The organism is Streptomyces sp. NPDC006923, from assembly GCF_040635655.1.
Classification (GTDB): Bacteria; Actinomycetota; Actinomycetes; order Streptomycetales; family Streptomycetaceae; genus Streptomyces.
This window is the reverse complement of the sequence record NZ_JBEYIF010000005.1, coordinates 1-57,671: the sequence shown is the minus strand read 5'-3', so window position 1 is coordinate 57,671 and position 57,671 is coordinate 1. Positions and strand designations below refer to the sequence as shown.

The following is a 57,671-nucleotide window of genomic DNA, read 5'->3' as shown; positions in this document are numbered from 1 at the left end:
GTAGCCCTTCAGCAGCGGACCCACCGGGGCCAGCCGCTCCCTCGGCAGCCACCGGGGCCCGAGCCGCGCGTCGCCTTCGAACTCCCCGGTGCAGGGCGCGTTCCTGGCCGCCCCCGGGAGCCGCTGCTCCTGCTGCGCGGCGGCGTTCGCGGCGGGGGCCGTCGCCAGCCCCACGGCGAGACCGAGCGCGGCGACGATGATGCGAATTCGCTTCACTGAGCCGTCCCTTCACGTGCTGATGATCCATCAGGATATCTGACGCAGGGTAGTTACTCGGTGACGTGATGTATTGATCGGTGTGGCGGTGCCGCCGGCCGTCCGTCCAGGGCCTCTCGTCGGCCGGCGACATGTCCCGCGAGCCGGGCTCAGCGCGCCGAGGACCGTCCCGGCCGTCGCTGCGAAACGAGGAGGAACCCGCCGGCCACCAGGAGGCCCGCGGCGGCCGTTCCGCCGATGAGCAGGGCGCTGTCGCTCCCCGTGTCGGCCAGTGCGTCGTCCTGAGTGCCGGGGTGCCCGGTGCCGGGGCTCTGTGTGCTGCCGCCCTGTGTGCCGCTGCCCTGTGTGCCGCCACCTTGTGTGCCGCCGCCGGGGGACTCCGTACCACCGCCCGTGCCGGGCCCTTCGCCGGACGCGTTGACGACGACGGCCGCCGTGTTGTTCGCCGGGTTCGTGTCGAAGGGCAGCGTTCCCCAACGGTGCTCGCCCTTGACGAACGCCACCTTGCCGGTGGCGTTCGCGACGACCTTGTCGATCCGCAGCCGGAAGGGATACGAGCGCCGGCTGTCCTCGTCGGCGTAGTTGTACGGCGTTGTGCAGCGATAGACGGAAGCGTCGGCCGCCTTCTTGGGGGCCCCGCCGCCGGGGCCGGCCGGAGAACAGAATTCCGGAGCTGTGGTGACCGTGGTACCGGCCGGGATCCCGACGTCGAAGACACCGATGGGCGAGCCGACATCGTTGGCCACCCAGGCCGGTCCCTTGTTGGCGAAGGCGACCTCCGCGCTGACGGTGTCGCCGGCCTTGCCCGTGACGTTCGCTCCGGAGAGCGCGAAGTCCGCGGTGTTCCGCGCGGTGATGCCGACATCGAGCCGCTCATAGCCGTAGGTGGCGCCGGGGTCGGCCGGCGGCTCCTGCGGGACGAGTCGCAGCACCGGATCGGCTCCGCCGCCGTGCTGGGTGCCGTCGGGGAAGGTCGCCGCGTCCGGCTGGATGGTCAGGCTGAGGCGTTCGTACAGCGCGCGGTCCAGGAGGGTGACACCCAGCGGCTTCTCCGGCACATAGACGACGCCGGGCTCCAGGGTCTGCTCGATGTCACAGACGGCGTTGACCTGCGCCGGTCCTTCGTCCTGGGCGGGGGTCTCCTCGTACACGCAGTTCGAGTACTTCTGGGAGAAGGACAGCCCCTGCGAACCGTCGAGGAACAGCGCCACCCGGGAGGCGGGCCCGGCACCCTTGTTCTTGACAGAGAACGACACCGTGGCCGTGTCTCCGGGCCGCACACCACCGATCGGGGCGGACTGTCCGAACACCAGCTCGGCACCCGGCTCCGCCTGGCCCGTGACGGCGACGGCTGGAGCCGCCGCCGTCACGCAGACCAGCCCGGCGACGGTGGCCGCGCCGGCCGCGAGCCGTAGCGAGCGGGCCGTTGATGCAGATCTCATGGTGCCCCTCCAGGACGCGCGCGTATACGGACCGGCTCGGCTGAAACCGAGCGGTCGCGTGGGAGAAGACCTGCACGGGCGCTGAACGGTTGTACGGGAATTCACCCGGAGGACGCTTTGCCTCCACTTGGTACCGGCCGGGGGTGGGCGGTGCTGGGGTGGCCTGGCCTGGTCTGTGCGGCTGCGACCGGGCATGACGTGCGTTGTATGCCGCAGTCGGCTTCCGACAGCCGGAGCAGAATTCTGCCTTGGCACCCTCGTGCCCAGCAGTTCGGGCTATTGAATCGAGGTCGGCTCCGTGCCAAGGCGGGGGCAATCCGTCAAGGATTTCTGGGACGGCACGAAGTCTCCGTACGTGTACGGAACATGCCACAGTCGAGGGCTCGCAGGCATACCATCTTATGGCGAAGTCTTGATCACGAACTGGGGACACAGAGAACGTGCGCCCCACGCCGAGAGCAGCGGGGGACGAGCAATGAAGTTCGACGAGCAGTGGGTTGAGGCACGGGCCGTGGCGGCCGAGCGGCAAAATGTGGTGCGGCTCAACAGCGTCGACAGTGGGGTGGCGCCGGGAGCGGGTGCCCCGGATATTGCGTCCACGCCGGCCAAGAAGCGATCAGCCGCGAACGCCATCGAGATCGAAGTCGAGCCCAACACCAAGAAGGCCGGGCGCTGGGCCGACGCGGCGACTGGCGAGGCCGTCGCAGGCTTCGCCGGATGGGCTACGGCTGATGGTCTCAAGACGGTGCGGACCACGTGGGAGGGCCAAGTCAAGACACTCGTGGAACGACTCGTCGGAGAGACGATTGCTCTGAGGGACACCGCCAGGACGACTACCGAGTACGAACTCGACCTGCGTCAGCGCATCGGGACGGTCAGAACATCGGGCATCGAAGCACTCTGAGCCGCCGCCGATCGAGACGGTTCGCAGGCACCGGCACCGGCCACCGCGCGACGTCCCGACGCATTCCGAGGAACCAGCCATGCTCACGTACTACGAAGTCATGACGACCGATTTCGAGCCTCTCTCCGCCGCTGCCGACAAGTGGCAGGAAATGGCGGATGAGTTCCAAAAGGTCGAGAAACGGTACGGCGAAAGCGTCCAGAAGATCACGACGGATCACAGCTGGCTCGGTGAAAGCGCGAGTGCGGCCTACACGAAATTCGTCGCGACCCGTTACGAGTACCAGGCCGCACAAATCCAGGCCAAGGCGACTGCCACCTTGTTACGCAACGCCCACCAGCAGTTCGGCGACCTCAGGAAGCAGCTTGAAAGCGCCCGCGCCGACGCTGTGAAGGCCGGGATGAGCGTCTCCGAGCAGGGGAACGTGTCCTTCGACTGGGACCGGCTCACCGAGACCGAACGCAGCGCGGCCCGGCACGACCCCGACTACACCATGAGCGTCAGGAACTCCGAAGAGTCCTGGGCCGAGTTCATTAAGACGTGTGTGAAGGCCGTAGACGATGCTGACCAGGACCTCAAGCGGGACCTGGAGGCCGTCGTCAAGGACTCCGCCGGAGACAAGAACGACGCTACCTCCGGCACGGGATTCAACGGCGCTGCCGACAAAGTCGCAAGGGTGGACGACGCCGAGAAGCAGGCGCGGCTGGACCTTGCCTGGGCGAGGATGCGGGACGGCGAGACCCTGGATGACTATCTGCAGCGCCTGCAGAGGGAGGGCATGACACGCCTCACAGGCAACCCGAAGCTCTCCGAGTTGATATCCAACATCAGTAAGGGCACGGTCACGGCCGGTGCGCTCGCGACTGCCCTCACCGCCGTCGGACTGTACTCCTTCAAGCTGCACAAGGCGCTAGGAGGGCAAGCCCCCAACGCTCCCGGCACCTGGGCATCGCGTGTTATCAACGCCCGCCTGGCGTCGGCCGCGCCAGGGAGCCTACTGAGCAAGGTGCCTCCGGGCCTCGTTGGCGCGTTGACCGGATCTGACGAGGCCGCCATATGGGGCGCGCACATGAAGGACGGACGGTTCTTCATCCCCACGGCCTCGGAGGCCAACCTTGCCAGGGTCGCCCAGCAGGGTGGCCTGGCGAACGCCGCGAAGGCGGCTGGATGGATCCGTGGTGCGGGTGTGGTGGGCGGTGTCGCAGCGACCGCCTACGGCGTGGCCAACCTGGCCACATACGACGCAGACATGATCAAGAAGGACCCCGCGAAGTTCGCCTCCGACCTCAGCGGGACCGCATTCAGTGCCTCCATGACCGCACTGACAGTGGCACCCAATCCGGTCACCCTCGGACTGGCTGTGGGAACAGGGGCGGTGTACGCCGGTTGTCTGGTCGTGGACAACTGGGACTCCATCAGCAAGGGAGCGGAGGAAACAGCGGACTGGGTAGGTGACAAGGCTTCGGACATCGGATCCGGTATTGCCGGAGGAGCCAAGAAGCTCGGCAGCGCCCTCAACCCGTTCGATTAGCGAGGAAAAAAGACATGCACACCACAGTCGTCTCCTTCACCCTGCATAGGGGAAAGGAGCGTCCGAAGGGCGAGCCCGAGTACCACGTCTGGCAGGGCACATCGCAGGAGTTCGGCGAGATCCGAGTGCGCTATCCGGTGCCCCCGCACATGCCCCAGGCGCGCATGGCCGACGTACGCGGTGGCTTCCTCCCTACAGCGACGTTCGAGTCGCGAGGGGTACACATGGACGAGCTCACCAAACCGACCCTGAACGGAGCGACACTCCGAGTCGGGGACGCTGTCGTCTACATGAAGCGAAACCGTTGGGCGGTGACCAACCGTGGGCGGGCGCTCCACTTGAAGTATCTCGGGGACCGCTATCGGCTCAGGGCCATCAACCGCAAGGACTACACCCTCACCCGAGAGCCGGACGCCCAGGACCCGGGGGTTGTGGTCATCGTGAAGCAGTCGGGCATCGGAAGGCGGCGGCAGCTCTCCGTGAGCGTCCAGGGGCGGGCACTGCCGGCGGACATCGCGCTCGCGACCCTCTTCGCCGGTGTCGACCGGTCCGTTCTTACCCGTCGAGGTGCCGTGCGCGCGGGCTTGGCGAGGGTGTTTCACGTGGCGGCCGAATCCGCCGCGACCTGACCCGTCGACCACGACTACCAACTGAGCGAGCTTCTTCATGCCTTCTTACGACGTCTCCAGGTCCCGCTTTCGGCTGAGTGACGAGCATGTCCACGTTCTTGTCCGGCTGGCGACCGGAGAGCCGCTGCCCGAAGAGTTTTTCGCGCCACGGGACGAACTCCGAGCGTGTGGACTCATCAACCAAACGGGACAACTGGTCAGTGCCCTTGTGCCACTCATCGACACACTGCTCGCTCCTGTCGTGGTCATTTCCCTGGAAACCGCGAGCCGACAGGGCGAACTGCACCACGGGGTACTCATCGGGGAGAACGATGTGATCTCCCATCAAGCCTGGCCCGGCACGTCCGAGGCGGAGTACGCGCGCGTCGCGCCGAAAATGTTGGTCTGGGCTCTCGCGGACATGGTCAACCTCCAGCAACCCATTGATGTCGACGGCAAAGGCGTATCGCTGTTGGAAACCACCATGGGAACTGTCGAGTCGGGCCTGGCGGCCTTGGAGGCGGCCCCATTCACCGAGTCTGACGGCGAAGACCGCCACCACATACGCAAAGCCCTGGCCGCCGTCGGCACCCTTGACGAACCCGCTTTGTCGCTCCTCACGAACATGCTCGCGGAGCTGAGGTCGAGCTGGCGCATGACCGCGGCCTGGCAGGGCCACAAGGAGCATCAGGAAGGCGTGGAGGCGCGTGGATTCGCTGTCTGGGACTGCGGCCCGTTGGGCTATTGGCATCGGGAACGGCCTGCCGAGCCCGTATCGGCGGGTCGGATCGGACCGGAGAGCCCCCTGCGGTTCGTGCGGGCGGATGCGAAGAAGATCTGGGAACTGATCACCGGCCTTCTGCCCGCGGACGACGAGATTGGGCATCCTGGCTGATGGCCGTCGCCCCTTGTCGGTCAACGAGCGAAGGCGCAGCGACGGTAGAGCCGCTCGCAGCCTGATCCCGAGCCAGGCCCTGCCGAAGGAAACAAGCCGCAGCGGAGTGCTGAGGCATTCTTCGACGTGCCCTCCCCGGCCGGGACCGCTCTGACAAGGGTCGCCGAGGTGTGTCGTCGCGACGCCACCTCGACCCGGCTCATGAGTTCCGGGCCCGTCAGGACTCAGGCGTGCACGTGGCGAGGTCCGCCCACCTTCCGCGACGCCGCGTGGTGCGCGGGGCGGCTCGACGTCGTGGCTTCGAGATGCCGCAAGGACACGAAAGCGGTGAGGAGCAGGGTCGCGAAGACGCCGAGAAGAATGACGGAGACCCACATTTGCCGGCTTCCGGGTGACTGCCAGCCCGTCCAGGCAGTGGAGGCCGTCCACAGGAGGACGCCCATCACATAGAAGGAGCGGACCCGGTGCAGTTGCCGGATGGCCCGCAGGAACATGACGTACTCGCTCTTCGATGCCATACCGGCCCGCGTACCCCGTGCGCCGGGACTCACCGATCCGGGAAGGATCAATCCCGTCCGAGGATCAGGACGGACGCGTTCACCGGTTTCAGCCGGAGATGTCGCCTTGATCCGTTCGACGCGGCCATGCCAGGCTCTCCACTACGAGCACGCTATGAACGCGCTTGCGCGTACGGGGGGTTGGGACATGGCTGTCACGGTGCCGGAGTGGGCCGACATTCTGCTGGATCTGATCGGGGTGTCCTGGCCGAATGTCGACGAGGACGCGTATCGCGAGATGGCGGACGCCCTGCGGGAGTTCGCGGAGGATCTGGAGGACGACGGGCAGCTCGCCAACAACCATGTGCAGCGGCTCATTTCGTCCGGGCACGGTGAGGCCCTCGACGCGCTGAACGGGCATTGGGGGAAGGTCAAGGACAAGCACATCAAGGACATCGCCTCGGCGGCGCGGACCATCGCGGGTGCGCTGGACGCGGCGGCCACGGCGATCGAGGTGATGAAGGGCGCCGCGATCGTCCAGCTCGGCTATCTGGCGGGTGAGGCGGGTATCGCGCTGTCGCTGATCCCGGTGACCGGCGGTCTGTCGGCGCTCTTCGGCGCCGCCGCGATCCGGGCGACTCAGGAGGTCGTGCGGCGCCTGATCAAGGAGGCGGCGGACGAGGCGATCGGCTACATCGTCTCGGCCATGACCGAACCGGCCGTCGCCGCGCTCGAAAACCTCGCCGCCGACCTGGTCGTCCAACTCGGCGCCACCGCCATGGGGTTGCAGAACGGCGTCGACCTCAACCAGGCCAAGCAGGCCGGCACGGACGGCTTCAAGGAGGGCGTGCAGGGTTCCAAGGACGCCATGCACCTGGCGTCGGCGGGCAGCGGTCGCGGCGCGGGCGGTCCCGGCTTCCATATCGAGCACTCCGAGCACGACTTCGCCTCCACCCAGCTCAACGGCGTCAGCGTCAGCATCCAGGGCAGGACCGCCGGCAAACTCGGCAAGGCCAGGACCGCCCATGGCCGCACCCGGGGCCGGGACTCCATCGCCGAGGTCATCGACCCGCTCGCGGACAAGGCCATGGACGCGCTGGACAAGGCCGTCAAGACGATGGGCGACCATGTCGGGCAGACCCTCCCCCAGGCCGTCCGCCAGATATCCAAGGACCACAAGAACAACGACGACGACATCCGCGCCCGCCTCGCCAACGAACGCAAGAACGATGCCGGTGACGGCGGCGGGCCCGGCGGTTCCGCGCCCGGCAGGAGCCGCCCCTCCGGCCACGAGAAGCCGGAGTCCCTGCGGGGCGCGAAGGACGACCCCCGCCGCAATGGCATCCCGCTGAACGGCAAGACCTGCAAGAACGACCCGATCGACGTGGCCACCGGCGAGATGACCCTGCCGCAGACCGATCTCGCGCTGCCCGGCACCCTGCCCCTCGTCCTCAGCCGCACCCATCTGTCCGAGTACCGCTACGGCCAGTGGTTCGGGGCGAGTTGGGCCTCCACGCTCGACGAGCGCATCGAACCCGACCCGATCGGTACGGGCGGCATCTGGGCCCGCCAGGACGGTTCGCTCCTGGTTTACCCGGGGCTCCCGCTGCCCGGACGTGACCCTGTCCTGCCCATGGAGGGGCCCCGGCTGCCCCTCGTCCACGACAGCCAGGACGACGACGTGACGACGTACACGGTCACGGACTCGCACACCGGGCTGACGCGGTACTTCAGCGGCAGCCCGTACCGCGCCTCCACCGCGTACTGGCTCACCGCCATCGAGGACCGTAACGGGAACCGCGTTTCCTTCGCCCGCCGCTCCGACGGCTCACCCACCACCGTCAGCCACGACGGCGGCTACACCGTCCAGGTCACCACGGACGCGGAGCGCGTGCGCGCGCTCAGCCTGCGCACTCCGGACGGGCCCGTCGAGGTGATGTCGTACCGCTACGACACCCGGGGCCGGCTGTCGGGCGTCGTCAACTCCTCAGGACTGCCGCTGCGTTTCACCTACGACGAGCAGGGCCGGGTCACGTCCTGGACCGACCGCAACGACTACACCTTCAGCTATGTCTACGACAGCGCGGGCCGGGTCGTCCGCACGGTGGGACCGGACGGCTGCCTCTCCTCGTCCTTCGCCTACGACACGGAGAACCGGATCACCCGCTACACCGACTCCACCGGCGCCACCACCACACTCCACCTGAACGAACTCCTCCAGGTGGTCTGCGAGACCGATCCGCTCGGCCACAGCACCCTGCGTACCTGGGACCGCCACGACCACATGCTGTCGCACACCGACGCACGGGGACAGCGGACGCTGTACTCCTGGGACGACGACGGCAATCTGGCCGGGGTCGAGCTGCCGGACGGTTCGACGGTCACCATCCGCCACAACGGACTGCACCTGCCCACGGACATCACGGGGCCGGACGGCTCCGTCTGGCGGCACCGGTACGACGACCGCGGCAATCTGACGGAGATCCACGCCCCGGACGGCGCCGTGACCCGGGCGGCCTACGACGCGTCGGGCGCACGCCGGACGACCACCGACACCGCCGGAGCCGTCCACCGGGTCACCAGCAGTCCCGTGGGCCTGCCCGTCGCCGTGACGGATCCGCTGGGCAACACCACCGAGGTGGCACGCGATCCCTTCGGCCGCCCGTCGGCCCTCACCGATGCCACCGGGGCCGTGTGCCGGCTGACCTGGACGGTGGAGGGCACCCTGGCGCGCAGGGTGGACCCCGACGGGTCCACCCAGGTCTGGGAGTACGACGGCGAGGGCAACTGCCTGCGCCACACGCACGCCACGGGCGGCGCGACCACATACGCGTACGGGCCGTTCGGCCAGTTGGTCACCCGCACGACCCCCGACGGCGTACAGCACGCGTTCGCGTACGACACGGAGCTGCGGCGCACCCGGGTCACCGACGGGCGGGGGCTGAGCTGGACCTACGCCTACGACCCGGCGGGCCGGCTGCTCTCCGAGTCGGACTTCGACGGCCGCACGCTCGCCTACGGGCACGATCCGCTCGGGCAGGTGGTCTCCCGTACGAACGCGCTCGGCCAGACATTGACGGTGGAGCGCGACGCGCTGGGCAGGATCGTGGCCAAGTCGACGCCCGAGGGCACCACCCGCTTCGGCTACAACGCGATGGGACGGCTCGTCCGGATCGCCTCGCCCACGTCCGAGCTGACCGTCGAGCACGATGTGCTGGGCCGGGTCGTCGAGGAGGTGACCGACGGGCGTGCCGTCCGTTTCTCCTACGACGAGGCCGGGCGGCGGGCCGGCCGGACCACCCCGAGCGGCGCGTTCACACGCGGTACGTACGACACGGCGGGGAACCGGACCGCGCTCGACATCGCGGGACACACCATCGCGTTCACGCACGACCGGCTCGGCCGCGAACAAACCCGGGTCTTCGGCGGGGCCGCCGCGACGCCGGTGTCCATCAGCAGCGCCTGGGACTCCGCCGGCCGCCTCACCGAGCAGACCGTCGCCGCGCCGGACGGGACGCTGAGCGCGCGTGCCTACCGTTACCGTGCCGACCACCACCTCACCCGGATCGAGGACCGGCTCTCGGGCGCGGTGACCACCTTCGACCTGGACGCCGTCGGCCGGCCGCTGGCGGTGACGGCCGACGACTGGCGCGAGGAGTACGCGTACGACGCCGCCGGGGCTCAGACGGCCGGCTCCTGGCCCGACAGGGCTCCGCACCCCGAGACCCGCGGCGGGCGCGTGTACGACGGGACCCTGCTCCGTACGGCCGGCGCCGTGAGCTACACGTACGACGCGGCGGGCCGGGTCACGGAGCGCCGTAAGAAGCGCCTGTCACGCAAGCCCGACATCTGGCGCTACACCTGGGACTCCGAGGACCGGCTGATCGCGTGCACCACGCCCGACGGGACGCTGTGGACCTACGCCTACGACCCGCTGGGCCGCCGTACGGCCAAGGAACGCAGGACCCCGGACGGCGGGATCGCCGAACGGACCGTGTTCGCCTGGGACGGCTCCCGCCTCGCCGAGCAGACGGACAGCGCCGGCGGGGTCAGCCTGACCTGGGAGTACGACGGTCACCGCCCGATCGCCCAGTACGAGCGCAAGACACTCTCGCAGGACGAGTTCGACTCCCGCTTCTTCGCCGTCGTCTCGGACCTCGTGGGCACTCCCACCGAACTCGTGGACGAGACGGGGAAGGTGGCCTGGAGCGCGCGGTCCACCAGTTGGGGCATCACCGCGTGGAAACCGGGTGGCTCCGCCTATACGCCGCTCCGTTTCCCGGGGCAGTACGAGGATCCGGAAACGGGGCTGCGGGACAACTTCTTCCGGCATTACGACCCGGATACCGGGCGCTATCTCACGCCGGACCCCCTCGGGATCGCGCCCGCGCCGAATCCCCTCACGTATGTGCACAATCCGTATACGTTCTGCGATCCGTTGGGGCTGACGCCCTGTCCGCAGTTCAAGGGACTCGGCTGGCTGACGGAGAAGCAGCTCGGCCGTCCGTCCTTCCGCTACCAGCGGACCGTCACGCATCAGGACTACGAACAGCAGTGGATCCTGCCGGACGGCCGGGAGGTGCACGCGGACGGCGGCCCGGCGAACGGCTGGATCACCGAGGCCAAGTGGACGGGAGGGGACAACGAGAGCGAATGGGAGAAGTCCCCCTACAATCCCGAGCACAAGTTCTACCGGGAATCGAAGATCACGGACCAGGCGGAGAAGCTGCTCGCGCTCGACGAGGGGCTGGGCGGCAAGGGAGTGCGTTACATGGTGTCCAACGAGTGGGGCGCCGCGCATGTGAACGAGGTCCTGGCCAGAGTGTTCCCCGAGGCGGTCGCCAGTGGAAAACTCAAGGCTTATCACGTACCGGGAAATGGCATGAGTGGAATGAGCGCATGGCTGTAGTGGTCGATTTGCTGGAAGGCGTCCGGAATCGTGTTCCGCTGACCGGCGAGGGTGTGGCGGCGGAGTTCGCGGCCCAGGGCTGGGAGCCCGGCGGACGGCCGAAGAACGGCTTCGAGACGTCGTGGGACAAGGACGGCGTCGGGGGCTGGGTCCACCCGTACAACGGCGGTGTCCGCGTCGAGTTGACCGTATGGATGCGGGACGCGGACGAGGACACCGGCTACTTCGAGGACCTGGACGCGGTCTACGAGGAGGGCGAGCGGGCGCTGGCCGCCTTTCTGCCCGAGATCGAGTCCTCCGCACTGGCCGCCCACCTCACCGAGGCCGGGGGCACGGAGGACGACGCGGACGAGTTCATCGCGTTCAGGAAGTGGACCCTGGACGGCCGGAAGCTGGTCGCGGGCGTGATCCAGGAGGACACCGACCTCCCGGTCCGCGTCATCGTGGCGCTGGAGTAGGCACCGGCCGGGTGCGCGCCCACCGCGACCGGTGGAGGCGCGACCCACGCCGCAGCGGTGTGCCGGTCGGGGTCCGTCCGGCACACCGCGCGGGGCCACACTCCGTGGCGGCGGAGCCGGCCGAGCGCCCGCTGGCCACCCGTCGGCCGCCGCGACGGGCTGTAGTCGTCGCGGTAGTCGGCATGCCGCGTGTGCCGCCGATGCCCGGTGCGTACGCCGCCCGGGTCCGGCACGACGCGACGACGCCGTATGACCGGGGACGGGCGGCACCGCCGGGACCCACCGCTCTTCCCGGAAGACCACCCTCGAAGCCCCTGCGTAGGGGCCCGTGGACCGGACAAGGGGCCCGTGGAGCCGACACCGGGAGACGGCTCGCTCCGGCTCAGCCACAAAAGTCCAAAAAAATCTGACAGCGATGTCGAGAACCCGTGACTGGCTCCGTCCCCGAGGTGAACGCGACCACAATGGGTCGCATCAGCACCGAGGAGAACACGATGGCCAAGTATCTGCTGCTCAAGCACTACCGCGGCGCTCCGGCGGCGGTCAATGACGTGCCGATGGCCCAGTGGGCGCCGGAGGAGATCACGGCACATGTGCAGTACATGAATGACTTCGCGGCCCGGCTGGAGAAGACCGGCGAGTACGTCGACAGCCAGGCGCTCGCCCCCGAGGGGATGTGGATCCGCTACGACGGTGAGGGGCGGCCTCCGGTCACCGACGGTCCGTTCGCCGAGACGAAGGACCTCATCGCCGGCTGGATGGTGATCGACGTCGACAGCCACGAGCGCGCCGTCGAGCTGGCCGGGGAGTTGTCGGCCGCTCCCGGGGCGGGCGGGAAGCCCATCCACGAGTGGCTGGAGGTGCGCCCGTTCCTGGGCGCCACCCACCATCACGGAGTGACCGGGGAGTGACCTCGTCGATGGACGAGGCCCTGCTGCGGAGCCTCACGCCGAGTGTGCTCACCGTCCTCGTCCGCCGCGGAGCCGACTTCGCGGCGGCCGAGGACGCCGTGCAGGACGCCCTGGTCGAGGCGGCCCGGGTGTGGCCCGCCGACCCGCCGCGGGACCCGAAGGGCTGGCTGGTCACCGTCGCCTGGCGCAAGTTCCTCGACCAGGCCCGGGCGGACACCGCCCGCCGCCGGCGTGAGGACCTTGTCGACGAGGAGCCGGCGCCCGGACCCGCGCCCGCGGTGGACGACACGCTCCAGCTCTATGTCCTGTGCGCCCACCCGTCGCTGACACCGTCCTCCGCGGTCGCGCTCACGCTGCGCGCGGTCGGCGGGCTGACCACCCGCCAGATCGCCCGGGCCTACCTGGTGCCCGAGGCGACCATGGCGCAGCGCATCAGCCGGGCCAAGCGCACGGTCTCCGGCGTGCGGTTCGACCGGCCCGGCGATGTCGCCACCGTGCTGCGCGTCCTCTACCTGGTCTTCAACGAGGGCTACTCCGGCGACGTCGACCTCGCCGCCGAGGCCGTCCGGCTCACCCGGCAGCTCGCGGCCGTCATCGACCACCCCGAGGTGGCGGGGCTGCTCGCCCTCATGCTGCTCCACCACGCCCGGCGCGCCGCCCGGACCGCGCCTGACGGCAGTCTGGTGCCGCTCGCCGAGCAGGACCGCGGCCGGTGGGACACCCGGTCGATCGCCGAGGGGGTCGCGATCCTCCAGGCGGCCCTCGCCCGCGACCGGCTGGGCGAGTTCCAGGCGCAGGCCGCCATCGCGGCCCTCCACGCCGACGCGCCCACCGCCGGGGAGACCGACTGGGTGCAGATCGTCGAGTGGTACGACGAGCTCGCGCGCCTGACCGACAGCCCCGTCGTCCGGCTCAACCGCGCGGTGGCCGTCGGCGAGGCCGACGGACCGCGCGCCGGCCTGGCGGCACTCGCGGAACTGGACACCTCACTGCCCCGCCACGCCGCCGTCGCGGCGTACCTCCACGAGCACGACGGCGACCTGGCGACGGCGGCACGGCTGTACGCCGAGGCGGCCCACAAGGCACCCAACCTCGCCGAACGCGACCACCTGACACGCCAGGCCGCCCGGCTCAACGCCCGCCGACGCCGCTGACCGGGTCGCGCTGGAGGTGTGGTGACTCAATGGTGTCGCCCGGTCGGTGGCCCGAAACACAGGCGAGTGGTCACCGGGGATCCTCGTACGGTCCGTTCCAGTCCCCGGCCCCGTCGGCGTGGCTGATCCGGCGCAGAATCTCGTCCCCCTGCGGGACACCGATGTCGCTGAGGACACGTGCCAGGTTGACTCCGACGAAGCCCCGGTCTTCCGGTGTCAGGGACTGAAGCGTCGCTGCGAGAGTTTGTTCCCAACTTTCGCTGTCAGAAAGGACATCGCGGTGGGTCACCGTCCAGTCGAGGACGTCCTTCGCCTGTTCCGGCTGGTGCAGGAGCCAGAGGGCGGCCAGGCCGACGGGGCCGCCCGCGACCACCTCCCGGTAGAAGCGGTACGCCTCACGGTGGGCTTCGCCGAAGCCTGACGGGAGGGCGGGCTCCGCCCCGGTGCCGGGGACGGGCAGGAGCGCGGCCGGTGGGTCCAGGAACCAGTACGTGAGGCCGAAGCCGTCGATCACCCTTGGCTGGCCGGGCGGTTCGACCTCGGTCGTACCGAAGTGGGGTGGCGGCATCCGCAGCGGGTCGGCGGCGCCCGGCAGGGTGGCGTTCTGGTTGATGTGGCCGACCACCAGGTGCCGGGCCCGTTCCTCGGTGATCTGGTTTCTCGCCGCGACGACCGGGTTGCTGATTCTCCAGGCGACTCCGTACCGGGCAGGGGGCTTCGGCGGCCGGCGCGGGATGTCGACCGAGATCCGATGCTCCGCCAGCGAGACCCACACGATGTCGAAGAAGTCCCCCTGACGCACCGCACGCCCTGTCGGCCGGGGATAGCCCCAGTAGTCGCCGCCGCGGGGCGGCACCATTCCGTCGGCCCCGTTGTCCGCGAGAAACACCAGGGCCCGGTCCTCCGGGGCACCGAAACGGAGGCGGAGTAGCTGCCAGGCCGGCGAGGAGTTCAGAGGCGTGATGAGCGGACTGGTCATGAGGCAAACCCTTCTGCTGAGGAGGCCGCACGTACGCGATGGCGGCGCAGGACAAATCGCAGGACGCCGCGGTTGTTCCGGGCCGTGCCGGAGAGCGAGGCGAGGAAGCGCGGGAACGCGGTCCGGTCTCGTAGGGCCGGGTCACTCTCGATGAGGGACAGTCCCGTCGCCGTCGCTTCGTGGGTGGCGGGGTCGTCCAGGGCTGCGACTACGAGATCGAGGGCCCGCTGGGGGTGGTCCGCGAGCAGGTCGGCGAGACGCACGCGCCGTGCGCCGGGCGCGCCGGGCGGCGGGAAGGAAGTCAGGCTCATCGATTCGATGAAGTGAACCGCCAGGGCGTGACGCTGGGTGCCCGGATTGGCCCCCTGCCATTCGCGCAGGCGGTCAAGGACGAGGGTGTGGTTGGTGTCCTCGGCGAGAAGGGTGCTGAGAGCGAAGGACACCGCGGTGCGCAATCTGCCGTCCAGCCCCTTGTCCGGTTCGTCAAGCGCAGCGTCCAGGAGCTTCAGGGCGACGACGGGCCGGGCCAGGCCGTAGCTGCCCGCACAGGTCTCCGCCACGGTGCAGCGGAGGGGGATACTGGCGGCCCGGCTCCATTGCCGTAACTGTTCCCGTACCGCGCCGGTGAGGGCGGGGTACTGGACCATTTCTCCGAGCGCGTAGGCCACCAGACGGCGACGCCAGCGGGTGTCCGAGGCGGCGAAGAGGTGCAACTGGCGCAGAGTGTCCGGGCCGGTCGCGTGGGCCAGTACCTTCCCGATCGCCTGGCCCGCCGCCAGTTCGACGCCTGGATGGTGGGGGGCCTCGTCCAAGGTCTTCCACAGCAGGCTCGCCATGCCCTCGTAGTCGAGCCACAGGCACCGGAGCAGGGCATCCGAGCGGTGTCGCCCGGAGAAGACGACCGGCTGAACCGGATAGCGCTGTGCCGCCCCGAAACGAATCGGCAGCTGGTGTGCGCCGACAGCGTCCAGTCGCTCCTGAAAGGACGGTCCGAGAAGGTCGCCCCGTGCCTGGGGCCCCTCCACTGCCGGTCCGTGCGTATCGATGCGCTCAGGCGGCCCGGTTGTGACCAGTACCGGTCCACCGCGTTCCTCGATGCGGGGGCGCAGAATCGCGCTGAATTCCTCAAGGACCGTGCGGTCCTGTTCGGAGAGCAGCGAGATCGCCGCCATCAGGGAGAGGCTGTCGGCTCGGCGGCTCGATTCCTTCAGTACTTCGCGAGCCGCCGTGAGGCTGCCGGTCTGTAGACCGTCGAGTACGGATGCCGCGGACTTACCCGATAGGACGAGATCACACAGTCCCTTCGCCACCTCCACACCGTCCCCTGGCAGCGGGTGGGCGTGCAGATGGCCGGCGAAGTCCGCGGAGGCGAGGTGTCCCAGCGCGCCCGCGCCTTGCTCGGGAGTGAGTTCGCCCGCTTCGACCAGGGTGTTCAGACGCTTCGTGGCCACCTCGGCCGACGACGGCGGGCGGTGTACGACCTGCCAGGGCACTGTGTCGCCGGGAAGCGCTGTTTCCGCCCGCACCGTGACGATCAGATGGGCGCCCGCTCGACGCAGCAGTGCGGCGAGCCCGGTGAGGACGACTTCGCCGAGCGAGGCGGCGGCCACTGGGGACAAACCCTGGAGGAGATAGCCGCGTGCCTCTGTCGGCCGCCAGCGCGAGAGGTCGGAGTCCAGGCCAGTGATGCCATCGGCTCCGTACCGTTCTGCCAGCAGTGCGAACGCTGCGGTGCTCGCACCTGCGCCGCTGGTGGCCCTCAACACCAGGATGTGGCTGTCCAGCACCTTTCGGCACTGTGCGTGGGTGCGTGGTTCGACGAATCCGCGCAAGCGTCCGCGGACATCGTTTGCGGGGTAGGGACCTTCCCGCAGTCGTGGCGGGATGATGAGGTTCGCGACGGTCTCATCGAGCGCGGCGCTGTTGATCACGGTGAGATTGCCGCCGACATCGCCCATGACTTGTGCGCCTTGGCCCAGTCGCTGTTGGTTGTCCCGGTAGGAGTCACCTGCCCCTGTTCGACCGTCGGACTCCGAACCGTCCGAGCCCGCGCCCGCTCCGGCGTTCATCGGTGGTCTCCGGCTCCGCCGACCTGCTTGTCGCCCGCCACGTTGTCGCCGCTGCCCCAGTGCTGGTTGGTACCGCGGTACGAGGTGGAACCGCCGGTGTACGCGACGTCCCGCCCGACGTTCCCCATCACGGCGGCGCCCTCGCCCACATGCTGGGTGTTGCCGCTGTAGTGCGTGCCGGGCCGCGTCACCGGGTCCTGTTCCTGATCGGCGGACGCGCCGGCCCGCGCCGCGGATTCCTCGCGCGGTCGGACACCGGCCTGGAGGAGGTTTCCGGACGGCGACGGGACGTACAGCCATGCCCGCTGCGAGAAGTTCTTCCCCTCCACGGTGGCCGGGACCTCTACGCAGCGGTCGGGGTGCAGTCCGGTGTACGCGCCAAGCACGACGTCCTCGTAGACGCGCTGGGAGATGACCGCCGCCAGGTGGGTGATCTGCTCACTCGCCGCCGCCAGGATGGCTTTGACCGGACGGGAGTCCAGGAGCCGGTGGGTGTCGTTGCGGGCGGTGCCGTTGCCGTCGCCTGGACCGTCCGCGTCCGGCAGCGGTCCGACGTGGACGCTGGCCCGGAGCCGGATGCGGGGGCCTGCGTACTGCTTGTTGTACGCGCCGAGGGTGTCGTCCAGCACGCCCAAAAACGGCCAGAGGACATAGGGCAGCAAGGCCGGGTCGAAGCCGAACAGCACGCCGTCCCCGGTGTTGGCCGGAAACCGCTTGGAGTCGCGCAACTCGTGAAGGCCGGCTCGCTCCAGGGCCTGGTCGACGATTTCGGGGATCAACTGGCTCACCGGACCGTGCTGCACGGCGGGAAGGCCCGTGAAGTCCTTTGCGTCGACGGCGAACAGGGCACGGTAGGGAGGCAGAGGTCGACTCTCGGAGTACGGGGCGGGAACGGGCGTGGACATGTGTGATCTCCTCGCGGACGGTGGGAGGGTGACGAAGCCGGTGGCTGGCTGATTCGAGGTTCCGTCGGTTTCGTCCGCCCGACTGCACAGCGGAGGGCACTTCGCGGGTGTCCCACGTCACAGCGTGGGCACGCTCAGGCGAAGCTGCCTGCCCTTCGGGCGAGCCGCGCTCATTCAGTCAGGACGGAGAGCAGGCCGTCGCCGGCGTGGTCTACGGGGCGGTCGTCGCCCAGTCGCGCAGTACCTTCATGTCCTTTATGACGATCGTTCTGCGGGCCGTCTCCACCGCGCCGGACTCTCGAAGCCGTTGCAGTCCTGTGATGGCCGCGTTGCGGGTCACACCGATCGCCTGGGCGATCTCCTCCTGGCTCAGGCCGGTCAGTCGTATGGCGTCCGAGTCGGCACCAGGCGAGGTGAGTTCGGCCAGTCGTAGCAGCGCTCGCGCCAATCGGACGACCAACGGCAGGGTCAGCAGCTCGGTGCGGTGTGCGTCGGACTCCCGCAGTCGGGAGAGTGCCTGGCGCATCAAGTCCATGACGAGCCCGCGCTGTTCGACGAATCGGCGGAACCGTTCCGCCTCCAGCACGACAGCCGTGCAGGGCGTGAGGGAGACCACTTCCGCCGTACGGGGGGTGTCGTTGAAGACGGACACCTCACCCAACAGGTCGCCCGGCCCCCGGAAGGCCAGCCAGGTCACGACTCCGCCCGATTCCCGGCACACGACCTTGGCGAGGCCGTCGGTGAGAGCGAGCAGGTGCGTTCCCGCAGAGCCCTGTCTCAGCATCACCGTACGTTCGCGAAAAGTGCGGACGGCTCCCTGCCCCAGTAGTTCGCGCCATGCGTCGTCCGACAGCACTCGTCGCCTTCCCCGTCCACCCTGCACGCGGCCTCGCGCCCTGGCTCGTCCGCGACTTCGTTGCCTCCCCGCCCCAGGAGTTCTACGCCTGCACGACCGCTTCCACTGGCAGTCGGGCGACCTTGTCCGAGAACGGCTGCCGCCCTTACGCCGGGCTGGTGCCGGATGGAGACGGCTGTGTGCCGGGGCGGATGACGGCGGTGGATCAGGATCAACACCCTGCTGCTCCGCGACCCTCGGACGACAGTTGCAGGTAACGGCCTCGGCTGGCTTCCAACGCCTGGCTGTAGCGCAGGCTGCCCCAGTGCTCGGCGAGTCCTCGCGGACCTGAACGTGGGAGGTTGTGCTCAGCGCTTGGAGGATTTCGGCGATGGCTTTGGATTCGTCCTCTTTCATCAGCAGCCCTTCCGTCGATGTCGTGTGGCGTGAGCCGGAGGACGGCAGGACAGGGCGGGGGAGCGCAAACAAGTACGCACGAGAGGGCGCAGGCCGGGATTCGGCCAGTCCGACGGCCCTGTCGGCGACGATTGGGGAGGACCGCTACCCGCCGCGCAACCACGTCTCAAGAGCGCCGAAGTCCGCGACGGTGAGGCCGTGACGGTGGTCAATGCGGTGCAGGAAGGTTCGGGCGGGATAGTGAACCTCGGCCCAGGCGCGGTCGGCGTTGGTGATCTCGTCGTCGAGCCAGGCGAAGGGGCGCCCGGCAGCCCAGCCGAGAAGGGTGCGAGTCTTCCAGTGCAGGCCGGACGGGTCAGGCTCCCCAGAGGGCTCCGGCCATGTGACCACGGGGAGCTGCGGCAGACCCAGGAGCGGCGCGAGGCACTCGTTGGCCTCGGACTCCCACGTGGTGGCCCACACCAGATCGCACGGAAGAGCCAGCAGCTCGGACCCGAGGGCGGGATCAACCCTGGCCAGCAGCGGATTAGCGCCGGCTTTCTGTGGCACGTACATCGGATAACCGTCCGGGTACTGCTCTTGTGTCGCTCCGAAGGGGATGAGCGGTCCGTCCACGTCAAGGAAGAGGATGGGCCGCAGCGGGGAAACGATCACATCTGCACCGTACGGGCAGAAAGGCTGCCCCGGAAGCGGACCGACGGCCGCCCGCCCAGACATGGCCGCGCCGCTGGTGCAACCCCGAACGTCGATGGGCCCCGCAGCAAGCTGCGGGGCCCATCGACGTATTGCCCGGTGAGAGCAATGGCGGAGGATACGAGATTCGAACTCGTGAGGGGTTGCCCCCAACACGCTTTCCAAGCGTGCGCCCTAGGCCTCTAGGCGAATCCTCCGCGGCAAACAATACAAGACGCTGAGGAGTGCTCGCGAACTCGTTCCCCGCCCCCCGCATCGGGTACTGTGTGCGGAGCCCCTCACGTGGCGCTATCTGACTGAACTCCCCCAGGGCCGGAAGGCAGCAAGGGTAGGTCGGCTCTGGCGGGTGCGTGAGGGGCGCTTGCGTGGGGCGGTGGGTCGGGACCGTTGTCGGAGGGGCCCGATATCGTCGTAGGTGTGTCGTCCCTTGCGCTGTACCGCCGATATCGCCCCGAGTCATTCGCCGAGGTCATCGGGCAGGAGCATGTCACTGATCCACTGCAGCAGGCGCTGCGGAACAACCGGGTCAACCATGCGTACCTGTTCAGTGGCCCGCGTGGCTGCGGGAAGACGACGAGTGCGCGCATCCTCGCCCGCTGTCTGAACTGTGAGCAGGGGCCCACGCCGACGCCCTGCGGGGAGTGCCAGTCCTGCCAGGACCTGGCGAGGAACGGGCCGGGGTCGATCGATGTCATCGAGATCGACGCCGCGTCGCACGGGGGTGTGGACGACGCCCGTGACCTGCGGGAGAAGGCGTTCTTCGGTCCGGCGAGCAGCCGGTACAAGATCTACATCATCGACGAGGCGCACATGGTCACCTCGGCGGGCTTCAACGCCCTGCTGAAGGTGGTCGAGGAGCCGCCGGAGCATCTCAAGTTCATCTTCGCGACCACCGAGCCGGAGAAGGTCATCGGCACGATCCGGTCGCGTACGCACCACTATCCGTTCCGTCTGGTGCCGCCGGGCACGCTGCGCGACTACCTCGGCGAGGTGTGCGGGAAGGAGCAGATCCCGGTCGCGGACGGGGTGCTGCCGCTGGTCGTACGGGCCGGTGGCGGGTCCGTGCGTGACTCGATGTCCGTCATGGACCAGCTTCTCGCCGGCGCGGCCGAGGACGGCGTGACATATGCGATGGCCACGTCCCTGCTCGGGTACACGGACGGGTCGCTGCTGGACTCCGTCGTTGACGCCTTCGCGGCGGGTGACGGAGCGGCGGCGTTCGAGGTCGTGGATCAGGTCATCGAGGGCGGCAACGACCCGAGGCGCTTTGTCGCCGACCTGCTGGAGCGGCTGCGTGACCTCGTCATCCTGGCCGCCGTGCCGGATGCCGGGCAGAAGGGGCTGATCGACGCCCCCGCCGATGTCGTCGAGCGGATGCAGGCCCAGGCTTCGGTCTTCGGCGCGGCCGAGCTGAGCCGGGCGGCCGATCTCGTCAACACCGGGCTGACCGAGATGCGCGGGGCCACGTCGCCCCGGCTGCAGCTGGAGCTGATCTGCGCGCGGGTGCTGCTGCCGGCGGCCTTCGACGACGAGCGTTCGGTGCAGGCGCGGCTCGACCGGCTGGAACGCGGGGCCGCGGCCGCCGCCTCCACCGGTGCGGCCGCCTTCTCGGCCGGGGGTCCGGGCCCCGCGATGGGATATGTGCCGCAGCCGGGGCCGCACACTCCCGCACCACCGGCGATGCCCGGCGGGCCGGGCCCGGCGCTGCCGCAGGGCCCCGCGCCCGCCATGCCCCCACCGGCCGCCCAGCCCGCTGCCCCGCCCGTGTCCCCGCCCGCCGCGGAGCCGGCGCGGCCCGGTGCCTGGCCGGGTGCCGCAGCGCCGGGTGCCGCAGCGCCGGAGGCCGGCCGCCGTCCCGGTGGCTGGCCCACCGCTTCCACCCCCGGCCAGGGCCAGAGCCAGAGCCAGGGCCCCGGACGGCCCGCACCCGCCGCCGCGCCGGAGCCCGCCGCTCCCGCGCCCGCCGCCGTCGCGGGCGCCGGTGCCGCGCAGGGCGCCGGTGCCGCGCAGGGCGCCGGCCAGGTGCGCAACATGTGGCCGGACATCCTGGAGGCCGTGAAGAACCGCCGCCGGTTCACCTGGATCCTGCTCAGCCAGAACGCGCAGGTCGCGGGCTTCGACGGGACGACGCTCCAGATCGGCTTCATCAACGCGGGAGCCCGCGACAACTTCACCAGCAGCGGCAGCGAGGACGTCCTCAAGCAGGCGCTCGCCGAGCAGTTCAACGTGCGGTGGAAGATCGAAGCGATCGTCGACCCGTCGGGCGGCACCCCGCCTCCGGCGACGGCCGGGGGTGGCGGCGGGGCCGGTGGCGGATTCACCGGTGGCGGCGGTGGGGCCGGTGGCGGCGGGTACGGCGCTGGCGGCGCCGGAAGCGGCGGTGGTGGATACGCCGGGGGAGCGGGCAACGGCGGTGGATACGGCGCCGCATCCGGCAATGGCGGTGGGCCGGCCGGCCCCGGCCAGGCCCCGCCCTCGGCGCAGCGTTCCGCTCCTCCTGCCGCACCGGCACAGTCGCCCGCGGCCCAGGCGCCCACCGGACCCGGCCCCGCATCGGCGCGTCCCGAGCCGCCACGGCCGCCGGACGGCAGATCCGGTTCGCCCGCCGCGCCGCCCCCGGTGGCCCCGGAGGACGACACTCCGGAGGAGGACGATCCGGATCTCGTCGACTCCGCCCTCTCCGGCCATGACCTGATCGTGCGCGAGCTGGGCGCGACGGTTGTGGAGGAATACACCAACGATTAGCGGGCCCTCTCTCGGCGGCCCCTCCAAGCCCGCAGGCGAAGACAAGCTCCGTCCCGGCTAGGCTGCCCCACGTGAAGGTCCTTGTCATCGGCGGCGGCGCCCGCGAACACGCCCTGTGCCGCTCTCTCTCCCTCGACCCCGACGTCACCGCTCTCCACTGCGCGCCCGGCAACGCCGGGATCGCCGACGTCGCCGAGCTCCACCCGGTGGACGCGATGGACGGGGCGGCCGTGGCCCGGCTCGCCACCGAGCTGGAGGCCGGGCTCGTTGTCGTCGGTCCCGAGGCGCCGCTCGTGGCCGGGGTCGCCGACGCCGTACGGAACGCGGGCATCCCGTGCTTCGGCCCGACGCGGGAGGCGGCCGAACTGGAGGGCTCCAAGGCGTTCGCCAAGGACGTGATGGCCGCGGCCAATGTGCCGACGGCCCGTAGCTATGTCTGCACCACGCCGCAGCAGATCGACGACGCGCTCGACGCCTTCGGCCCGCCCTTCGTCGTCAAGGACGACGGGCTCGCCGCCGGCAAGGGCGTCGTCGTGACCGAGGACCTCGCCGTGGCCCGTGAGCACGCGCTGGCCTGCGGGCGGGTGGTCATCGAGGAGTTCCTCGACGGCCCCGAGGTGTCGCTGTTCGCCATCACCGACGGCGTGACCGTCCTTCCCCTCCAGCCCGCGCAGGACTTCAAGCGCGCGCTCGACAACGGCGAGGGGCCCAACACCGGCGGCATGGGCGCGTACTCCCCGCTTCCCTGGGCCGATCCCAAGCTGGTGGACGAGGTCCTGGAGACCGTCCTCCAGCCCACCGTCGACGAACTGCGCCGTCGCGGTACGCCTTTCTCGGGCCTGCTGTACGCGGGGCTCGCGATCACGGGCCGCGGGGTACGGGTCATCGAGTTCAACGCGCGGTTCGGCGACCCGGAGACCCAGGTGGTCCTGGCCCGGCTCAAGACCCCGCTGGCGGGTGTCCTGCTGGGCGCGGCCGAGGGGACGCTCGCGGACCTGCCCCCGCTGGCCTGGCGTGACGACGCCGCGGTCACCGTGGTTGTCGCCTCGCACAACTACCCGGACACTCCGCGCACCGGCGACCCGATCGAGGGCCTGGACGAGATCGTCACGCGGGACGCGCCCGACGCGTATGTCCTGCACGCCGGGACCAGGCGGGACGGCGACACGGTCGTGAGCGCCGGTGGCCGGGTGCTCTCGGTCACGGCGACGGGCAAGGACCTGACGCAGGCCCGCGAGCGGGCGTACACGGCGCTCGGCCGGATCCGGCTGGAAGGCTCCCAGCACCGTACGGACATCGCCCGCGAGGCAGCGGGCGCCTGACCCAGCCGTCAGGCACAAGGCGGCGCGCGCCCCGGACTCACCGCGCCGGGCGCGCAGCCTTCCCTTTAGCACCCGGCGCGCGCCCCAGCCGTACAGCGGGTACAGCGGGCGCGCAGTGGGACACCGTCGTACGTTCGTACGTCGGCCCCCGCCCGGCCGTCGGCTCCTCGTCCAGCGGCCCTGTCCCGCGATCTCCGGTGCCCCGGTCCCGCGGGCCCGGGATTCCCACTCTCGCGCACCCCACCCGATGACGCGCCCGGGAGGTCGGTCCCGTACGCCCCCGGGCCCGCCCATCCCCGCAGGTCACCACCGATCCCGCCGCGCACCCTGCCGTCCACCCCGGCTCACGCGCCCGCGCATTCCGGGCGCGTGAGCCGGGGTGGGCCGGGGCCGGAAGCCCCTCAGCACGGGCCCGTAACCCCGTCGCGTCAGCAGCTTTGACCAGAGCCATTCCATCGGGTGACGCATGGGCCATCCGGATGACGGGTCTCCGGAGCCCAACTAGGGTGCGGCGCAAGCGCTCCGGCACTTGGCTCACCCGGCATTGCGATGTCGGTGGCTGGTGCCACAGTGGGGGAGTGAGCTACACCGCCGCAGGGCAGAGGGGGTGAGGTCCGACGATGTCCGGTTCCGGTTCACGTATCGGTGAGGAAATGGGTGCGCTGGCCGCCCGCGCCCGGGCTCTCGCCGTGCTGCGCGTCCGCAGCAGGGCGGTCGCCGTCGCCCTGCTGCCCACGGCCGTCGCCGTCGTGCTGTTCGCCGGCGAGGCCACGGGCCGTATGCGGGGCGGGGGTTGGGACGCGGCCCGCTGGGTCGTGACGGCCCTCGCGCTGGTCGTGCTGGTCCTCGCGGGCGCCGTCGCGGCCGTTGTCGCCCGCGCCCGGCCCGCCCTCAGCCCCACCGTGGCGCTCACGGAGAAGGCCGCGCCCGATCTCTACCGGCTGGTCCGCGACCTCGCGGAGCGGCTGGACGTCCCGGCGCCCTCCGCCATAGCGCTCACCCCCGACTGCGACAGCTGGCTGGAGGACCGTACGCATCCGGCGCACGCCCGTGCGCGCCCGCGCCCCCTCCCGGGCGCCGGGCGGCGAAGAGGCCGCGCGCGCAGCGCCGCCACACCCGTCCTGGTGATCGGCTCGCCCTTCCTCTGGTGGATGCGGGTCGCCGAGCTGCGCGCGGTGCTCGCCCCGGTCGTCGCCGGCACGGGGCCCTCGGCGCATCCGGACATAGCGGCGGCCCGCCGTTTTGTCCGGGGCCTGGACGCCGCCGTCGCCGTGGCGTCCAGACCGGGCCGCTGGACCGTGCCCGGAGTGGTGCTCGGGATCGTCGGCCGGGTCGCGCGGCTGCTGCTGCGCGGCTGTGGCGAGCACGCCGCCCAGATGGAGCGGGGCGTGGCAGCGGCGGCGTCCGAGCGCGCGCAGGCGGTGGACTACGGCGTGCGGATCGTCGCCCAGGAGCAGGTCGGCCTCGCCTACGCGGGCTGGGACCGGCTGCTGACCAGGGTCGCCCTGCCTGCCTGGCGCATGGGCCGCTGGCCCTCCCGGCTGGACGCGGGCGTGGTGTCGGCCCTCACCGAGCTCGCGCGCCGCGACCGCCTCGCCGAGGGCTTCGCGTCCCGGCTCGGTGAGCGGCCCGCCTGCGATCTCCTCGAAGAGCCCGGCGCCATCGACGAGGCCGCTTCCCTGCTGGCCGCGCGCCTCTTCCACGGCGGCCCGGCCGGGTCCGGATCCGACTGGTCCCCGGTGGACTGGCAGCAGTATCCGGAGGAGGTCGTCGACCGCAAGTGGCGTACGGAGGCGGCCAGGCTGCACCGCGTCCTGGACGCCATGGGGATACGGCGCTCGGTAGACCCCTCGGGTGCCGTCCTGGCGCCCGGCCCCACCCTGGAGCGCGTCCTGGACCACCTCTCGGGGTACGAGCGGACGTCCGCCGGAGACCGCCCGGCCGGCGCCGCCCTGGCCGCCGGGATCAGCGCGGAGCTGGCCCGTGAGGAGGCGGCGGGCCCCTCGGCCCAGGCCGAGGGCGGCGGCGACGCACTGGCGCTCTGGGGCGCCGAGCCGCTGCCGCTCTTCCCGCTTCAGCCGCCCCGCACCGAACGCGAGCTGCTCGCCGACCATGTCACGGCGATGGTCTGCTGCTCCGCCGTGGACACGGCGGGCGCCGCTCCCGGCCTGGACTGGCTCGACGGCCCGGCTCTGCTGGTCGACGGGCGGCGCCGGACGGACCTGGGCGGACGCGTCCTCAGTCTGGTGGAGGACGGCGACGCCGAGCCGTTGCGCTCCTGGCTGGCCGCGCTGGGAGTGCGCGCCGAGAAACCGGTACGGCTCGTGTGAGCCCCCGCGCCGCCCTCGCGCCCCCGCGCCACCTCCCCACGCCCCTACGCAATACCTACGCTCCCCGTCCGCTCCCCGCGCCACAACTGGCCCTCCCCGCACCACGACACGCATGCCCTACCACACTCCGCACGCGAACCAACACGGTCCGTTAACGTCTTTTCGCGACGAACGGTGACGAGCCGCGTGCGTTATGTGATGTGCTGGGGGTCGGGGCTCACAGCCGACCGTGTCATCGGCCGGACAAACGGTCGTATCACCGGCTTGTCGACGCTCACATCAACGCTCGTATCAGCGGCCCGTGCCACGTGTTGTCGTCAACCGTTGGCACGGGGGGCTCGGAGGAGGGGAGCACATGGGGGCGGACCACATCAGGCGATGGGAATCGGGCGCGCTCGCCCATGCGGTCAGCGATCCCTTCGGCCAGGGCCCACTGCCCTGGCTGCGCGGCAGCGAGAACTACTTCGACGACACGGGCCAGGTCGTGCCCTGGTACGCCGACCCGAGCCTGGGCCGCAGCGGCGGCGGCCCGCGTACCGCCGACGACGTACGCCGTCAGATCAAGGGCTTCGCTTCCAACGGCGCCGTCGCTCCCGGCGAGGCGATCGACTTCCATGTCACCGTCGACCCGCCCCAGCAGTTCTCCGTCGACGTCTACCGGATCGGGCACTACGGCGGCGACGGCGCCTTCAAGATAACCACCAGCCCCCGGCTCTCCGGGATCGTCCAGCCGCCCCCGCTCGCCGCTGACCGCACGCTCTCCTGCCACCACTGGTGGCTGTCGTGGCGGCTCCAGATCCCCACCCACTGGTCGCTCGGCGCCTATGTCGCGGTGCTCACCACGCTCGACGGCCACCGCTCCCACATCCCCTTCACCGTCCGCGACAACCGGCCCGCCGATCTGCTGCTCCTGCTGCCCGACATCACCTGGCAGGCGTACAACCTCTATCCGGAGGACGGTCACACGGGCGCCAGCCTCTATCACGCCTGGGACGGGCAGGGGCGGCTGCTCGGCGAGGAGGAGGCGGCGACGACGGTCTCGTTCGACCGCCCCTACGCGGGCGCGGGCCTGCCGATGCATGTCGGTCACGCGTACGACTTCATTCGCTGGGCCGAACGTTACGGCTACGACCTCGCCTACGCGGACACCCGCGACCTGCACGCCGGCCGTATCGACCCGACCCGCTACCGCGGCCTGGTCTTCCCGGGCCACGACGAGTACTGGTCGGTCCCGATGCGGCGCACGGTCGAGCTGGCGCGCGAGCAGGGCACGTCCCTGGTCTTCCTCTCCGCGAACACCATGTACTGGCAGGTGGAGTTGGGGCCCTCGGCCTCCGGCGTCCCCGACCGGCTGCTCACCTGTCTCAAGCGCCGTGGGCCCGGGCGCCCCGCGCTCTGGCGTGAGATGGACAAGCCGGAGCAGCAACTGCTGGGCATCCAGTACGCGGGCCGGGTCCCCGAGCCGCATCCCCTGGTCGTACGGAACGCCGATCACTGGCTCTGGGAGTCCACCGGCGCCGGCGAGGGCGACGAGATCGAAGGACTGGTCGCGGGCGAGGCCGACCGCTACTTCCCGCGCACCGCCCTGCCCGACCACCAGGACCGGATCCTGCTCGCGCACTCCCCGTACCGCGACAGCGAGAATGCGCGGCGCCACCAGGAGACCTCGCTCTACCGCGCGCCGTCAGGGGCGCTGGTCTTCGCCTCCGGGACCTTCGCCTGGTCCCCGAAGCTGGACCGCCCCGGCCATGTCGACTCCCGGGTCCAGCGCGCGACCGCCAACCTCCTGGACCGGATCTGCAAACGGGACTGACGAGGCCCGGCCGCGCGGCGCGGAGCTCCGACGCCACCCCTGCGGGCCCCGACTTCCGGCATACGGGAGAATCGAGACGATCTCCAGGAACGACAGAACCACCGGGAGGAACCGTGTCCGGATTCGTAGAAAAGCCCGAGCCCCTTCACGTGCCGGGTCTGGTGCACCTCCACACCGGCAAGGTGCGTGATCTGTACCAGAACGAGGCGGGCGACCTCGTGATGGTCGCCAGCGACCGCATCTCGGCATACGACTGGGTGCTGCCCACCGAAATCCCCGACAAGGGCCGGGTCCTCACCCAGCTCTCGCTCTGGTGGTTCGACCTGCTCCAGGACCTCGTACCGAATCATGTGATCTCGACCGATCTCCCCGACGGTGCTCCCGCCGACTGGGCCGGCCGCACGCTTGTCTGTAAATCGCTCCGGATGGTCCCGGTGGAGTGCGTCGCCCGCGGCTATCTCGCCGGCTCGGGCCTCGTCGAGTACGAGGAGTCCCGTACGGTCTGCGGACTCGCCCTGCCCGAGGGCCTGGTGGACGGCTCCGAACTGCCCGCGCCGATCTTCACGCCCGCCACCAAGGCCGCCGTCGGCGACCACGACGAGAATGTGCCGTACGAGGAAGTGGCCCGCCAGGTGGGCGCCGAGACCGCCGCACTGCTGCGCCGGACCACCCTCGATGTCTATGGCCGGGCCCGCGATGTCGCCCGCGGCCGCGGCATCATCCTCGCCGACACCAAGTTCGAATTCGGCTTCGACGGCGAGCGGCTGGTGATCGCGGACGAGGTGCTGACCCCGGACTCCTCACGCTTCTGGCCCGCCGAGACCTGGGAGCCGGGGCACGCCCAGCCGTCGTACGACAAACAGTACGTACGCGACTGGCTGACCTCGCCGGCCTCCGGCTGGGACCGCAGGAGCGAGCAGCCGCCGCCCGCGCTGCCGCAGCAGGTCGTCGACGCCACCCGGGCCAAGTATCTGGAGGCGTACGAACGCCTCACGGGCACAAGCTGGCAGTAGAGCGCCGGACCCGCCGAACCGGCGGACCCGGAACACACGAAGAAACCCCCGGCCGAATGGGCCGGGGGTTCCTTTTCGCTGAGCGGACGACCAGGTTCGAACTGGCGACCTCAACCTTGGCAAGGTTGCGCTCTACCAACTGAGCTACGTCCGCATGCGCCGTGGCGCGAGCACCACTATACCCAACCGCGCTCGCGGGCGAGACGCACTGCCGAATGACGGTTCTCCGCTCCCAGTTTGGAGGCGGCCGAGGACAGATAGTTGCGCACGGTCCCCTGCGAGAGCGAGGCGCGCTCCGCGATGTCCGCGATCGGTGCGCCGTCCGAGGCGAGCTCCAGCACCTCGGCCTCCCGCGCCGTCAGCGGCGAGTCACCGGCGGAGATCGCGTCGGCCGCCAATTCCGGGTCGACAAAGCGGTTTCCGGCGTGCACGGTACGGATGATCTCGGCGAGCTGCCGGGCGCTGACCGTCTTGGGCACAAAGCCCCGTACGCCCGCGGCCAGCGCCCGTTTCAGATGGCCGGGCCGGCCGTGGCTGGTCACGATCATCGTGCGGCAGCCGGGCAGTTCGGTACGGAGCGATGTGGCGACTCTCACACCGTCGGCGCCGGGCATCTGGAGATCCAGTACGGCCACATCGGGCCGGTGCGCGCGGGCCATCGCCAGCGCCTCGGGTCCGGAGGCCGCCTCGGCGACCACCACCAGATCGTCTTCGAGCGCGAGCAGCGCGGCCAGCGCGCCGCGGATCAGATGCTCGTCGTCGGCGAGCAGGACGCGAACGGGCGCGGGACCGGAGGGGACGGGCACGGAGGTCACGCGGCCACCTCGTCACCGGACAACGAGCCGTCACCGGACACGGAGCCCCCGCCGGACGGGGAGCCCGCCCCCGGCGCGGGCAGCGGCACCCGGGCCGTCAGCCGGTAGCAGCCGTCGTCCGTCCGGCCCGCCTCCAGGGTGCCGTCCAGCGCGGCCAGCCGCTCCCGCAGTCCGGCAAGCCCGGAGCCCGTACGCGTGGCGGCCGGGGTGCCGGCGTCCGCGGCCGGATCCGGTGCGCCGTCGTTCTCGACGACCAGCACGGCCGCTCGCTCGTCCCGCCCCTGCTGCCCCGCCGACTCCGTCAGCCGCACCGTGCAGCGCCGCGCGTCACCGTGCCGCAGGACGTTTGTCGTCGCCTCGCGGACCACCCAGCCCAGGGCCGACTGGACCCCGGCCGACAGCGCCCCGCCGTCGTCTCCCTCGATCCGGCAGTCGATGCCCGCCGCCTTCAGCACCCCGCGTGCCCCTTCGAGTTCATTGCGCAGATCCGCCTCCCGGTAGCCGCGTACGACGTCCCGGACCTCCCGCTGCGACTCCCGGGCGATCCGCTGTACCTCGGTCATCTGGGCCACGGCCTCCGGCCGGCCGCGCTCGGCGAGCTGGACCGCCAGCTCGCTCTTCAGCGCGATCACCGCGAGATTGCGGCCCATGACGTCGTGCAGATCGCGTCCGAAGCGAAGCCGCTCCTCCGCGACCGCGAGCCGGGTCGCCAGCTCACGGGCCGTGTCGAGTTCCCAGACGGCGTGGACCAGCCAGGCCGAGAAGACATAGGTGAAGACAAGGCCGGTGCCCGAGGCGGTGACCCCGATCACACTGGGCAGCACGCTGCGTGCCCCCAGCCCGAGCAGCAGGCCGGCGAGCGCCGTGCCGGCCGCCGCACCGAGCACCGCGTACGCCATGTGCGCGGTCGTCCGCAGGCCCAGCGCGGCCGACGCCAGACCGAAGCTGGAGAAACCGACCAGCAGATACGCGTAATCCTGGTTCAGCGGAATGGCTCCCGCGCTCAGCAGGGCCATGACGGTGAGGACGGCCGCCGCCGACAGCGCGGCCGTGCCCAGGAGCAGCCGTACGGGCCGCTCGCGCCGGCCGAGCCGCCAGTCCAGGGCCCGGGACTGGAGGGCGGTGCACAGCCCGGCGTGCGCGCAGACCAGCAGGAACAGCCAGCCGCCCAGCCCCCGCCCCGCACCGGCGCCGAGTGCCAGGATGCCGAGACCGCCGGTCTCGAAGCCGCCGAAGCAGTAGAACGACCAGCGGGTGTAGAGCTCGACCTTGAACGTATTGCTCCTGGTCCTGTTCCTCTTCCATCTGCTTCGCCAGCGCCAGAAGTCCGTCAGCCGGGACATCGAATCCTCTCTCCCGAGCGCACGGCGCCTCAGCGCCGTGGCTCCCAGCGGAACCACCGCCCCACAGCAAACACCGCGAGCACGGTCCAGACCAGTGTGTTCAACCCCGCACCGAGCAGGTCGTACGCGTCGACACCGCCCAGCCAGCCCGCCCGGATCAGGGTCATGGCGCCGGTCGCCGGCAGCAGCTCGCAGAGGGACGCGATCCGCTCGGGCAGCGCCTCCAGCGGCACGAACAGGCCCGATCCGGCCACCGAGAGAAGGAACAGCGGCATGGTGGTGAGCTGGGCGCTCTCCACGGTACGGGTGAACGCCGAGGTCGCGGCGGCCAGCGCGGTGAGCAGCACCACACCGGCCAGCAGCCCGCCGACCAGCAGCACGGGCCACCGCGGCGCGCTCAGCCCGAGGAACGCGGTCCCGGCCGCGACCAGCACGGCACACTGGGCGAGCGCCAGCGCCGCCGCGGGCAGCGCGGTGCCGGCGAGGATCTCCCGGTCGGACGCCTCGACCGTACGGAGCCGCTTGAGCACCAGCTCCTCGCGCCGGGCCGTGTAGGCGGCGGAGAGGTTGGCGTACACGGCCATGATCAGCACAATGCCGATCCCGCCGGTCATCGATGCCTCGGCGACACTGATCCCGGTCCCGCGCAGGTCGATCCCGCCGAGCGTCGCCCTGATCGCCCCGATCATGCCCACCGGCACGAACAACGCGGCGAAGAGCGCCACCCTGTTCCGCACGAGGAGCGTCAACTCGGCCCGTCCCAGCGCTTTGAGACGCCCCGTCACCGTCGTACCGTCCGAGACCGCCACCATGCTCATCGTGCCTCCTCCGTTTCGGCGTCCCGCGCCGCGATGTCGAGAAACGCCTCTTCGAGGGAGGCGGTCCGCGCGTCCAGTCCGGCGAGCGGTACGTCCGACTCCTCGGCCCACCGCAGGAGTTCGCCCAGATCCCGCTGGAGGCGCCGGGTACGGATCTCGATCCGGGGCCCGTCCGCCGCCGCCCTCAGCGTCAGCGGCAGTCGGGCCGCAGCGACACCGTCGGGCAGGACGAAGGAGATCCGGGCCGGCCGGGCCGCGGTCACCTCGGCCGGGGTCCCGGAGACCACGATCCGGCCGTCCCGCATGATCGCCAGCCGGTCCGCGAGGCTCTCGGCCTCGTCCAGGTAGTGCGTGGTCAGCAGGACCGTCGTACCGCTGTCGCGCAGCGTCCGCACCAACTCCCAGGTGTCCCGCCGCCCTTCGGCGTCCAGCCCGGTCGTCGGCTCGTCGAGGAAGAGCACCTCGGGCCGGCCGAGCAGTGCGAGCGCCAGATCCAGCCGCCGCCGCTCACCGCCGGACAACTGCTTGACGCGGACCCCGGACCGTTTGCCGAGCCCCACCAGATCCAGCGCCTCGGCGGCCGGCCGCGCACCACTGGTGCACCCCGCGCACATGCGTACGGTCTCGGTGACCGTCAGATCGGAGGGAAAGCCGCCCTCCTGGAGCATCACACCGACCCGGGGCCGGACCACCGCCCGCTCGGTGTACGGGTCGTGTCCCAGCACCCGAACCGAACCGCCGCTGGGCCGGGCGAGACCTTCCAGCAACTCGACGGTGGAGGTTTTGCCCGCGCCGTTCGTGCCCAGCAGCGCGAACAGTTCGCCCCGGGCCACGGAGAAGGAGATACCGCGCACGGCCTCGTAGCCACCGGTGTAGCCGCGCCGCAGCTCGTCCACCTCGATCACCGGCTCGGTCAGCGGATCGGTCACGGGCCGGTCCGTGCGGACGTCGTGTCCGCCGGCCCCAGAAGACTCAGTCATGTCGTCCAGATTTCCGCCGGACCGGGCCACCGGGCAGTGCGTGCTGTCATCACCGCGCATGACATTTGTCATCGGCGCCGGCACAGGACACCAATCACGAGGAACGGCGGTCACGAGGAACGCCGGCAGCGCCAACTCGGCGGAGCACACACGAAGAAGCCCCCGGCCGAATCGACCAGGGGCTTCTTTTCGCTGAGCGGACGACCAGGTTCGAACTGGCGACCTCAACCTTGGCAAGGTTGCGCTCTACCAACTGAGCTACGTCCGCAGAGCACCGGACCTCCGGTGCGGCCATCACTCTACCGGATCCACCGGAGTGGTCGGAGAGCGATGCGGAGCGGGTGACAGGAATTGCACACTGCGCCTCCCCCTTGGAAAGGGGGCGTTCTACTACTGAACTACACCCGCACGCTCCGTGAGGTTCGGGCCTTTCGGCCTTGCCCCTCGGCGTGCTCCAGACTCTAGCCGATCAACGGGGGTGGTTCGCAACTCGGTGCGGATCCGCGTCCCTCAACTGGCGTCATGGAACGCCTCGTAGACCCGCTTGGGGATACGGCCGCGGGTCGGCACCTCCATCTTGTGCGAGAGCGCCCAGGCGCGGACGGCCGCCGGGTCGGGCGCGAGGGAGGTGTGCCGGTATGTGATGCGAGACTTGCCGTACTTGCTGGCGTTTGTCTGCTTTCGGCCCGCCGCCATGAACGGGGCCAGGGCCTTGCGCAGTTTCTTTGCATTGGTGGGATTGAGGTCGATCTCGTACGACTTCCCGTCCAGGCCGAACGTGACCGTTTCCGCCGCCGCTCCCCCGTCCATGTCGTCGGAGAGTGAGACCACCACGCGCTGCGCCACGGATATTGGTCCTTTCTTGCGGCACCGCCCTGCCCGTCAGGTGTGGGAAACACGGCTGACGTGCGGCGATACCGGCCTTCCGGCTGTTAAGGGGCAATGCTGCTTTCCTCTGTATTCCTTTGTACAGCGGCAGGCATCGCATTGTGAAGCCCAGCCAATTACATCAGCGTGTCCCCAGGCAATGGGGAGTCCGGTTTTTTCCCTGGATTTTTCCCGCGGTTGTCCGCCGGCCGAAATCGCGGCGTGATGTGCGGGCCGCCATATCTACCCGCGTAGATTCTCCGGGCGGGTACGCTGAGGGAAGCTCGGGGGGCCGGGGGATTCCCCCGGAGAACACAGCAGCAGAACCAGCCGCACCACACCACCGGGAGTGCCAGTGGCACGCGTCGTAGTCGACGTCATGCTCAAGCCGGAGATTCTCGACCCGCAGGGACAGGCGGTGCAGCGCGCACTGCCCCGTCTGGGTTTCGAGGGGATCGCCGACGTCCGCCAGGGAAAGCGCTTCGAGCTCGAAGTGGCGGGGCCGGTCGACGACGCCGCCCTCGCCCGCATCCATGAGATGGCCGAGACCTTCCTCGCCAACACCGTCATCGAGGACTTCGTCGTGAAGGTGGAGTCGTGACCGCTCGTATCGGAGTCGTCACCTTCCCCGGCACGCTCGACGACCGGGACGGCCTGCGGGCCGCTCGCATCGCCGGGGCCGAGCCCGTCCAGCTCTGGCACCGCGACAAGGACCTCAAGCAGGTCGACGCGGTGGTCCTGGCCGGTGGCTTCAGCTACGGCGACTATCTGCGCGCCGGAGCCATCTCCCGCTTCTCGCCGGTGATGGAGACGGTCATCGAGCAGGCGAAGGCCGGTATGCCGGTACTCGGCATCTGCAACGGCTTCCAGATCCTCACCGAGAGCCATCTGCTCCCGGGCGCGATGCTGCGCAACGATCATCTGCACTTCGTCTGCCGCGACCAGAAACTCCGGGTCGAAAACGCCGGCACCGCCTGGACCGCGGATTACTCCGCCGGCCAGGAGATCTCGGTCCCGCTCAAGAACATCGACGGCCGGTACGTCGCCGACGAGCACGTCCTCGACGAGCTGGAGGCGGAGGGCCGGGTCGCCTTCCGCTACCTCGACGGCAACCCCAACGGGTCGCTGCGCGACATCGCCGGCATCACCAACGCGGCCGGCAACATCGTCGGCCTGATGCCCCACCCCGAACACGCCGTGGAGCCGCTGATCGGTACGGGCCGTACCGACGGCCTCGGATTCTTCACCTCGATCCTGAAGAAGCTGGTAAGCGCCTCATGACCCTGGACACCGTCAAGCACGCGAGCGAGACGCCCGACGTCGAGCAGCCCTGGAAGGAGCTCGGCCTCAAGGAGGACGAGTACGTCCGGGTCCGCGAGATCCTCGGCCGCCGCCCGACCGGTGCCGAGCTGGCCATGTACTCCGTCATGTGGTCCGAGCACTGCTCGTACAAGAGCAGCAAGGTGCACCTCAGGCAGTTCGGCGAGAAGGTCCCCGCCAACGAGGCCATGCTGGTCGGCATCGGCGAGAACGCGGGCGTCGTGGACGTCGGCCAGGGATACGCCGTCACCTTCAAGGTCGAGTCGCACAACCACCCGTCGTACGTCGAGCCCTACCAGGGGGCCGCGACCGGCGTCGGCGGCATCGTCCGCGACATCATCGCGATGGGCGCCCGGCCGGTCGCGGTCGTCGACCCGCTGCGGATGGGCGCCGCCGACCACCCCGACACCAAGCGGGTGCTGCCAGGCGTGGTCGCCGGCATCGGCGGCTACGGCAACAGCCTGGGCCTGCCGAACATCGGCGGCGAGCTGGTCTTCGACGCCTGCTACCAGGGGAACCCGCTGGTCAACGCGGGTGCCATCGGTGTGATGCGGCACGAGGACATTCATCTCGCCAAGGCCTCGGGCCCCGGCAACAAGGTGATCCTGTACGGCGCCCGCACCGGCGGCGACGGCATCGGCGGCGCCTCCATCCTGGCCTCCGAGACCTTCGACGCCACCAAGCCGTCGAAGCGCCCGGCCGTCCAGGTCGGTGACCCCTTCCAGGAGAAGCTCCTCATCGAGTGCACCCTGGAGGCCTTCGCGGAGAAGCTGGTCGTCGGTATCCAGGACCTCGGCGCGGCCGGTCTGTCCTGCGCGACGAGCGAGCTCGCGTCCAACGGCTCCGGCGGTATGCGGGTCGAGCTGGACGACGTACCGCTGCGCGACTCCACGCTCTCGCCCGAGGAGATCCTCATGAGCGAGTCGCAGGAGCGCATGTGCGCGGTCGTCGAGCCGGAGAAGGTCGGCCGCTTCCTGGAGATCTGCGAGAAGTGGGACGTCATCGCCACCGTCGTCGGTGAGGTGACGGAGGGCGACCGGCTGGAGATCTTCTGGCACGGCGAGAAGATCGTCGACGTCGACCCGCGCACGGTGGCCCACGACGGCCCGGTCTACGACCGCCCGTACGCCCGTCCGGACTGGCAGGACGCCCTCCAGGCCGACGACGCGAACAAGCTGGCGCGGCCGGAGACCTCCGAGGAGCTGCGCGCGCAGGTCCTCAGGCTGGTCGGCTCGCCGAACCAGGCCTCGAAGTCCTGGGTCACGGACCAGTACGACCGGTTCGTCCAGGGCAACACCGTTCTCGCGCAGCCGGAGGACTCCGGCATGATCCGCGTCAACGAGGAGACCGGCCTCGGCGTCGCCATCGCCACGGACGGAAACGGCCGCTACACCAAGCTGGACCCGTACACGGGCGCGCAGCTCGCGCTGGCCGAGTCGTACCGCAATGTCGCCGCCTCCGGCGCCCGGCCGCTCGCCATCTCGGACTGTCTGAACTTCGGCTCGCCGGAGGACCCGGACGTCATGTGGCAGTTCGCCGAGGCCATCCGTGGTCTGGCGGACGGCTGCCTCCAGCTCGGCACCCCGGTGACCGGCGGAAATGTCTCGCTCTACAACCAGACGGGCGAGGCGGCGATCCATCCCACGCCCGTGGTCGCCGTCCTCGGTGTGATCGACGACGTCTCCCGGCGGACCCCGATCGCCTTCAGGGAGACGGGCCAGCTTCTCTACCTCCTCGGTGACACCCGCGAGGAGTTCGGCGGCTCGGCCTGGTCGCAGGTCGTCCACGACCACCTCGGCGGGCTGCCGCCGGCCGTGGACCTGGACCGGGAGAAGCTGCTCGGCGAGATCCTGATCTCGGCGTCCCGCGACGGAATGATCGACGCGGCGCACGATCTGAGCGACGGCGGTCTGATCCAGGCGATCACCGAGTCCTGCCTGCGCGGCGGGAACGGCGCGCGTCTGGTGGTGCCGGACGGGCTCGACGCCTTCACGTTCCTGTTCAGCGAGTCGGCGGGCCGCGCGGTCGTCTCCGTACCGCGCAGCGAGGAGCTCCGCTTCACCGACATGTGCGGCGCGCGCGGACTGCCCGTGACCCGGATCGGCGTCGTGGACGGCGACGACGTCGAGGTCCAGGGTGAGTTCAGCCTCGCGCTGAGCGAGCTGAAGGACGTGCACGAGGCGGCCATCCCGGCGCTGCTCGCCTGACCTCGTGGTGATCACCCGCACGTGATTGGCTGGTGCCGCACGCGTTATGCCGTGCGGCACCAGCCACCGCGAAGGGGAGGACCCATGTCCGGGTCGTACGAATACAAGGTCGTCACATTCCGGGAGTCGCTCATCGGCGACGCCCTGGACAGCGACAAGCTGGAGAAGACGCTCAACAAGCACGCGGAGGACGGCTGGGCCCTCAAGGCCATCACGGCCGCAGACGTCAAGGGCCGTATCGGTCCCGGCGCGGTGGAGGGTCTCCTCCTCACCCTGGAGCGTCCCCGCCAGGCGTGATCCCCCGGGAAGCCGCCCGCCGTCCGCGCGCCCGCGGCGGCGGGCGGCCCGGCTCACCGGGGTCGGTAGCCTCACCGCTATGCCACCGGCCAAGAAGCGCACCCGCAGCTACGACCCCGCCAAGACCCGTACCGCCGTGCTGGCCCAGTTCGGGAACGTACGCGAAGCGGTCGGCGCGCTCACGCCCGACCAGCTCTCGCTGCCCACCGCACTCGGCGACTGGACCGTACGCGAGCTGGTGGCGCATCTGGCCATGGCGGTCGAGGCCGTGAACCGCGGACTGGAACAGCCCCCGCCGGCCGGGCCCCTGATCACCCCGCTGGAGTGGCCGTTCGCGACGGCGTCCCGCGCCCCGGCGATCGCCGAGGACATCCGGGCGCTCTCGGCGTCGTCCGCACCGGACGAGCTGTTCGAGCGCACCGCGGACCGGGCAGCCCGGCTGCTGCCCGGAGCGCCGGACGACCGGCCGCTGGCGTTCCGGCTCGGCGCCATGCGGCTGGCGGACCTCCTGGTCACCCGTACCGTCGAGCTGGTCGTGCACACCGACGACCTGAACCGGGCGGCCGGGCTGAGCATCCCGTACGACCGGGGGGCGCTCGCCGTCTGCACCCGGCTGCTCGCCGACGCCCTCGCGGTGAAGGCGCCCGGCGCGTCGACCGAGGTACGGGTGCCGCCGTACGCGGTGGTGCAGTGCGTCGAAGGCCCCCGGCACACCCGCGGCACCCCGCCCAATGTCGTCGAGACCGACCCGGTCACCTGGATACGGCTGGCCACCGGCCGGATGTCCTGGGCCGAGGCGCTGGACACGGCGCGGGTGAGCGCGAGCGGGGAGCGCGCGGATCTCTCCGCTCTGCTTCCCCTCATGGGATGACTCGTCGGAAAGCGGGGCGAGGGGCCGCACCGGCAACCGGGTGACGGGCGGCGGAGGACGGAACCGGGGGCCCACCGGCCTCGTCCCACTGGCATGCAGAAGCAGCAGATCATCACTGTCACTGCCGTCGCACTGCTCACGCTGGCCGCGTGCGGCACGGAGCGCGGGCCCGGCTCGGAAGGCGGCGGAGGTCCGGCAAGGACCGGGCTTCCGCTCACCGATGTCCGCTGGAACGTCGACAGCGTGACCGTCGGCGGCAAGAAGACGGCCGCGCCCGCCGGTGCCAGCGTGGAGATCGGCACCAAGGGCCGGGCCAGCGCCCGTACGGGCTGCAACTCCATCGGCGCGGACGTCACCGTCGAGGGCGACACGATCACTGTGGGTGACAAGCAGTCCACGCTGATCGGCTGCCCCGAGAAGCTCCAGGACTTCGAGAAGGCCCTGAGCGGCACCTTCTCAGGGAAGCTCAAGGCCCGGGTGGACGACAAGCGTCTGACGCTCACCACGGCGGGCGGCGACTCCATCGCTCTGACCTCCGAGCCGCCGGCGCCCCTCGGCGACACCAAGTGGACCGTGAACGCCCTGGTCGCCGGGGCCACCGCGAAGTCCCTGCCGGACGGGACGGACGGGACGGCCTATTTCACGTTCCGTAACGGCTCCGTGGAGGGCAGCCTCGGCTGCAACCGCTTCAGCGGCCCCGCGGAGATCTCCGGATCCACGGTCACCTTCGGCCGGATCTCCGCCACGCGCAAGCTCTGTCCGGGCCCGGAGATGACGGTGGAACGCCAGGTGCAGAAGGTGCTGGAGGGGAAGGTCACATATGACCTGCACCACCGCGGTCTGACCCTCAAGACCCCGGACGGCCAGGGCCTGAGCGCTGTCGCGGCCCCGCCCGGGAAGTGATCCGGAGGCCCGGACCGCATCCCCAATTCGGACCAGTGGTCGATCTCGCCTACACTCGGTGGCGTGCCTCGTGGTGATGGACGACTCAACCACGACCTGCTCCCCGGTGAGAAGGGCCCCCAGGACGCTTGTGGCGTCTTCGGAGTCTGGGCCCCGGGTGAAGAGGTCGCCAAGCTCACCTACTTCGGACTGTATGCCCTGCAGCACCGTGGACAGGAGTCCGCGGGCATCGCAGTGAGCAACGGCTCCCAGATCCTGGTTTTCAAGGACATGGGCCTGGTCTCCCAGGTCTTCGACGAAACCTCCCTCGGCTCCCTCCAGGGCCATATCGCGGTGGGCCATGCCCGCTACTCCACCACCGGAGCCTCGGTGTGGGAGAACGCGCAGCCGACCTTCCGGGCCACGGCCAACGGCTCCATCGCGCTCGGACACAACGGCAATCTGGTCAATACCGCCCAGCTCGCCGAGATGGTCGCGGATCTGCCCAAGCAGAACGGCCGGTCGACCCAGGTCGCCGCGACCAACGACACCGACCTGGTGACGGCTCTCCTGGCCGGCCAGACGGACGACGACGGCAAGCCCCTCACGGTCGAGGAAGCCGCCGCGAAAATACTGCCCGACGTGCAGGGGGCGTTCTCGCTCGTCTTCATGGACGAGCACACGCTCTACGCGGCCCGTGACCCGCAGGGCATCCGCCCGCTGGTTCTCGGCCGTCTGGAGCGCGGCTGGGTGGTCGCCTCCGAGAGCGCCGCTCTCGACATCTGCGGCGCGGCGTACGTCCGTGAGATCGAGCCGGGCGAGCTGATCGCCGTCGACGAGAATGGTCTCCGTACCCAGCGATTCGCGGAAGCGAAGCCCAAGGGCTGCGTTTTCGAGTACGTCTACCTGGCCCGTCCCGACACGGACATCGCCGGGCGGAACGTCTATCTGTCCCGTGTGGAAATGGGCCGGAAACTCGCCAAAGAAGCGCCCGTCGACGCGGATCTGGTCATAGCGACCCCGGAGTCCGGTACGCCGGCCGCGATCGGCTACGCGGAAGCCAGCGGCATCCCCTACGGCTCGGGCCTCGTCAAGAACGCCTATGTCGGCCGGACCTTCATCCAGCCGTCCCAGACCATCCGCCAGCTCGGCATCCGCCTCAAGCTGAATCCGCTCAAGGAAGTCATCCGCGGCAAGCGCCTGGTGGTCGTCGACGACTCGATCGTCCGCGGCAACACCCAGCGCGCCCTGGTCAGGATGCTCCGTGAGGCGGGCGCCGCCGAGGTCCACATCCGGATCTCGTCCCCGCCGGTCAAATGGCCGTGCTTCTTCGGCATCGACTTCGCCACCAGGGCCGAACTGATCGCCAACGGCATGACGATCGAGGAGATCGGGGCCTCCCTGGGCGCCGACTCCCTCTCGTACATCTCCATCGACGGCATGATCGAGGCGACCACCATCGCCAAGCCGAACCTGTGCCGTGCCTGCTTCGACGGCGAGTACCCGATGGATCTTCCCGACCCCGAGCTGCTCGGCAAGCAGCTCCTGGAGACCGAGCTGGCGGCGGGCCCCGCGAAGACCGCGGCCGCCGAAGCGCTCCGCCGTCCGTGACAGTCCCGTCCGACGACCGAATGCCGACAGGAAAGTTCCCAGCAATGTCCGAGACGACTACTGGTGCGAGTTATGCCGCCGCGGGCGTCGACATCGAGGCCGGTGACCGCGCGGTCGAGCTGATGAAGGAGTGGGTGAAGAAGACGCAGCGCCCCGAGGTCCTCGGCGGCCTCGGCGGTTTCGCCGGCCTCTTCGACGCCTCCGCCCTCAAGCGCTACGAGCGTCCGCTGCTCGCCTCCGCCACCGACGGTGTCGGTACGAAGGTCGATCTCGCCCGCAAGATGGGCGTGTACGACACGATCGGCCACGATCTGGTCGGCATGGTCGTCGACGACCTGGTCGTCTGCGGCGCCGAGCCGCTCTTCATGACCGACTACATCTGTGTCGGCAAGGTCCACCCCGAGCGTGTCGCCGCCATCGTCAAGGGCATCGCCGAAGGCTGTGTGCTGGCCGGCTGCGCCCTGGTCGGCGGCGAGACCGCCGAACACCCCGGACTTCTCGGCGAGGACGACTTCGATGTCGCCGGCGCCGGTACGGGTGTGGTCGAGGCGGACCGGCTGCTCGGCGCGGATCGTATCCGTACGGGTGACGCGGTGATCGCCATGGCGTCCTCCGGGCTTCACTCCAATGGATACTCGCTGGTCCGGCATGTCGTCTTCGACCGGGCCGGCTGGTCGCTGGACCGCGAGGTCGCGGAGTTCGGCCGCACCCTGGGCGAGGAACTGCTGGAGCCCACCAAGATCTACTCGCTGGACTGTCTGGCGCTGACCAGGACCACCGAGGTGCACGCGTTCAGCCATGTCACCGGGGGCGGTCTCGCCGCCAACCTGGCCCGGGTGATCCCGGACCATCTGCACGCGACGGTGGACCGCTCGACCTGGACGCCCGGCGCGGTCTTCGACGTCGTCGGCACGGCGGGCCGGGTGGAGCGCCTCGAACTGGAGAAGACGCTGAACATGGGCGTCGGCATGATCGCCGTCGTCCCGGCGGAATCAGCCGGCACCGCGCTCACCACACTGGCCGACCGGGGCGTGGAAGCCTGGGTCGCCGGAGAGATCACGGAGCGCGCCGGTCATGCCACCGGAGCGGCCCTGACCGGCGACTATCTGAGCTGATGGCCCGCGCGCCCCTCGCCGCCGTCCGGTCTCCCCGTACCGCCCGGCGGCGAAGCGCCCACGGGCAGCACTGAACCCGGTCCAGGACGAAGGCCCCGGACCGGGTCGGTGACTGTTCGAGGTATACGGACGTCAAGCGCCGCGGCGCTGCGCCGAGGGCCCGGACTCGTCGTCCTCGTCCTCGTCGTCGTTGTACAGATCCGCGTACTGTGCGTACGGGTCATCTTCCTCGTCGTCATCCTCGAACGGCTCGCCGTTCGGCGGTTGACTCGAAGGCGATGCGCCCAGCTCATTGGCCAGACGCGACAGGTCAGTCCCGCCGCTGTTGTACTTCAGCTGGCGGGCGACCTTCGTCTGCTTGGCCTTGGCCCGGCCGCGCCCCATGGCTCGACCCCCTCGGTGACGGGGCTCGACGGCCCCAGAGTCTTGACACGCGTTCATGAATCCGAACGAGCTCTCCGCGGAGAGACCCGTCCGTAGGGCTTCAACGGTACCTGCTTCCGCGGCCATACGGTACGCCGCCCGCATGACGCGCCCCGGAGCAGGACCAGCGGGGCGCCCCGTCCTCGCTGGTCAGCTGCGATTTTAACCTCTTCTTGAGGGGCGACCCGCCGACCGGCGTGAGTCTCGTCTCCCCGGCGCCCGGGCCGCCACCCCATCGGGCTCAGCGGCGGCGCGCCTCCGCCATGCGCTGCTCGGCGATCCGGTCCGCAGCCGCAGCCGGCGGAATACCGTCCTCATTTGCGCGTGCGAAGATTTCCAGCGTGGTGTCGAAGATCTTCGCGGCCTTGGCGCGGCACCGCTCGAAGTCGAATCCGTGCAGCTCGTCGGCGACCTGGATCACGCCGCCCGCGTTCACCACGTAGTCGGGCGCGTAAAGGATGCCGCGGTCCGCGAGGTCCTTCTCGACCCCCGGGTGGGCGAGCTGGTTGTTGGCCGCTCCGCACACCACCGTCGCGGTCAGGACGGGCACGGACTCGTCGCTGAGCGCGCCGCCGAGGGCGCACGGCGCGTAGATGTCCAGGCCCTCGGTGCGGATCAGCGCCTCGGTGTCGGCGACGGCGGCCACGTCCGGGTGCCGCTCGGTGATCCGGCGCACCGACTCCTCCCGGACGTCCGTGACCACGACCCGCGCGCCCTCCTGGAGCAGATGCCCGACCAGGTGGTGCCCGACCTTGCCGACGCCCGCGATGCCGACCGTACGGCCGCGCAGCGACGGGTCGCCCCAGCGGTGCTGGGCGCTCGCCCGCATGCCCTGGAAGACGCCGAAGGCGGTCAGGACCGACGAGTCGCCGGCGCCGCCGTTCTCCGGGGAGCGTCCGGTGGTCCACGCGCACGCGCGGGCCACGACGTCCATGTCGGCCACGTAGGTGCCGACATCGCAGGCGGTCACGTACCGGCCGCCGAGCGAGGCCACGAACCGGCCGTAGGCCAGCAGCAGCTCCTCGGTCTTGATCTGCTCGGGGTCACCGATGATCACGGCCTTGCCGCCGCCGTGGTCGAGCCCGGCCAGGGCGTTCTTGTACGACATGCCGCGGGAGAGGTTCAGCGCGTCGGCGACGGCCTCTTCCTCGGACGCGTACGGATAGAAGCGCGTGCCGCCGAGGGCGGGGCCCAGGGCGGTCGAGTGAAGGGCGATGACGGCCTTGAGCCCGCTGGCGCGGTCCTGGCACAGAACGACTTGTTCATGTCCTCCCTGCTCCGAGCGGAACAGGGTCTGCAGGACGCCGTCGGTCACATCGGTCACTGTGGTGACTCCCAAGTACGAAGCGGCGGTGGGAAGTCCCTCCTGCGGGTGGGGAGGGACCGGTTGGGCACGAGGGTAAGTCCTGCGGTGAGAGAGATCAGCCCCAGTGCCGAGGATCACCCTCCTGGCGGGTACGGGCGTGGGACGATCACCAGATGCCGGCGGTGTCTTCTGTGGTTGTCCCTTACGCGTCCTACCTGCGGGTGTACGAGCCGCTGGCGGCCTTCCCGGAGCCCGAGAGGGGTCACTGGGCACGCTACGCCCGGCGCGGCCGTACGCCCACCGCACAGGACGAACTACGGCGTTCCCTGGCCGACTTGCTGCCGACCCCGCCGGTCCCGGTGCCGGTCCACGAGAGCGCGGACGCGTTTGTGACCGAGGTGGACGGAGTTGTGTGCGTCTGTCCCTGGCGGACCCGGCTGCGCGGCTGGCTGGCGCTCGAAGAACTTGGGAACGTCCTGCCGACGCCACTGCTGGACGTGGTGCTGCCGCCGGTGGTGCGGGGCCAGGCCGTGGCGGACTACGAGCGCTGGCGGGACCGCAACCCGGACGCGCGGCCGTGGATCAGGACGGCTGTCTGGCAGGTGCCGGTGCGCTGGTTCGCGCTCTTCTCCGACGACGAGCGCGAGTACGAGGCGGGCGGGCCGGGGGTGCCGGTGCTGCGGTACCGGACGCCGATGGTCCAGGCCAGGCGGCGGCTGGCCCGCGCGCTGAAGACCCTGCGGGACACGGTGGACGACGGGCCGCTCATCACGGGCCTGGTGGATGTGGGACGGTGGCTGGAGGAGTTCCATCCGCGTTCGCTGGTCGAGCTGGACTACGGGGGCCTGGTGCACGCGCTCTCCGGGGCCCAGCTCGCGGAGGACCGTTCGGCGGCCGATGTGGCGGCCGGCATCGCCGCGCTGCGGGACGGGGACGGCGAGGGGGCCGGTGAGGCGTACGGGCGGCTCATGGAGCGCTGGCGGGCCGTGAGCGACCGCCAGTTCGCGAACTGAGCCCGGCGCGAAGAGCGCGCCGTCGCCCGCCGTCGCGCTCCCTCGCATCCCCTCGCCGGTGTCCCCTGCGCCGCTTTCGCGGCCCGCCCCGGGGCGGAGGTCCCGATCCGGGCCTTTGGCTCAAGCGTGATGGACCGCACTAACAGGGCCCTTGCGCCCATCGCCCACCCTCGTGTCAAAATAGGACAAGGAGTCCGGTTGGGGCTCCTTCCGTACGGGTAGGGGCGGAATGCTCTGTATTGCACTCTGTGTGGGGGATCTGTTGACGCCTGATCGCTGTGTGACTGATCGTATCTGTGACGTGACTGTCCGCTATGGCATGGTCCATCGGCTTCCGCCGCTGATGAACACCTCAGAGGGCAATTCCATCGGTTTGGCCGACGTGGCTGGACGGATGGTGTAGTTGTAGTGCCGAGGACAAGCCGTTCGTCCTATAACCGACTCGGCCCGCGTCCGCCATTTCGGGCAACGCGGGTCAAGGTGCAGAATTTAGAGGAAAGAACCGAGATGGTTCGGTTCTCCCGAGGAGGCCGCTCATGACCGCTCGCACCCCTGATGCCGAGCCGCTGCTGACCCCGGCTGAGGTTGCCACGATGTTCCGCGTGGACCCGAAGACGGTCACTCGCTGGGCAAAAGCCGGCAAGCTCACGTCCATCCGCACGCTCGGTGGGCATCGCCGGTATCGCGAGGCAGAGGTCCGCGCACTGCTTGCGGGTATTCCGCAGCAGCGCAGCGAGGCCTGAACACCCCAGCAAGGCTCAATAAGGCACTACAAGCAGGGCACAGCCGGGTCCCCCAACTCGGTCGTCCCGACCCATAGCTCCACACGACGGGCGCCTGCCCCAACAGGCCCCATGCCCTCGCAACACGGGTAAGTCGTCGATCGCGCTGGACTCCGCCGAGTCCAGCGCGATCTTTTTTTGTGTGCCGTGACCGTGCCGTCCCGGTGCTGATCGGCCCCTGTGGTGAGGGTGGGGCGGCTGCTTCCGGTGGGGGTGCGGAGTGGGTGCAATTGCACATATTAAATTGGTGCATTGTAGGCAGGGTGTAAGCGTCGCCGTTCCAGAAACCCGTTCGGTGACTCGCGTCACACTCTCCGGACCCTGCCGGACCGGGGCGTCAGGGGGCGGAAGAGCTCTGGCCGTCGCTCAACTCCTCGTCGGAGAAGTCGTCCTCGGCCGACACCGGCTCCATGGCGAGCCGTTGGAGGCGATGGCAGACCGGGCAGTACCCGGTGCGGTGCGGATGGCCGGACGCGGCCGCCAGATGCGCGCGCAGCAGCGCGCGGGTCTCGTGTCTCGCTGTCGAAGTCATCACGAACGCCACCCCCCGGTGGGCCCTGGATACGAGGAATCAGGGGTCCTGATGCCTGAGTACCCCCGACGGCGGGCCCCGTCAAGACGGACGGGGCCGGTCCTGGCTGATTTGGGCCCGGCATTACTGCGGCGTTGCCGCGGCATCGGCTGCACGTGCCGTGGCCGACGCGGTCGGGGCCCGGACCCCCGGGCCTCCCGGACCCGCCGTGGACGTGCGGAAAGCGAGAGAGCCCGCATCCGGTGAGGATGCGGGCTCTCTCATTACTGCGGTCCTGACGGGATTTGAACCCGCGGCCTCCACCTTGACAGGGTGGCGAGCACTCCAAGCTGCTCCACAGGACCAGGGGCCACGGCCACCTGTGACCGAGTCACCCGGTGTCGCCGCTCTTGGCTGCGAGACAGACTGTACAGCAGCTCGAAGGGTCCGGTCGAACTCACGCCTGGCGACGACCGTGTCACGGCGCGGCCGCGTCGATCGCCTTCAGGATGCGCTTGTCGGAGACGGGCTGGGCGGTGCCCAGGGCATGGGCGAAGTAGCTCACCCGCAGCTCCTCGATCAGCCAGCGGATGTCCAGGACCTCCTGCGGCACCGGCCGTCCCCGCGGCAGCTCACCGAGCAGCCAGGCGTACTCGTCCTGCATCTCGTGGACCTTCTCCATCCGCGTGGTGTCGCGCTGGACGCTCGTCGGCATCTGCTGCAACCTCCGGTCCACCGCGACGAGATAGCGCATCAGGTCCGGCAGCCGGCGCAGCCCGGTGCGGGTGACGAAGCCCGCCGGCACGAGCGCCGCGAGCTGGTCCTTCACGTCCTGGACGTTGTTCACCAGCACCAGGCTGTTCGTGGCCTTCAGACGGCGCTCACAGGCCTGCCAGGCGGCCAGGATCTGCTGGACCTGGCCGACGGTCCGTACGGTCGCGTCGACGAGATCGGCGCGGACCGAGTCGTACAGCTTGCGGTACGCCTCCTCGTCCCAGGCCGGGCCTCCGTGATCCGCGATCAGCTTGTCGGCGGCGGCCGTCGCGCAGTCCTCGAACAGCGCCTGGACCGAGCCGTGCGGATTGCGGGACAGCGCCAGCTTCTGCTGGTTGGTCAGTTTGTCCGAGGCGAACTTCGCCGGGCTGACCGGGATGTTCAGGAGGATCAGCCGTCGCGTGCCGGCCCACATCGCCTGCTGCTGCTCGGCCTCCGTGTCGAAGAGCCGTACGGCCACGGTCCCGCCCTGGTCGACCAGGGCCGGATACGCCTTGACGGGCTGGCCGGCCCTGCGGGTCTCGAAGATCCGGGACAGCGTCCCGATCGTCCAGTCGGTCAGACCGGTGCGTTCGATCGCCTCGCCGCCCGAACGCTCCGCGGTGGCAGCGGCGGCCTGGGAGAGCGCCTGGCGGGCCTTGGGACGCAGCCGCAGCTTCAGCGCGTCGAGATCCTTGTCCTCGGCGATCTTGCGCCGCCGCTCGTCGACGATCCGGAACGTGATCTTCAGATGTCCCGGGACCCTGGACAGATCGAAGTCGTCGCCCGTGACCGGCACCCCGACCATCCGCTGGAGTTCGCGGGCGAGCGTCACCGGCAGCGGCTCGGGAAGCGACTGGGCCGGATCGCGTCCCTCCGGTGCCGCCGCGCGCTCCAGAAACGCCCGCGCGTAGTTCGGCGCGGGCACGTAGTGGCGCCGGATCGGCTTGGGCAGGGAGCGGATCAGCTCCATGACGACCTCCTCGCGCAGCCCCGGGATCTGCCAGTCGAAGCCCTCGGAGGTGACCTGGTTCAGCACTTGGAGCGGCACATGGACGGTCACACCGTCCGCGTCCGCCCCCGGTTCGAACTGGTACGTCACGCGGAATGTGAGCTGCCCCTGGCGCCAGGAGTCCGGGTAGTCGTCCTTGGTGACGGACCCGGCCTTCTCGTTGATGAGCATCGACCGCTCGAAATCGAGCAGCTCGGGATCCTCCCGGCGCCTGGCCTTCCACCAGGAGTCGAAGTGCGCGCCGGAGACCACGTCGTCCGGCACCCGCTGGTCGTAGAAGTCGTAGAGCGTCTCGTCGTCCACGAGGATGTCGCGGCGCCGGGCGCGGTGCTCCAACTCCTCGACCTCGCCGAGAAGTTTGCGATTGTCATGGAAGAACTGGTGGTGCGTGCGCCAGTCGCCCTCGACGAGCGCGTTGCGGATGAACAGCTCCCGGGACGCCTCCGGGTCGATCCGCCCGAAGTTGACCTTCCGCTGGGCGACGATCGGCACGCCGTACAGCGTCACCTTCTCGTACGCCATCACGGCCGCCATGTCCTTCTCCCAGTGCGGCTCGCTGTAGGTCCGCTTGAGGAGATGCCCGGCGAGCGGCTCGATCCACTCGGGCTCGATCTTCGCGTTGACCCGGGCCCAGAGGCGCGAGGTCTCCACCAGCTCGGCGGACATGAGGAAACGCGGCGGCTTGCGGAAGAGCGCGGAGCCCGGGAAGACCGCGAACTTCGCGTTGCGGGCGCCCAGGTACTCGTTCTTGCCCGACGCGTTCCTGCCGCCCTCCGCCCCGGCGCTCTTGCCGCTCTCGTTCCCGGTGGTCTTCACGTCCTTCATGCCGATGTGCGACAGCAGCCCGGCGAGCAGCGAGACATGGATGGCCTGGTCGCCCGCGTCCTCCTCGTTGAGATGGATACCGAGCTGCCGGGCGACCGTACGGAGCTGGGAGTAGATGTCCTGCCACTCCCGGATGCGCAGGAAGTTCAGATACTCCGACTTGCACATACGGCGGAAGGCGGAGGAGGACAGCGTCTTCTGCTGCTCCCTGATGTACCGCCAGAGATTGATGAAGGCGAGGAAGTCGGACGTCTCGTCCTTGAACCGGGCGTGCTGCTGGTCGGCCTGGGCCTGCTTCTCGGCGGGGCGCTCGCGCGGATCCTGGATGGAGAGCGCGGCGGCGATCACCATCACCTCGCGTACACAGCCGTTGCGGTCGGCCTCGATGACCATACGGGCGAGGCGCGGGTCGACGGGAAGCTGCGAGAGCTTCCGGCCGAGCTGGGTCAGCCGCTGTCCCTTCCTGCCGTCCGGGGCCCGGCCGTCCTGGGCTCTGCCGTCCTGGGCGGACTTCTGTTCCGGGCCGAACGCGCCCAGCTCCTGGAGAAGCTGCACACCGTCACGGATGTTGCGGTGGTCCGGCGGGTCGATGAACGGGAACTTCTCGATGTCGCCCAGGCCGGCCGCGGTCATCTGGAGGATGACGGAGGCCAGATTCGTACGGAGGATCTCCGCGTCCGTGAACTCGGGCCGCGAGACGAAGTCGTCCTCGGAGTACAGCCGGACGCAGATGCCGTCCGACGTACGGCCGCAGCGGCCCTTGCGCTGATTGGCGCTGGCCTGCGAGATCCGCTCGATCGGCAGCCGCTGCACCTTGGTGCGATGGCTGTAACGGGAGATACGGGCATTGCCCGGGTCGATGACGTACTTGATGCCCGGGACCGTCAGCGAGGTCTCGGCGACATTCGTGGCCAGCACGATCCTGCGGGTGGCGTTGCCCGAGGGCCGCTGGAAGACACGGTGCTGCTCGGCGTGCGAGAGCCGGGCGTAGAGCGGCAGGACCTCGGTGTGGCGCAGCTTGCGCTTCTCCAGCGCGTCCGCGGTGTCACGGATCTCACGCTCACCGGAGAGAAAGACGAGGATGTCGCCGGAGCCCTCGGCCTGGAGCTCGTCGACGGCGTCGGAGATCGCGGTGATCTGGTCGCGGTCACCCTCGTCGCCGTCCTCCTCCAGCAGCGGCCGGTAGCGGACCTCGACCGGGTACGTACGGCCGGAGACCTCCACGATCGGCGCGTCGCCGAAGTGGCGGGAGAACCGCTCCGGGTCGATGGTCGCGGAGGTGATGACGACCTTGAGGTCCGGGCGTCTGGGCAGGAGCTGGGCCAGATAGCCCAGCAGGAAGTCGATGTTGAGGCTGCGCTCGTGGGCCTCGTCGATGATGATCGTGTCGTACGCGAGCAGCTCACGGTCCGTCTGGATCTCCGCGAGCAGGATGCCGTCGGTCATCAGCTTGACGAAGGTCGCGTCCTGGTTGACCTGGTCGGTGAAGCGGACCTTCCAGCCGACGGCCTCGCCCAGCGGTGTCTCCAGCTCCTCCGCGACCCGCTCGGCGACGGTACGGGCGGCGATCCGGCGGGGCTGGGTGTGCCCGATCATGCCGCGGACACCGCGGCCGAGTTCCAGACAGATCTTGGGGATCTGGGTCGTCTTGCCGGATCCGGTCTCACCCGCGACGATCACGACCTGGTGGTCGCGTATCGCCTCCAGGATCGTGTCCTTCTTCTGGCTGACGGGAAGCTGCTCTGGATAGCTGACCGCGGGCACCCGGGACCTGCGGCCCCGGGTCCGCTCGGCGGCCTTCTCGGCCTGACCCGCGATCTCGTCCAGCACGGCCTGCCGTGCGTCGGGTTTACGAATGCGCCGTGCGCCCTCAAGCCGGCGACCGAGCCGCTGCGCGTCACGCAGCGAGACGTCGGCCAGCAGGGTCTGGAGGTCGGCGAAGGAAGTAGACATACCGAAACCAGGATCTCACCCGTGGCTCGGGGGAGGCGAACCCATTTCGAGCGGCGGACGGGCGCACGGCGAAGCCCCTCACCGAAAATCCCGGTGAGGGGCTTCCTGCCCGTGATGGGCGTTGGTGGCTGGGGCCGGGATCGAACCGGCGACCTATCGCTTTTCAGGCGATCGCTCGTACCAACTGAGCTACCCAGCCACGCAACCTCGCGGCTGCAGCGGTCCTGACGGGATTTGAACCCGCGGCCTCCACCTTGACAGGGTGGCGAGCACTCCAAGCTGCTCCACAGGACCAAGCAATGTGCGAGCACAAGTCTCGCACACGTGTTGCGTGCCCCCAACGGGATTCGAACCCGTGCTACCGCCTTGAAAGGGCGGCGTCCTGGGCCACTAGACGATGAGGGCTAAGGGCCCGCCTGGGCGCTTTGCAGCGCGTCGGGGACGTGAGAAGCATATGGGATGCGGGGAGCTATCGCCAAAACGGTTTACGGGGCGGGTACGGGGACGGCCGGGGAGGTCGGCGGGGGTGAGGCGGTGCCGGGGCGCGCGGGGCGCACCGGCACAGAGGCGTCCGGGCTCGGCGTGTCCGACGGCGTGGCCGTGCCCGGTGTGTCCGGCGTCGGGGCCGTCCCCGGGGCCCCGGCCTCCGCCGGGAGGTGGCGGCTGACTTCGGCCGTGGTCAGGCCGAGGCCGCCCAGGGTGATCTCGTCCCACGCCTGGAGCCGCTTGGTCGTACGGTCCAGATAGAGCACCGAGGCGCGTACCTGCTCCGGTTTGTCGTTCTGTACGGCGCGCAGGCCGCCGCCGCCCGTGGAGCCCTCGATCTTCAGCCGGGTGCCGTGCGGCATGACCTCGGTCTCCCGGTGGTGCACATGGCCGGCGAGGACGAGCGGGACCAGGCCGTCGGTCTCGCGGGCCGCCACCGGGTTGTGGGCGACGGCGATGTCCACGGCGGTGCCGGCCTGTTCCTGCGCGCGGAGGGCGGAGGCGAGCCTGATGCCCGCCATGCTCTCGGCCGGATCGCCCTGGGCCGCCGTCGAGCGGTCGGGGGTGAACTGCGGGTCGCCCCAGCCGGCCACGCGTACCCCGGCGACCGTCACGGCCCGGCCCTCGTCCAGGACCCGTACGTTCTTCAGGCGCTGGAGGTATCGCTGGGTGACGTCCGAGTCGTGGTTGCCGCGGACCCATACATAGGGGACACCGAGATCGGCGATGGGATCGAGGAAGCCGTTCTCGGCGGCCGAGCCGTGGTCCATGGTGTCGCCGGAGTCGATGATCACGTCGATCCCGTACTGCTCCACGAGTGAGCCGATGATGTGCCAGGCCGCCGGGTTGAGATGGATGTCGGAGACGTGCAGCACCCGCAGGGTGGCCGGGTCCGGCTGGTACGTGGGAAGCGTCGACGTCGCGTCGTACAGCTTGGTCACATTGGTGACCAGCCGCGCCAACTCCTTCTGGTAGACGTCGAAGTCGGTGACGATCGAGCGGGCGCTGCCGACGACCTGGGGTGCGGAGGAGAGCAGTCCGGAGAACTTGGGCTCCAGCACCGACTTCGGGTTCCAGGTGGCGTACGCGCCGGCGCCGGAGGCGGCGAGCAGGGCGAGCGCGAGCCCGCCGGCGGCCAGCGCGCGGCGCGGCCTGCGGTAGACGGCGAGGCCGAGAGAGACCGCTCCGGAGACCACGGCGACACAGGAGCGCACGGCCAGCTCCGTGGCGCCGTCCCGGACGTCGCCGGTGACCTCGCTCTGGAGGCCGGAGAGGCGTTCCGGGTGCTCCACCAGGGCCTGGGAGCGGACCGGGTCCAGCCGGTCGACATCCACGTCGAGACGGATGGGAGCGGTGTGGGTGCTCAGCTCCAGCGCGCCCAGCGGCGCGACATTGATCTTGGTGCCGCCGGTCAGCGAGGGGCGCAGGGTCATCCGGGTGTCCATCGGGCCGACCGGGGACCGCACGCTGCCCAGGGTCAGCAGCCCGAGCCAGGCCCCCAGGAGCACCACGGCGGTCAGGCCGGCCGCGCGGGCCCAGGGACGGGGGGCGGGGGCGAGCACGCTCGCCGGGCCCTCGCGGCGGGCTCCGAGCCGGCCCCGGACGCGGAGGAGCGTGGCACGGAAGGGGAAACGGAGCACATCACGGGGCATTGGGGCCGTATGCCCAGGCCGACGGAGCGTCATGCGTGGCGCGATCCGGCCGGTCCCGGGGCCGTCCGGCCGCCGCCGGCGCGCGGATCCGCGGAGACCGGCGCGCGACCGGGCAGACGTGATCGCGTGACCTACGTGACAATGGCGGGGTGCTGGAGATGACGCGCGAGGAGTTCGAGGAACTGGTCGCAGAGGCGCTGGACCGGATCCCGCCGGAGCTGATGCGGCTGATGGACAACGTCGCGGTGTTCGTGGAGGACGAACCCGAGGCGTCCGACCCCGAGCTGCTCGGGCTCTACGAGGGGACTCCGCTGACCGACCGGGGCGAGTGGTACGCGGGCGTGCTGCCCGACCGGATCACCGTCTACCGGGGGCCGACGCTGCGGATGTGCGCGACGCGCGAGGGCGTGGTGGCGGAGACGGAGATCACCGTCGTGCATGAGATCGCGCACCACTTCGGGATCGACGACGAGCGGCTGCACGCGCTCGGATACGGCTGAGTGAGCGGCCCGGGACCGCCGGAGTGTCCGTCCTGGCCGGTCCTTGGGCATTTGCGCCGCCTTCCCGTGTCTCTGGCGCGTCTCTGGCGTGTCCCTGTCCAGGAACAGGGCGCGTCCGGGCGTGTCCCCCACGGGGAAAAGGGAGTTGGGCAGTGAAACTCTTCCCTCGCCGTCGGCGGGGAGACCCCACTCATGCCCGGAGGTGCGCTCGTGCGCCAGTTCTCCGCCCCAGGCCGTCTCGTTGTCCGGATTGTCACGTCTCTGGCGGTCGCGGCCTCCGCCGGCTGTATGAGCGTCGGTGACGACGAAGGCAAGCAGGCCCCCACGCGCCCGGCGGACAGCCGCGGCGCCGCCGCCGAGCCCGACGGCGGTACGAGTTCGGGCACCGGGGTGCGGGCGCCCGGAGCCTCGCAGAGCCATATGGGGGAGGACGGCGTGGAGCCCGCCGGTCCGGACGAGCCGGGCAAGAACGGTTCCCCGAGACCCAGTTCACGGGCCGAGTCCTCGCCGGCGCCCACCAAGGGGGCGCGTCCCAGGCCCGCCGGGCCGACTCCGCCGCGGGACGAGCCCGTACCCCCGAAGGAGCCGCCGCGCTCCCAGCCGCCCGTCTCCCCGCCGCCCGTGCAGACCCCGGCGCCGGATCCCGGCCCGGGTCCCGATCCCGAGCCCGAGCCGGAGCCGACGATGCCGGTCGACCCGCCGAACGAGTCGCCGGCGGCGGACATGCGCACCGCGCTGATGGCGATGGAGGACGGGATGGGCATGCGCAAGGAGGTGCTGGCGTCACCACAGATGGGGCCGGTATGAGCGCGGCGCCGGGCCCGAACGCGGCCCGGATCCGGGTCCCGCGCGCGCCCCGCGTCGGACGGTACGGGGGCGGTGTGACGCGGTCGCCGCGGAAGCGGTTTGCCTAAGTGGGGGGAGGGTGCGTATGGTAGTAGATCGTTTGATCATTGCCCGGCGCCGACACAGAAGAGCGCCGCGTGGCGCGTACTCTCCCTTGCCGTGGCTGGACCGCATTGAGGCGGTCGATTTGCGAATCACGGAGTTTGGGCGCGTGCCGAGACTCCGGAAGGTTTCGCATTTCGCATGTCCATTTCCAGTACTGACCACGCCGTCATGCCCGAGAACGAGTCCACCGAGACGGTCGCCGATGTGATCGTCGACACAGTGGAGACCGTCGAGGGACCGGAGGCCGCAGTGGCGTCCGAGACGGCCGCCGAGACCGGCGACTCTCCCGAGGCCCCCGAGGCCCCCGAGGCCCCCGAGGCCCCCGGGACGGAAGAGGCTTCCGAGGCCCCGGGCCTCACGTTCAGCGACCTGGGCCTGCCGGACGGCATCGTCCGCAAGCTCGGCCAGAACGGCGTCACGGCGCCCTTCCCGATCCAGGCCGCGACCATCCCGGACGCCCTGGCGGGCAAGGACATCCTGGGCCGCGGCCGTACCGGCTCCGGTAAGACGCTCTCCTTCGGCCTGCCGCTGCTGGCCACGCTGGCCGGCGGGCACACCGAGAAGAAGAAGCCGCGCGGCATCATCCTCACGCCGACCCGTGAACTGGCCATGCAGGTGGCGGACGCGCTTCAGCCGTACGGCGATGTGCTCGGCCTGAAGATGAAGGTCGTCTGCGGCGGTACGTCGATGGGCAACCAGATCTACGCCCTGGAGCGCGGCGTCGATGTGCTGGTCGCCACCCCCGGCCGGCTGCGCGACATCATCAACCGCGGCGCCTGCTCGCTGGAGCAGGTCCAGATCGCGGTCCTCGACGAGGCCGACCAGATGTCCGACCTGGGCTTCCTGCCCGAGGTCACCGAGCTGCTCGACCTGGTGCCCGCCGGCGGCCAGCGCATGCTCTTCTCCGCCACGATGGAGAACGAGATCAGCACGCTGGTCAAGCGGTATCTGACCAACCCGGTCAGCCACGAGGTGGACAGCGCCCAGGGCAATGTCACGACCATGACGCACCACGTGCTCGTCGTGAAGCCGAAGGACAAGGCCCCGGTCACCGCGGCGATCGCCGCGCGCAAGGGCCGCACGATCATCTTCGTCCGTACCCAGCTCGGCGCCGACCGTATCGCCGAGCAGCTCCGCGAATCGGGCGTGAAGGCCGACGCGCTGCACGGCGGCATGACGCAGGGCGCGCGGACCCGGACGCTGGCCGACTTCAAGGACGGTTACGTCAACGCCCTGGTCGCCACCGACGTCGCCGCGCGCGGTATCCACGTCGACGGCATCGACCTGGTGCTGAACGTGGACCCGGCCGGCGACCACAAGGACTATCTGCACCGCTCGGGCCGTACGGCGCGCGCCGGCAAGTCCGGTGTGGTCGTCTCGCTGGCGCTGCCGCACCAGCGCCGCCAGATCTTCCGGCTGATGGAGGACGCGGGCGTCGACGCCACGCGCCACATGGTCGGAGGAGCCGGCGCGTTCGACCCGGAGGTCGCCGAGATCACCGGCGCCCGCTCGCTCACCGAGGTCCAGGCGGACTCCGCGAACAACGCGGCGAAGCAGGCCGAACGTGAGGTCTCCGACCTGACCAAGCAGCTTGAGCGCGTCCAGCGCCGCGCCGTCGAACTCCGCGAGGAGGCCGACCGCCTGGTCGCCCGCGCGGCGCGCGAGCGGGGCGACGACCCGGAGGCGGCGGTGGCCGAGGTGGCCGCCGAGGCCGAGCGCGCGGTGGAGGCCGCGGCGGCTTCCGTACCGCACCAGGCGGCGCCTCGCGAGGAGCGCCGGGACAAGCGGGACGACCGGGGCAACTTCGAGCGCCGTGACGACCGGGGCGGTTTCAACCGTGACCGCCGTGACGACCGTGGCGGCGAGCGCGGTGGCTTCAACCGCGACCGCGGCGGCGACCGTCGTGACGACCGCGGCGGCGACCGCGGTTTCCAGCGCCGTGACGACCGGGGCGGTTTCAACCGTGACCGCCGTGACGACCGAGGTGGCGAGCGCGGTGGCTTCAACCGCGACCGTAACGAGCGCAATGACCGCGGCGGCGACCGTGGCGGCTTCCAGCGCCGCGACGACCGCCCCTCGGGCGGCTTCCGCAGGGACGACCGCCGGGAGAACGACCGCGGTGGCGACCGTGGCGGCGAGCGGGGCGGCTTCAACCGCGACCGCAACGAGCGCAACGACCGGGGTGGCGAGCGCCGTGACGACCGCGGCGGCCGCACCTTCGAGCGCCGCGACCACCGCACCGGCAGCGACCGCCCGTTCAACCGCGACCGCCGCGACGACCGCCCCGCGACCGGCTTCCGCTCCGGCGGCCACGACCGCCCGTACACCGCCCGCCGTGACGACCACCGCGGTGGCACCACGGGCACCGGCACCGGTTCCTTCGGACGCCGCGACGACAAGCCGCGCTGGAAGCGCAACGGCTGACCTCCGGCTGAGCTGATCCGGACCTTCTCGATCCGGACCTGACGCCGCGACAGGGCCCGTGTTCCGCCTTCAGGGTGGATCACGGGCCCTGCGCGTCCCTCCCCGGGACGCCTCCGCCCGCCCCCGCCGCCGACGCGCGACATCCCCGCGACGGGATACCCGATCGGCGCACCGCTCCGGGCGGGCTATGCTCGTGGGTGTTGTGCCGAGGGCCGTTAGCTCAATTGGCAGAGCAGCGGACTTTTAATCCGTTGGTTGTGGGTTCGAGTCCCACACGGCCTACCTCTCAGCCCCGGGTCGGAGCTCCTCCGACCCGGGGCTGCTGTCGTCATCGGGGCTCTGGACCCGGGGCCGGCCGTGCGCCGAGCAGGTGGCGGAAGCGGCTGTTGCTCGCCGCCGAGCCCTCTCTCCGACTGTGGCCGTCCACTGCCGGCGGGCGGCCGGCGGTGGGAGGTATCGCGACACACGCACGCTGTCAGTCACCGTGCTCATCGTCGCCCGTCCTTCAGGCGGGGACATGGCAGAACCCCGGCACGCCGTGATGGCGGCCGGGGTTCTCCGGTGAAGCGGCTGACGGGGCGTCGGGCGCCCCCGGGTCAGGACGTGCCGGCCGGGGTTCCCAGCAGTGCCGACGCCGTTTCGAGCTGGGTGGGGGCGACGGTGGGTACGGGTTCTGCGGCGTCCCGGCAGGTGAAGCCGAGGCGGACCAGCGCCCTGGTCACCTCACCGGCGGTGAAGTCGCGGCGGTCCTGCCGGGTGATCACTTCCCCCACCTGCTTGACGGGGTAAGTGCGGCGGTTGATGATCACGGACGCACCCGTGACGGGCTCGGGCTTGATGTGCTTCATCGCTTCCTGCACCTCGCTCTTGACGAGTTCGAAGGGGAAGCGGGCGATGACGCAGCGCATAGTGCCTCAGCGGGGTCGTGGGAGGACTGAAGGGATGTGCCGGCCGGGCGGATCGGTCGGAGAGGCCGGGACACCAGGGTGTACCCGTTCCCGTCGATCACGCGGGAGGCCCGCAGGTCCGGTCCCGCGCGGCGCTCCACCGCGGCGCCCGGAGGCAGTCGCGGTGGAGCGGCGAGTCGTGCGGGTGACCGGCTGAGTCGCTGTTACGCGGCGTTGCCGAGAGTGGAGCGGCGCCGCGCCTGGGCGGGGCGGCTGCGCCGGCCGCGGGACGAGGAGGCGCCGCGCTTCGGGCGTTCCACGACGGGGTTGGTGATGGTGACGGGGATGCCGGTGGGGGCCTGGGCGCCGGTGATGCGGGTGAGGGCGGCTTCGCCGGAGCGGACCTGGGTGGTCTGCGGGG

At 70.3% G+C, this 57,671-nt stretch carries 45 protein-coding genes, 9 tRNA genes, 1 other RNA gene and 1 pseudogene (1 of these 56 running past the window's edge); 28 read left to right on the top strand and 28 right to left on the bottom strand.

What is annotated here, in order from left to right; genetic code table 11:
• Together ABZ707_RS11330 and ABZ707_RS11325 are read right to left on the bottom strand one after the other, a co-directional pair.
• Positions 1 to 216 carry the beginning of a TNT domain-containing protein gene (locus ABZ707_RS11330; RefSeq protein WP_360171496.1) on the bottom strand. It extends 456 nt beyond the left edge of the window, so only the first 216 of its 672 coding nucleotides appear in the window; it begins with the start codon at positions 214 to 216; the stop codon falls past the left edge of the window.
• A 149-nt stretch (positions 217 to 365) separates the two neighbouring features.
• The gene (locus ABZ707_RS11325) at positions 366 to 1,658 is read right to left on the bottom strand and encodes a hypothetical protein (RefSeq protein WP_360171493.1); all 1,293 of its coding nucleotides are present in this window, start codon (positions 1,656 to 1,658) and stop codon (positions 366 to 368) included.
• 475 nt (positions 1,659 to 2,133) lie between these two features.
• On the opposite strand from ABZ707_RS11325, the gene ABZ707_RS11320 reads away from it, so the two are divergent.
• From ABZ707_RS11320 to ABZ707_RS11305, 4 genes are all read left to right on the top strand, one after another.
• Entirely contained in the window at positions 2,134 to 2,562 is a 429-nt protein-coding gene (locus ABZ707_RS11320) for a hypothetical protein (protein ID WP_360171490.1), read from the top strand.
• A gap of 79 nt (positions 2,563 to 2,641) precedes the next feature.
• A complete protein-coding gene (locus ABZ707_RS11315) occupies positions 2,642 to 4,093 on the top strand; it encodes a hypothetical protein (protein ID WP_360171487.1) in 1,452 nt (483 codons plus the stop codon).
• A 14-nt stretch (positions 4,094 to 4,107) separates the two neighbouring features.
• Complete coding sequence (locus ABZ707_RS11310) at positions 4,108 to 4,722, top strand: hypothetical protein (RefSeq protein WP_360171484.1); 615 nt, start codon at positions 4,108 to 4,110, stop codon at positions 4,720 to 4,722.
• Between the two features lie 37 nt (positions 4,723 to 4,759).
• Positions 4,760 to 5,596: a histidine kinase gene (locus ABZ707_RS11305; protein WP_360171481.1), complete on the top strand. Its 837-nt coding sequence runs from the start codon at positions 4,760 to 4,762 to the stop codon at positions 5,594 to 5,596.
• Positions 5,597 to 5,820: 224 nt separating this feature from the next.
• Here the strand turns inward: ABZ707_RS11305 and ABZ707_RS11300 are convergent, their stop codons facing one another.
• Positions 5,821 to 6,114, bottom strand: coding sequence for a hypothetical protein (locus ABZ707_RS11300; RefSeq protein ID WP_360171479.1), 294 nt, complete (start codon positions 6,112 to 6,114; stop codon positions 5,821 to 5,823).
• Between the two features lie 187 nt (positions 6,115 to 6,301).
• Between ABZ707_RS11300 and ABZ707_RS11295 the strand changes: the two genes are divergently transcribed.
• The 4 genes from ABZ707_RS11295 to ABZ707_RS11280 all read left to right on the top strand — a co-directional run bounded on the left by ABZ707_RS11295 (position 6,302) and on the right by ABZ707_RS11280 (position 13,525).
• Positions 6,302 to 11,002 carry a DUF6531 domain-containing protein gene (locus tag ABZ707_RS11295; protein ID WP_360171476.1) on the top strand — a complete coding sequence of 1,567 codons (4,701 nt, stop codon included), beginning with the start codon at positions 6,302 to 6,304 and terminating at the stop codon, positions 11,000 to 11,002.
• On the top strand, positions 10,993 to 11,460 hold the full coding sequence (locus ABZ707_RS11290; RefSeq protein WP_360171473.1) for a hypothetical protein: 468 nt from the start codon (positions 10,993 to 10,995) through the stop codon (positions 11,458 to 11,460). Before ABZ707_RS11295 ends, ABZ707_RS11290 begins: the two co-directional genes overlap by 10 nt.
• 494 nt (positions 11,461 to 11,954) lie before the next feature.
• Positions 11,955 to 12,371 (top strand): YciI family protein, encoded by a 417-nt coding sequence (locus tag ABZ707_RS11285; protein WP_360172547.1) that lies wholly within the window; start codon positions 11,955 to 11,957, stop codon positions 12,369 to 12,371.
• Between the two features lie 8 nt (positions 12,372 to 12,379).
• Positions 12,380 to 13,525 (top strand): DUF6596 domain-containing protein, encoded by a 1,146-nt coding sequence (locus ABZ707_RS11280; RefSeq protein ID WP_360172544.1) that lies wholly within the window; start codon positions 12,380 to 12,382, stop codon positions 13,523 to 13,525.
• Positions 13,526 to 13,595: 70 nt separating this feature from the next.
• Here ABZ707_RS11280 and ABZ707_RS11275 read toward each other — a convergent pair whose 3' ends face one another.
• The 6 genes from ABZ707_RS11275 to ABZ707_RS11250 all read right to left on the bottom strand — a co-directional run bounded on the left by ABZ707_RS11275 (position 13,596) and on the right by ABZ707_RS11250 (position 19,620).
• A complete protein-coding gene (locus ABZ707_RS11275) occupies positions 13,596 to 14,504 on the bottom strand; it encodes a hypothetical protein (protein WP_360171470.1) in 909 nt (302 codons plus the stop codon).
• The gene (locus ABZ707_RS11270; protein WP_360171467.1) at positions 14,501 to 16,462 is read right to left on the bottom strand and encodes a hypothetical protein; all 1,962 of its coding nucleotides are present in this window, start codon (positions 16,460 to 16,462) and stop codon (positions 14,501 to 14,503) included. Before ABZ707_RS11270 ends, ABZ707_RS11275 begins: the two co-directional genes overlap by 4 nt.
• 107 nt (positions 16,463 to 16,569) lie before the next feature.
• A complete protein-coding gene (locus ABZ707_RS11265; protein WP_360171464.1) occupies positions 16,570 to 17,478 on the bottom strand; it encodes a hypothetical protein in 909 nt (302 codons plus the stop codon).
• A 211-nt stretch (positions 17,479 to 17,689) separates the two neighbouring features.
• Complete coding sequence (locus ABZ707_RS11260; protein WP_360171461.1) at positions 17,690 to 18,334, bottom strand: Crp/Fnr family transcriptional regulator; 645 nt, start codon at positions 18,332 to 18,334, stop codon at positions 17,690 to 17,692.
• Positions 18,335 to 18,874: 540 nt separating this feature from the next.
• A complete protein-coding gene (locus ABZ707_RS11255) occupies positions 18,875 to 19,381 on the bottom strand; it encodes an HAD domain-containing protein (RefSeq protein WP_360172541.1) in 507 nt (168 codons plus the stop codon).
• Positions 19,382 to 19,532: 151 nt separating this feature from the next.
• Positions 19,533 to 19,620, bottom strand: a tRNA-Ser gene (locus tag ABZ707_RS11250).
• A gap of 73 nt (positions 19,621 to 19,693) precedes the next feature.
• Between ABZ707_RS11250 and ffs the strand changes: the two genes are divergently transcribed.
• From ffs to ABZ707_RS11220, 6 genes are all read left to right on the top strand, one after another.
• Positions 19,694 to 19,788: signal recognition particle sRNA small type (ffs, locus tag ABZ707_RS11245), an RNA gene on the top strand.
• Positions 19,789 to 19,840: 52 nt separating this feature from the next.
• Complete coding sequence (locus ABZ707_RS11240; protein WP_360171458.1) at positions 19,841 to 22,168, top strand: DNA polymerase III subunit gamma and tau; 2,328 nt, start codon at positions 19,841 to 19,843, stop codon at positions 22,166 to 22,168.
• 71 nt (positions 22,169 to 22,239) lie between these two features.
• Positions 22,240 to 23,490, top strand: coding sequence for a phosphoribosylamine--glycine ligase (gene purD, locus ABZ707_RS11235; RefSeq protein ID WP_360171455.1), 1,251 nt, complete (start codon positions 22,240 to 22,242; stop codon positions 23,488 to 23,490).
• Between the two features lie 620 nt (positions 23,491 to 24,110).
• Positions 24,111 to 25,820, top strand: coding sequence for a hypothetical protein (locus tag ABZ707_RS11230; RefSeq protein ID WP_360171452.1), 1,710 nt, complete (start codon positions 24,111 to 24,113; stop codon positions 25,818 to 25,820).
• 355 nt (positions 25,821 to 26,175) lie between these two features.
• Positions 26,176 to 27,633, top strand: coding sequence for a N,N-dimethylformamidase beta subunit family domain-containing protein (locus tag ABZ707_RS11225; RefSeq protein ID WP_360171449.1), 1,458 nt, complete (start codon positions 26,176 to 26,178; stop codon positions 27,631 to 27,633).
• A 113-nt stretch (positions 27,634 to 27,746) separates the two neighbouring features.
• Positions 27,747 to 28,646, top strand: a complete 900-nt coding sequence (locus tag ABZ707_RS11220) for a phosphoribosylaminoimidazolesuccinocarboxamide synthase (RefSeq protein WP_360171446.1) — start codon at positions 27,747 to 27,749, stop codon at positions 28,644 to 28,646.
• 81 nt (positions 28,647 to 28,727) lie between these two features.
• Here ABZ707_RS11220 and ABZ707_RS11215 read toward each other — a convergent pair.
• The 8 genes from ABZ707_RS11215 to ABZ707_RS11180 all read right to left on the bottom strand — a co-directional run bounded on the left by ABZ707_RS11215 (position 28,728) and on the right by ABZ707_RS11180 (position 33,448).
• Positions 28,728 to 28,800, bottom strand: a tRNA-Gly gene (locus tag ABZ707_RS11215).
• Positions 28,801 to 28,822: 22 nt separating this feature from the next.
• Complete coding sequence (locus tag ABZ707_RS11210) at positions 28,823 to 29,452, bottom strand: response regulator transcription factor (RefSeq protein WP_360172538.1); 630 nt, start codon at positions 29,450 to 29,452, stop codon at positions 28,823 to 28,825.
• A 5-nt stretch (positions 29,453 to 29,457) separates the two neighbouring features.
• Complete coding sequence (locus ABZ707_RS11205; RefSeq protein WP_360171443.1) at positions 29,458 to 30,804, bottom strand: histidine kinase; 1,347 nt, start codon at positions 30,802 to 30,804, stop codon at positions 29,458 to 29,460.
• Positions 30,805 to 30,833: 29 nt separating this feature from the next.
• Complete coding sequence (locus ABZ707_RS11200; RefSeq protein ID WP_360171440.1) at positions 30,834 to 31,622, bottom strand: ABC transporter permease; 789 nt, start codon at positions 31,620 to 31,622, stop codon at positions 30,834 to 30,836.
• Complete coding sequence (locus ABZ707_RS11195; RefSeq protein WP_360171437.1) at positions 31,619 to 32,602, bottom strand: ABC transporter ATP-binding protein; 984 nt, start codon at positions 32,600 to 32,602, stop codon at positions 31,619 to 31,621. The genes ABZ707_RS11200 and ABZ707_RS11195 overlap by 4 nt, the downstream gene beginning before the upstream one ends.
• Before the next feature lie 195 nt (positions 32,603 to 32,797).
• Positions 32,798 to 32,870 (bottom strand) — tRNA-Gly (locus ABZ707_RS11190).
• Between the two features lie 68 nt (positions 32,871 to 32,938).
• Positions 32,939 to 33,010 (bottom strand) — tRNA-Gly (locus ABZ707_RS11185).
• A gap of 102 nt (positions 33,011 to 33,112) precedes the next feature.
• Positions 33,113 to 33,448, bottom strand: coding sequence for an Lsr2 family protein (locus tag ABZ707_RS11180; protein ID WP_360171434.1), 336 nt, complete (start codon positions 33,446 to 33,448; stop codon positions 33,113 to 33,115).
• 376 nt (positions 33,449 to 33,824) lie between these two features.
• On the opposite strand from ABZ707_RS11180, the gene purS reads away from it, so the two are divergent.
• From purS to purM, 8 genes are all read left to right on the top strand, one after another.
• Positions 33,825 to 34,070 (top strand): phosphoribosylformylglycinamidine synthase subunit PurS, encoded by a 246-nt coding sequence (gene purS, locus ABZ707_RS11175; protein WP_360171431.1) that lies wholly within the window; start codon positions 33,825 to 33,827, stop codon positions 34,068 to 34,070.
• A complete protein-coding gene (gene purQ / locus ABZ707_RS11170; protein WP_360171428.1) occupies positions 34,067 to 34,750 on the top strand; it encodes a phosphoribosylformylglycinamidine synthase subunit PurQ in 684 nt (227 codons plus the stop codon). Before purS ends, purQ begins: the two co-directional genes overlap by 4 nt.
• On the top strand, positions 34,747 to 36,996 hold the full coding sequence (gene purL / locus ABZ707_RS11165) for a phosphoribosylformylglycinamidine synthase subunit PurL (protein WP_360171425.1): 2,250 nt from the start codon (positions 34,747 to 34,749) through the stop codon (positions 36,994 to 36,996). Before purQ ends, purL begins: the two co-directional genes overlap by 4 nt.
• Before the next feature lie 84 nt (positions 36,997 to 37,080).
• Complete coding sequence (locus ABZ707_RS11160) at positions 37,081 to 37,293, top strand: DUF4177 domain-containing protein (RefSeq protein WP_319683990.1); 213 nt, start codon at positions 37,081 to 37,083, stop codon at positions 37,291 to 37,293.
• 79 nt (positions 37,294 to 37,372) lie between these two features.
• Positions 37,373 to 38,164 carry a sterol carrier family protein gene (locus ABZ707_RS11155; RefSeq protein ID WP_360171422.1) on the top strand — a complete coding sequence of 264 codons (792 nt, stop codon included), beginning with the start codon at positions 37,373 to 37,375 and terminating at the stop codon, positions 38,162 to 38,164.
• A gap of 93 nt (positions 38,165 to 38,257) precedes the next feature.
• On the top strand, positions 38,258 to 39,067 hold the full coding sequence (locus tag ABZ707_RS11150; RefSeq protein WP_360171419.1) for an META domain-containing protein: 810 nt from the start codon (positions 38,258 to 38,260) through the stop codon (positions 39,065 to 39,067).
• Positions 39,068 to 39,130: 63 nt separating this feature from the next.
• Entirely contained in the window at positions 39,131 to 40,657 is a 1,527-nt protein-coding gene (gene purF, locus ABZ707_RS11145; protein ID WP_360171416.1) for an amidophosphoribosyltransferase, read from the top strand.
• 44 nt (positions 40,658 to 40,701) lie between these two features.
• Positions 40,702 to 41,772 carry a phosphoribosylformylglycinamidine cyclo-ligase gene (gene purM, locus ABZ707_RS11140; RefSeq protein WP_360171413.1) on the top strand — a complete coding sequence of 357 codons (1,071 nt, stop codon included), beginning with the start codon at positions 40,702 to 40,704 and terminating at the stop codon, positions 41,770 to 41,772.
• Positions 41,773 to 41,904: 132 nt separating this feature from the next.
• On the opposite strand, the gene ABZ707_RS11135 is transcribed toward purM, so the two are convergent.
• Both ABZ707_RS11135 and ABZ707_RS11130 read right to left on the bottom strand, forming a co-directional pair.
• Positions 41,905 to 42,156, bottom strand: a complete 252-nt coding sequence (locus tag ABZ707_RS11135; RefSeq protein ID WP_319683984.1) for a DUF3073 domain-containing protein — start codon at positions 42,154 to 42,156, stop codon at positions 41,905 to 41,907.
• Positions 42,157 to 42,436: 280 nt separating this feature from the next.
• The gene (locus tag ABZ707_RS11130) at positions 42,437 to 43,519 is read right to left on the bottom strand and encodes a Glu/Leu/Phe/Val dehydrogenase dimerization domain-containing protein (protein WP_360171410.1); all 1,083 of its coding nucleotides are present in this window, start codon (positions 43,517 to 43,519) and stop codon (positions 42,437 to 42,439) included.
• Positions 43,520 to 43,674: 155 nt separating this feature from the next.
• Between ABZ707_RS11130 and ABZ707_RS11125 the strand changes: the two genes are divergently transcribed.
• Positions 43,675 to 44,514: a hypothetical protein gene (locus ABZ707_RS11125; RefSeq protein WP_360171407.1), complete on the top strand. Its 840-nt coding sequence runs from the start codon at positions 43,675 to 43,677 to the stop codon at positions 44,512 to 44,514.
• Positions 44,515 to 45,050: 536 nt separating this feature from the next.
• Complete coding sequence (gene bldC, locus ABZ707_RS11120; RefSeq protein ID WP_003949541.1) at positions 45,051 to 45,257, top strand: developmental transcriptional regulator BldC; 207 nt, start codon at positions 45,051 to 45,053, stop codon at positions 45,255 to 45,257.
• A gap of 376 nt (positions 45,258 to 45,633) precedes the next feature.
• On the opposite strand, the gene ABZ707_RS11115 is transcribed toward bldC, so the two are convergent.
• The 7 genes from ABZ707_RS11115 to ABZ707_RS11085 form a co-directional block, all read right to left on the bottom strand.
• Positions 45,634 to 45,828, bottom strand: coding sequence for a DUF6274 family protein (locus tag ABZ707_RS11115; RefSeq protein ID WP_360171403.1), 195 nt, complete (start codon positions 45,826 to 45,828; stop codon positions 45,634 to 45,636).
• A 269-nt stretch (positions 45,829 to 46,097) separates the two neighbouring features.
• Positions 46,098 to 46,172 (bottom strand) — tRNA-Asp (locus ABZ707_RS11110).
• Between the two features lie 113 nt (positions 46,173 to 46,285).
• Positions 46,286 to 50,350: an ATP-dependent RNA helicase HrpA gene (gene hrpA / locus ABZ707_RS11105; RefSeq protein WP_360171401.1), complete on the bottom strand. Its 4,065-nt coding sequence runs from the start codon at positions 50,348 to 50,350 to the stop codon at positions 46,286 to 46,288.
• A gap of 122 nt (positions 50,351 to 50,472) precedes the next feature.
• Positions 50,473 to 50,549: transfer RNA gene (locus tag ABZ707_RS11100), tRNA-Phe, on the bottom strand.
• A gap of 20 nt (positions 50,550 to 50,569) precedes the next feature.
• A tRNA-Asp gene (locus ABZ707_RS11095) sits at positions 50,570 to 50,644 on the bottom strand.
• A gap of 38 nt (positions 50,645 to 50,682) precedes the next feature.
• Positions 50,683 to 50,755: transfer RNA gene (locus tag ABZ707_RS11090), tRNA-Glu, on the bottom strand.
• An 80-nt stretch (positions 50,756 to 50,835) separates the two neighbouring features.
• A complete protein-coding gene (locus tag ABZ707_RS11085) occupies positions 50,836 to 52,488 on the bottom strand; it encodes a metallophosphoesterase (protein WP_360171398.1) in 1,653 nt (550 codons plus the stop codon).
• A gap of 149 nt (positions 52,489 to 52,637) precedes the next feature.
• On the opposite strand from ABZ707_RS11085, the gene ABZ707_RS11080 reads away from it, so the two are divergent.
• The 4 genes from ABZ707_RS11080 to ABZ707_RS11065 all read left to right on the top strand — a co-directional run bounded on the left by ABZ707_RS11080 (position 52,638) and on the right by ABZ707_RS11065 (position 56,645).
• Positions 52,638 to 52,988: a metallopeptidase family protein gene (locus ABZ707_RS11080; RefSeq protein ID WP_360171395.1), complete on the top strand. Its 351-nt coding sequence runs from the start codon at positions 52,638 to 52,640 to the stop codon at positions 52,986 to 52,988.
• Between the two features lie 192 nt (positions 52,989 to 53,180).
• Complete coding sequence (locus tag ABZ707_RS11075) at positions 53,181 to 53,795, top strand: hypothetical protein (protein WP_360171392.1); 615 nt, start codon at positions 53,181 to 53,183, stop codon at positions 53,793 to 53,795.
• 282 nt (positions 53,796 to 54,077) lie between these two features.
• The gene (locus ABZ707_RS11070; RefSeq protein WP_360171389.1) at positions 54,078 to 56,363 is read left to right on the top strand and encodes a DEAD/DEAH box helicase; all 2,286 of its coding nucleotides are present in this window, start codon (positions 54,078 to 54,080) and stop codon (positions 56,361 to 56,363) included.
• A 209-nt stretch (positions 56,364 to 56,572) separates the two neighbouring features.
• Positions 56,573 to 56,645 (top strand) — tRNA-Lys (locus tag ABZ707_RS11065).
• Between the two features lie 314 nt (positions 56,646 to 56,959).
• Here ABZ707_RS11065 and ABZ707_RS11060 read toward each other — a convergent pair.
• Both ABZ707_RS11060 and ABZ707_RS11055 read right to left on the bottom strand, forming a co-directional pair.
• Positions 56,960 to 57,271 (bottom strand): SCO5918 family protein, encoded by a 312-nt coding sequence (locus ABZ707_RS11060; RefSeq protein ID WP_360171386.1) that lies wholly within the window; start codon positions 57,269 to 57,271, stop codon positions 56,960 to 56,962.
• A gap of 203 nt (positions 57,272 to 57,474) precedes the next feature.
• A pseudogene (locus ABZ707_RS11055) lies at positions 57,475 to 57,671 on the bottom strand (ATP-dependent helicase); the annotation flags it as partial.

Coding starts and splice junctions, on each gene's coding strand:
- ABZ707_RS11325 (WP_360171493.1), bottom strand. CDS start 1,658: ATGAGATCTGCATCAACGGCCCGCTCGCTACGGCTCGCGGCCGGCGCG.
- ABZ707_RS11320 (WP_360171490.1), top strand. CDS start 2,134: ATGAAGTTCGACGAGCAGTGGGTTGAGGCACGGGCCGTGGCGGCCGAG.
- ABZ707_RS11315 (WP_360171487.1), top strand. CDS start 2,642: ATGCTCACGTACTACGAAGTCATGACGACCGATTTCGAGCCTCTCTCC.
- ABZ707_RS11310 (WP_360171484.1), top strand. CDS start 4,108: ATGCACACCACAGTCGTCTCCTTCACCCTGCATAGGGGAAAGGAGCGT.
- ABZ707_RS11305 (WP_360171481.1), top strand. CDS start 4,760: ATGCCTTCTTACGACGTCTCCAGGTCCCGCTTTCGGCTGAGTGACGAG.
- ABZ707_RS11300 (WP_360171479.1), bottom strand. CDS start 6,114: ATGGCATCGAAGAGCGAGTACGTCATGTTCCTGCGGGCCATCCGGCAA.
- ABZ707_RS11295 (WP_360171476.1), top strand. CDS start 6,302: ATGGCTGTCACGGTGCCGGAGTGGGCCGACATTCTGCTGGATCTGATC.
- ABZ707_RS11290 (WP_360171473.1), top strand. CDS start 10,993: ATGGCTGTAGTGGTCGATTTGCTGGAAGGCGTCCGGAATCGTGTTCCG.
- ABZ707_RS11285 (WP_360172547.1), top strand. CDS start 11,955: ATGGCCAAGTATCTGCTGCTCAAGCACTACCGCGGCGCTCCGGCGGCG.
- ABZ707_RS11280 (WP_360172544.1), top strand. CDS start 12,380: ATGGACGAGGCCCTGCTGCGGAGCCTCACGCCGAGTGTGCTCACCGTC.
- ABZ707_RS11275 (WP_360171470.1), bottom strand. CDS start 14,504: ATGACCAGTCCGCTCATCACGCCTCTGAACTCCTCGCCGGCCTGGCAG.
- ABZ707_RS11270 (WP_360171467.1), bottom strand. CDS start 16,462: ATGGGCGATGTCGGCGGCAATCTCACCGTGATCAACAGCGCCGCGCTC.
- ABZ707_RS11265 (WP_360171464.1), bottom strand. CDS start 17,478: ATGTCCACGCCCGTTCCCGCCCCGTACTCCGAGAGTCGACCTCTGCCT.
- ABZ707_RS11230 (WP_360171452.1), top strand. CDS start 24,111: ATGTCCGGTTCCGGTTCACGTATCGGTGAGGAAATGGGTGCGCTGGCC.
- ABZ707_RS11225 (WP_360171449.1), top strand. CDS start 26,176: ATGGGGGCGGACCACATCAGGCGATGGGAATCGGGCGCGCTCGCCCAT.
- ABZ707_RS11205 (WP_360171443.1), bottom strand. CDS start 30,804: ATGTCCCGGCTGACGGACTTCTGGCGCTGGCGAAGCAGATGGAAGAGG.
- ABZ707_RS11200 (WP_360171440.1), bottom strand. CDS start 31,622: ATGAGCATGGTGGCGGTCTCGGACGGTACGACGGTGACGGGGCGTCTC.
- ABZ707_RS11195 (WP_360171437.1), bottom strand. CDS start 32,602: ATGACTGAGTCTTCTGGGGCCGGCGGACACGACGTCCGCACGGACCGG.
- purL (WP_360171425.1), top strand. CDS start 34,747: ATGACCCTGGACACCGTCAAGCACGCGAGCGAGACGCCCGACGTCGAG.
- ABZ707_RS11160 (WP_319683990.1), top strand. CDS start 37,081: ATGTCCGGGTCGTACGAATACAAGGTCGTCACATTCCGGGAGTCGCTC.
- ABZ707_RS11155 (WP_360171422.1), top strand. CDS start 37,373: ATGCCACCGGCCAAGAAGCGCACCCGCAGCTACGACCCCGCCAAGACC.
- ABZ707_RS11150 (WP_360171419.1), top strand. CDS start 38,258: ATGCAGAAGCAGCAGATCATCACTGTCACTGCCGTCGCACTGCTCACG.
- purM (WP_360171413.1), top strand. CDS start 40,702: ATGTCCGAGACGACTACTGGTGCGAGTTATGCCGCCGCGGGCGTCGAC.
- ABZ707_RS11135 (WP_319683984.1), bottom strand. CDS start 42,156: ATGGGGCGCGGCCGGGCCAAGGCCAAGCAGACGAAGGTCGCCCGCCAG.
- ABZ707_RS11125 (WP_360171407.1), top strand. CDS start 43,675: ATGCCGGCGGTGTCTTCTGTGGTTGTCCCTTACGCGTCCTACCTGCGG.
- bldC (WP_003949541.1), top strand. CDS start 45,051: ATGACCGCTCGCACCCCTGATGCCGAGCCGCTGCTGACCCCGGCTGAG.
- ABZ707_RS11115 (WP_360171403.1), bottom strand. CDS start 45,828: ATGACTTCGACAGCGAGACACGAGACCCGCGCGCTGCTGCGCGCGCAT.
- hrpA (WP_360171401.1), bottom strand. CDS start 50,350: ATGTCTACTTCCTTCGCCGACCTCCAGACCCTGCTGGCCGACGTCTCG.
- ABZ707_RS11085 (WP_360171398.1), bottom strand. CDS start 52,488: ATGCCCCGTGATGTGCTCCGTTTCCCCTTCCGTGCCACGCTCCTCCGC.
- ABZ707_RS11075 (WP_360171392.1), top strand. CDS start 53,181: ATGCCCGGAGGTGCGCTCGTGCGCCAGTTCTCCGCCCCAGGCCGTCTC.
- ABZ707_RS11070 (WP_360171389.1), top strand. CDS start 54,078: ATGTCCATTTCCAGTACTGACCACGCCGTCATGCCCGAGAACGAGTCC.
- ABZ707_RS11060 (WP_360171386.1), bottom strand. CDS start 57,271: ATGCGCTGCGTCATCGCCCGCTTCCCCTTCGAACTCGTCAAGAGCGAG.